49 protein-coding genes, 1 other RNA gene and 2 pseudogenes (1 of these 52 running past the window's edge) are annotated in these 57,671 nt (G+C 45.3%); 31 read left to right on the plus strand and 21 right to left on the minus strand.

Annotation, left to right across the window (positions count from 1 at the left end):
- The first annotated feature begins 245 nt into the window (after nt 1-245).
- The 6 genes and pseudogenes from NNC77_RS09485 to NNC77_RS09510 all read left to right on the plus strand — a co-directional run bounded on the left by NNC77_RS09485 (nt 246) and on the right by NNC77_RS09510 (nt 7,498).
- Nucleotides 246-1,049: a hypothetical protein gene (locus NNC77_RS09485; protein ID WP_254970307.1), complete on the plus strand. Its 804-nt coding sequence runs from the start codon at nt 246-248 to the stop codon at nt 1,047-1,049.
- Nucleotides 1,050-1,891: 842 nt separating this feature from the next.
- Nucleotides 1,892-3,253, plus strand: coding sequence for a transposase (locus NNC77_RS09490; protein ID WP_254970308.1), 1,362 nt, complete (start codon nt 1,892-1,894; stop codon nt 3,251-3,253).
- A gap of 7 nt (nt 3,254-3,260) precedes the next feature.
- Entirely contained in the window at nt 3,261-3,794 is a 534-nt protein-coding gene (locus NNC77_RS09495; RefSeq protein WP_153081190.1) for a hypothetical protein, read from the plus strand.
- A 4-nt stretch (nt 3,795-3,798) separates the two neighbouring features.
- Nucleotides 3,799-4,704 (plus strand): hypothetical protein, encoded by a 906-nt coding sequence (locus NNC77_RS09500; protein ID WP_153093095.1) that lies wholly within the window; start codon nt 3,799-3,801, stop codon nt 4,702-4,704.
- Nucleotides 4,704-6,464: pseudogene (locus tag NNC77_RS09505) on the plus strand (ATP-grasp domain-containing protein); the annotation flags it as partial. The gene NNC77_RS09500 and the pseudogene NNC77_RS09505, both read left to right, overlap by 1 nt.
- A 371-nt stretch (nt 6,465-6,835) precedes the next feature.
- A complete protein-coding gene (locus NNC77_RS09510; protein WP_254970309.1) occupies nt 6,836-7,498 on the plus strand; it encodes a hypothetical protein in 663 nt (220 codons plus the stop codon).
- A gap of 460 nt (nt 7,499-7,958) precedes the next feature.
- On the opposite strand, the gene NNC77_RS09515 is transcribed toward NNC77_RS09510, so the two are convergent.
- Nucleotides 7,959-8,711, minus strand: coding sequence for a YaaA family protein (locus NNC77_RS09515; RefSeq protein ID WP_119238473.1), 753 nt, complete (start codon nt 8,709-8,711; stop codon nt 7,959-7,961).
- 277 nt (nt 8,712-8,988) lie between these two features.
- On the opposite strand from NNC77_RS09515, the gene NNC77_RS09520 reads away from it, so the two are divergent.
- Together NNC77_RS09520 and NNC77_RS09525 are read left to right on the plus strand one after the other, a co-directional pair.
- The gene (locus tag NNC77_RS09520; RefSeq protein WP_200758233.1) at nt 8,989-9,492 is read left to right on the plus strand and encodes a methylated-DNA--[protein]-cysteine S-methyltransferase; all 504 of its coding nucleotides are present in this window, start codon (nt 8,989-8,991) and stop codon (nt 9,490-9,492) included.
- A gap of 112 nt (nt 9,493-9,604) precedes the next feature.
- On the plus strand, nt 9,605-10,327 hold the full coding sequence (locus tag NNC77_RS09525; protein ID WP_117727866.1) for a phosphatase: 723 nt from the start codon (nt 9,605-9,607) through the stop codon (nt 10,325-10,327).
- A 106-nt stretch (nt 10,328-10,433) separates the two neighbouring features.
- On the opposite strand, the gene NNC77_RS09530 is transcribed toward NNC77_RS09525, so the two are convergent.
- From NNC77_RS09530 to NNC77_RS09540, 3 genes are read right to left on the minus strand one after another with little or no spacing between them, the layout of a single operon-like run.
- Complete coding sequence (locus tag NNC77_RS09530; RefSeq protein ID WP_254970310.1) at nt 10,434-10,940, minus strand: HD domain-containing protein; 507 nt, start codon at nt 10,938-10,940, stop codon at nt 10,434-10,436.
- A gap of 45 nt (nt 10,941-10,985) precedes the next feature.
- Nucleotides 10,986-11,249, minus strand: coding sequence for a GlsB/YeaQ/YmgE family stress response membrane protein (locus NNC77_RS09535; protein WP_022120864.1), 264 nt, complete (start codon nt 11,247-11,249; stop codon nt 10,986-10,988).
- Between the two features lie 31 nt (nt 11,250-11,280).
- Complete coding sequence (locus tag NNC77_RS09540; protein ID WP_254970311.1) at nt 11,281-11,742, minus strand: peroxiredoxin; 462 nt, start codon at nt 11,740-11,742, stop codon at nt 11,281-11,283.
- Nucleotides 11,743-12,008: 266 nt separating this feature from the next.
- Here NNC77_RS09540 and NNC77_RS09545 point away from each other — a divergent pair, with 266 nt between their 5' ends.
- The 3 genes from NNC77_RS09545 to NNC77_RS09555 all read left to right on the plus strand — a co-directional run bounded on the left by NNC77_RS09545 (nt 12,009) and on the right by NNC77_RS09555 (nt 14,072).
- Nucleotides 12,009-12,848 carry a prolyl oligopeptidase family serine peptidase gene (locus tag NNC77_RS09545; protein WP_264904626.1) on the plus strand — a complete coding sequence of 280 codons (840 nt, stop codon included), beginning with the start codon at nt 12,009-12,011 and terminating at the stop codon, nt 12,846-12,848.
- Nucleotides 12,849-13,099: 251 nt separating this feature from the next.
- A complete protein-coding gene (locus tag NNC77_RS09550; RefSeq protein WP_153139582.1) occupies nt 13,100-13,648 on the plus strand; it encodes an NUDIX hydrolase in 549 nt (182 codons plus the stop codon).
- A gap of 91 nt (nt 13,649-13,739) precedes the next feature.
- Entirely contained in the window at nt 13,740-14,072 is a 333-nt protein-coding gene (locus NNC77_RS09555) for a cupin domain-containing protein (RefSeq protein ID WP_006847452.1), read from the plus strand.
- 181 nt (nt 14,073-14,253) lie between these two features.
- Here NNC77_RS09555 and NNC77_RS09560 read toward each other — a convergent pair whose 3' ends face one another.
- The 6 genes from NNC77_RS09560 to NNC77_RS09585 all read right to left on the minus strand — a co-directional run bounded on the left by NNC77_RS09560 (nt 14,254) and on the right by NNC77_RS09585 (nt 19,387).
- On the minus strand, nt 14,254-14,643 hold the full coding sequence (locus NNC77_RS09560) for a VOC family protein (protein WP_119227867.1): 390 nt from the start codon (nt 14,641-14,643) through the stop codon (nt 14,254-14,256).
- A 54-nt stretch (nt 14,644-14,697) separates the two neighbouring features.
- Nucleotides 14,698-15,432 carry a hypothetical protein gene (locus tag NNC77_RS09565; protein ID WP_119227866.1) on the minus strand — a complete coding sequence of 245 codons (735 nt, stop codon included), beginning with the start codon at nt 15,430-15,432 and terminating at the stop codon, nt 14,698-14,700.
- Between the two features lie 123 nt (nt 15,433-15,555).
- Nucleotides 15,556-16,440: a carbohydrate kinase family protein gene (locus NNC77_RS09570; RefSeq protein WP_254970312.1), complete on the minus strand. Its 885-nt coding sequence runs from the start codon at nt 16,438-16,440 to the stop codon at nt 15,556-15,558.
- A gap of 169 nt (nt 16,441-16,609) precedes the next feature.
- On the minus strand, nt 16,610-17,659 hold the full coding sequence (locus NNC77_RS09575; RefSeq protein ID WP_117692312.1) for a zinc-dependent alcohol dehydrogenase: 1,050 nt from the start codon (nt 17,657-17,659) through the stop codon (nt 16,610-16,612).
- Nucleotides 17,660-17,761: 102 nt separating this feature from the next.
- Nucleotides 17,762-19,156 carry an MFS transporter gene (locus NNC77_RS09580; RefSeq protein WP_254970313.1) on the minus strand — a complete coding sequence of 465 codons (1,395 nt, stop codon included), beginning with the start codon at nt 19,154-19,156 and terminating at the stop codon, nt 17,762-17,764.
- Nucleotides 19,157-19,195: 39 nt separating this feature from the next.
- Entirely contained in the window at nt 19,196-19,387 is a 192-nt protein-coding gene (locus NNC77_RS09585; RefSeq protein WP_151200762.1) for a hypothetical protein, read from the minus strand.
- A gap of 49 nt (nt 19,388-19,436) precedes the next feature.
- On the opposite strand from NNC77_RS09585, the gene NNC77_RS09590 reads away from it, so the two are divergent.
- The gene (locus tag NNC77_RS09590) at nt 19,437-20,444 is read left to right on the plus strand and encodes a LacI family DNA-binding transcriptional regulator (RefSeq protein ID WP_254970314.1); all 1,008 of its coding nucleotides are present in this window, start codon (nt 19,437-19,439) and stop codon (nt 20,442-20,444) included.
- Between the two features lie 148 nt (nt 20,445-20,592).
- On the opposite strand, the gene NNC77_RS09595 is transcribed toward NNC77_RS09590, so the two are convergent.
- Nucleotides 20,593-21,966 carry an NAD(P)/FAD-dependent oxidoreductase gene (locus NNC77_RS09595; protein ID WP_254970315.1) on the minus strand — a complete coding sequence of 458 codons (1,374 nt, stop codon included), beginning with the start codon at nt 21,964-21,966 and terminating at the stop codon, nt 20,593-20,595.
- A 326-nt stretch (nt 21,967-22,292) separates the two neighbouring features.
- Here NNC77_RS09595 and NNC77_RS09600 point away from each other — a divergent pair, with 326 nt between their 5' ends.
- From NNC77_RS09600 to NNC77_RS09610, 3 genes are all read left to right on the plus strand, one after another.
- The gene (locus tag NNC77_RS09600; protein WP_118139161.1) at nt 22,293-23,297 is read left to right on the plus strand and encodes a LacI family DNA-binding transcriptional regulator; all 1,005 of its coding nucleotides are present in this window, start codon (nt 22,293-22,295) and stop codon (nt 23,295-23,297) included.
- A gap of 260 nt (nt 23,298-23,557) precedes the next feature.
- Nucleotides 23,558-25,054 carry a mannitol dehydrogenase family protein gene (locus NNC77_RS09605; RefSeq protein ID WP_234564441.1) on the plus strand — a complete coding sequence of 499 codons (1,497 nt, stop codon included), beginning with the start codon at nt 23,558-23,560 and terminating at the stop codon, nt 25,052-25,054.
- A 108-nt stretch (nt 25,055-25,162) separates the two neighbouring features.
- The gene (locus tag NNC77_RS09610; protein ID WP_234564442.1) at nt 25,163-26,470 is read left to right on the plus strand and encodes an MFS transporter; all 1,308 of its coding nucleotides are present in this window, start codon (nt 25,163-25,165) and stop codon (nt 26,468-26,470) included.
- A gap of 109 nt (nt 26,471-26,579) precedes the next feature.
- Here the strand turns inward: NNC77_RS09610 and NNC77_RS09615 are convergent, their stop codons facing one another.
- On the minus strand, nt 26,580-27,038 hold the full coding sequence (locus tag NNC77_RS09615; protein WP_254970316.1) for a LexA family protein: 459 nt from the start codon (nt 27,036-27,038) through the stop codon (nt 26,580-26,582).
- A gap of 53 nt (nt 27,039-27,091) precedes the next feature.
- Entirely contained in the window at nt 27,092-28,477 is a 1,386-nt protein-coding gene (locus NNC77_RS09620; protein WP_254970317.1) for a Y-family DNA polymerase, read from the minus strand.
- 171 nt (nt 28,478-28,648) lie between these two features.
- Here NNC77_RS09620 and NNC77_RS09625 point away from each other — a divergent pair.
- Together NNC77_RS09625 and NNC77_RS09630 are read left to right on the plus strand one after the other, a co-directional pair.
- A pseudogene (locus NNC77_RS09625) lies at nt 28,649-29,168 on the plus strand (nitroreductase family protein).
- A gap of 58 nt (nt 29,169-29,226) precedes the next feature.
- Nucleotides 29,227-31,422, plus strand: a complete 2,196-nt coding sequence (locus NNC77_RS09630) for a helix-turn-helix domain-containing protein (RefSeq protein WP_254970318.1) — start codon at nt 29,227-29,229, stop codon at nt 31,420-31,422.
- Nucleotides 31,423-31,497: 75 nt separating this feature from the next.
- Here NNC77_RS09630 and NNC77_RS09635 read toward each other — a convergent pair whose 3' ends face one another.
- Nucleotides 31,498-32,670, minus strand: coding sequence for a MalY/PatB family protein (locus NNC77_RS09635; RefSeq protein WP_254970319.1), 1,173 nt, complete (start codon nt 32,668-32,670; stop codon nt 31,498-31,500).
- Nucleotides 32,671-32,703: 33 nt separating this feature from the next.
- Nucleotides 32,704-33,888, minus strand: a complete 1,185-nt coding sequence (locus NNC77_RS09640) for a trans-sulfuration enzyme family protein (protein WP_254970320.1) — start codon at nt 33,886-33,888, stop codon at nt 32,704-32,706.
- A 280-nt stretch (nt 33,889-34,168) separates the two neighbouring features.
- On the opposite strand from NNC77_RS09640, the gene NNC77_RS09645 reads away from it, so the two are divergent.
- Nucleotides 34,169-36,718 carry a S9 family peptidase gene (locus NNC77_RS09645; protein WP_254970321.1) on the plus strand — a complete coding sequence of 850 codons (2,550 nt, stop codon included), beginning with the start codon at nt 34,169-34,171 and terminating at the stop codon, nt 36,716-36,718.
- A gap of 99 nt (nt 36,719-36,817) precedes the next feature.
- On the opposite strand, the gene NNC77_RS09650 is transcribed toward NNC77_RS09645, so the two are convergent.
- Nucleotides 36,818-37,990, minus strand: coding sequence for an MFS transporter (locus tag NNC77_RS09650; RefSeq protein WP_254970322.1), 1,173 nt, complete (start codon nt 37,988-37,990; stop codon nt 36,818-36,820).
- 423 nt (nt 37,991-38,413) lie between these two features.
- Here NNC77_RS09650 and NNC77_RS09655 point away from each other — a divergent pair, with 423 nt between their 5' ends.
- The 7 genes from NNC77_RS09655 to NNC77_RS09685 all read left to right on the plus strand — a co-directional run bounded on the left by NNC77_RS09655 (nt 38,414) and on the right by NNC77_RS09685 (nt 46,696).
- The gene (locus tag NNC77_RS09655) at nt 38,414-38,584 is read left to right on the plus strand and encodes a PG1828 family lipoprotein (protein ID WP_022122035.1); all 171 of its coding nucleotides are present in this window, start codon (nt 38,414-38,416) and stop codon (nt 38,582-38,584) included.
- Between the two features lie 131 nt (nt 38,585-38,715).
- Nucleotides 38,716-40,146, plus strand: coding sequence for a tRNA (N(6)-L-threonylcarbamoyladenosine(37)-C(2))-methylthiotransferase MtaB (mtaB, locus tag NNC77_RS09660; protein ID WP_254970323.1), 1,431 nt, complete (start codon nt 38,716-38,718; stop codon nt 40,144-40,146).
- A 133-nt stretch (nt 40,147-40,279) separates the two neighbouring features.
- Complete coding sequence (locus NNC77_RS09665; protein ID WP_118191749.1) at nt 40,280-41,164, plus strand: TIGR01212 family radical SAM protein; 885 nt, start codon at nt 40,280-40,282, stop codon at nt 41,162-41,164.
- Between the two features lie 2 nt (nt 41,165-41,166).
- On the plus strand, nt 41,167-42,183 hold the full coding sequence (locus NNC77_RS09670; RefSeq protein WP_254970324.1) for a glycosyltransferase family 2 protein: 1,017 nt from the start codon (nt 41,167-41,169) through the stop codon (nt 42,181-42,183).
- A gap of 33 nt (nt 42,184-42,216) precedes the next feature.
- On the plus strand, nt 42,217-43,464 hold the full coding sequence (locus tag NNC77_RS09675) for a DUF4861 domain-containing protein (protein ID WP_254970325.1): 1,248 nt from the start codon (nt 42,217-42,219) through the stop codon (nt 43,462-43,464).
- 259 nt (nt 43,465-43,723) lie between these two features.
- Nucleotides 43,724-44,503 carry a gliding motility protein GldB gene (locus tag NNC77_RS09680; protein WP_254970326.1) on the plus strand — a complete coding sequence of 260 codons (780 nt, stop codon included), beginning with the start codon at nt 43,724-43,726 and terminating at the stop codon, nt 44,501-44,503.
- A 3-nt stretch (nt 44,504-44,506) separates the two neighbouring features.
- A complete protein-coding gene (locus NNC77_RS09685; RefSeq protein ID WP_254970327.1) occupies nt 44,507-46,696 on the plus strand; it encodes a S9 family peptidase in 2,190 nt (729 codons plus the stop codon).
- Nucleotides 46,697-46,806: 110 nt separating this feature from the next.
- Here the strand turns inward: NNC77_RS09685 and NNC77_RS09690 are convergent, their stop codons facing one another.
- The 3 genes from NNC77_RS09690 to NNC77_RS09700 form a co-directional block, all read right to left on the minus strand.
- On the minus strand, nt 46,807-47,340 hold the full coding sequence (locus NNC77_RS09690; protein WP_151201787.1) for a hypothetical protein: 534 nt from the start codon (nt 47,338-47,340) through the stop codon (nt 46,807-46,809).
- A gap of 61 nt (nt 47,341-47,401) precedes the next feature.
- Complete coding sequence (locus tag NNC77_RS09695; RefSeq protein WP_117692345.1) at nt 47,402-48,265, minus strand: sigma-70 family RNA polymerase sigma factor; 864 nt, start codon at nt 48,263-48,265, stop codon at nt 47,402-47,404.
- A 183-nt stretch (nt 48,266-48,448) separates the two neighbouring features.
- Nucleotides 48,449-49,918 (minus strand): Do family serine endopeptidase, encoded by a 1,470-nt coding sequence (locus NNC77_RS09700; RefSeq protein WP_118080851.1) that lies wholly within the window; start codon nt 49,916-49,918, stop codon nt 48,449-48,451.
- Between the two features lie 512 nt (nt 49,919-50,430).
- Here NNC77_RS09700 and rnpB point away from each other — a divergent pair.
- The 3 genes from rnpB (at nt 50,431) to NNC77_RS09715 (ending at nt 51,830) form a co-directional block, all read left to right on the plus strand.
- An RNA gene (rnpB, locus tag NNC77_RS09705) (RNase P RNA component class A) lies at nt 50,431-50,861 on the plus strand.
- 84 nt (nt 50,862-50,945) lie between these two features.
- Nucleotides 50,946-51,383 carry a hypothetical protein gene (locus NNC77_RS09710; protein ID WP_254970328.1) on the plus strand — a complete coding sequence of 146 codons (438 nt, stop codon included), beginning with the start codon at nt 50,946-50,948 and terminating at the stop codon, nt 51,381-51,383.
- A 39-nt stretch (nt 51,384-51,422) separates the two neighbouring features.
- Entirely contained in the window at nt 51,423-51,830 is a 408-nt protein-coding gene (locus NNC77_RS09715; RefSeq protein ID WP_117728888.1) for a YkvA family protein, read from the plus strand.
- Nucleotides 51,831-52,168: 338 nt separating this feature from the next.
- Here the strand turns inward: NNC77_RS09715 and NNC77_RS09720 are convergent, their stop codons facing one another.
- Nucleotides 52,169-52,264, minus strand: a complete 96-nt coding sequence (locus tag NNC77_RS09720; protein WP_153072405.1) for a smalltalk protein — start codon at nt 52,262-52,264, stop codon at nt 52,169-52,171.
- A 97-nt stretch (nt 52,265-52,361) separates the two neighbouring features.
- Nucleotides 52,362-53,036 carry an HU family DNA-binding protein gene (locus tag NNC77_RS09725; RefSeq protein WP_218459049.1) on the minus strand — a complete coding sequence of 225 codons (675 nt, stop codon included), beginning with the start codon at nt 53,034-53,036 and terminating at the stop codon, nt 52,362-52,364.
- Nucleotides 53,037-54,199: 1,163 nt separating this feature from the next.
- Between NNC77_RS09725 and NNC77_RS09730 the strand changes: the two genes are divergently transcribed.
- The 3 genes in view from NNC77_RS09730 to NNC77_RS09740 are tightly spaced (at most 20 nt apart) and all read left to right on the plus strand, a layout consistent with a single transcriptional unit that may run on beyond the window.
- Nucleotides 54,200-54,916 (plus strand): PmeII family type II restriction endonuclease, encoded by a 717-nt coding sequence (locus NNC77_RS09730; protein WP_117728677.1) that lies wholly within the window; start codon nt 54,200-54,202, stop codon nt 54,914-54,916.
- A 2-nt stretch (nt 54,917-54,918) separates the two neighbouring features.
- Nucleotides 54,919-56,739, plus strand: a complete 1,821-nt coding sequence (locus NNC77_RS09735; protein ID WP_254970329.1) for a DNA cytosine methyltransferase — start codon at nt 54,919-54,921, stop codon at nt 56,737-56,739.
- 20 nt (nt 56,740-56,759) lie between these two features.
- Nucleotides 56,760-57,671, plus strand: the 5' portion of a protein-coding gene (locus NNC77_RS09740) for a hypothetical protein (protein WP_153087604.1). 15 nt of this gene lie beyond the right edge of the window; 912 of the gene's 927 nt are visible here — the first part of the coding sequence; the start codon lies at nt 56,760-56,762; the stop codon falls past the right edge of the window.

Genomic DNA, 57,671 nt, shown 5'->3' on the forward strand with positions numbered 1-57,671 from the left:
ACACAAGTTTTGAAATCACGTTCTGGTATAAGTGACATAATCTGAGAGAATATAGTTTTGCCTTTGTTCATCGCACACGTATTTTAAATATGCGTGCAAAGATACAAAATCAAATCGAACACACTATAAAAAGTTCGTAAATTTTTGAGTATTAATAACTTATTTAATAATCGTCTCGTTTTAACGGGACACTAGTGTAATTTTTGAGCTTTATATTCAAATGTTAAGGGTGCATCAAAAAAGCTGTGAAAACTTTGGTTGTTTCAAAATTTAATCGTAAATTTGCAGCAAAAACTATAATAATGAGGAGTTATGGAAGAAAAATTATCAACTATATATTTAAGAGATGGGCGGAACGCCCTGCAATATGTTATGAGCCTGAGCGAAAAGTACAGGCAGATAGCGACCGAAGCGATATTCGAGTGTTTGAGACTGGGCTATCCACTCAACAATATGGAGATAACAGGCAAAGCACGAGAACTGCAGAGGAAAAGGAATGCCTACGTTTGATAAAAATCGCCAAAGAACAAGGCTTGTATATAGATAAGTCGGACTGGGGTAAATTTGGTGACAGACGAATGATTGCAACGGGAGAAAGCATTGTCTTTTTGAGTGAAGACGGAACAACTTTCACCAAAATGAAGTCTCCTTTTGCAAAGGCTCCGATGAAGCATATCTTGCCAGAGGATATCATCTATGAACATCTGATTCATAACATCTTATTCCCATCAACGAGGTATCGTTTTATTGGCTTTTCAGAGGATATAAAGGGAATCCGAATTGTTCTTCAGCAACGAAATATATCCGATATGTTTCAAGTACCATCGCAGAAAACGATTGACGATTATCTCATTAATCAATTGGGCTTGACAAAGGAGGATAGATATTTCTATGGAAATGAATATTTGGCAATAACTGATGTTTCTAATGTCAGTGATAATGTGCTGTGTGATGAAGATGGCAAACTGTATTTCATAGACCCGATTATCCGGTTGAAGAAGTCGGGAAGAGAGGTATGGGAGTATCTTTATAGAACAAGATGTGTATGATAGTTATAATTGTAAAAAGCAAAAGTCCCACCTGATTCGCTGTGCAAGTGGGAAGCGTGGTGGGAACTGTCGTCGCAAAGGTATGCATATTTTTTGAAATAACAAAACTTTTGCGAATAAACTTTTGTAAAGTCCCCTGTTTTTGAACGAAGATTACACATTGTTAGTGAAAATTTGGCTCGTTTAACCATCAACTTCTTCAGAAGGTTTAGTGTTACTACCAGTTGATTTACTGTTGATTCTCCTGTAGAGCCTTCAGACTGTTACACTTCCAAAGACACTGATGCTTGCGCCAAGCGGAGTGTAATAGACCATTTGTCGGTTGTATTCAGTTGCAGTTTGGGCAGTTTTGCTGCAAAAATACTTTTTTACCTTAAAATCTGTTCATAAATAGCTTATTCTCATTTATTTTTTGTATTTTTGCAGAGCATTCGCAATAAATGCGTTTGCGAATAATAATTTCGATATGAATGAAAATAGTTGAATAAAAATATTCAAATGGGGTTGTTGGAAACCCTTATGCTGAGGGCTTATGCCACTCGGTAAGTACCTTAAATTGTTATATAACAGATAATTGTAACAAATAGGGTGGATATCATCTTAAAAAGTGAGGTACATCCAACGCAGATAGACCGAGAGGTATTGACTACCCGGTGGATATCATTTTTAAAAATGAGGTACATCCAACGTACCGAGAACTATACCCTTTGGTACCGAGGTAGATATCATCTTAAAAAGTGAGGAACATCCAATAACCAAAACATATAGGGAACATAAAATGTGTGTGAAGTCTTCATAAGGCTAAGGTGTTATACGTAAATCCATTTAAAAAGTAATAGATTATGTCAAAAATAACAAGAAAAATTGAAATAATCCCAGATATAGATGGGATAACTCATGAAGAGTCAAATAAGAAATGTTATAATACATTTTATAAATTTGACCGAAAACTATACAAGGTGGCAAATCTCCTTGTAAGTCAATTGTATGGATTAGACAATCTATTATCTTTAATGAGATTACAGAATGATGAATATGTAAAATGCCAGTCCAAGTTGTCTTTCAAGTCCATAACAGACGCAACGAAGGAAGAAATTAAAAAACGTATGCAGGAAATTGATGCAGAACTTGTCTCTATGAAGAATGATATTGCTCCAAAGCATCCACAAACATATTCATATCGTGCAGTAACAAGTAGCGAATATGCAAAAGATATTCCTTCGGATATTTTGAATAATCTCAAACAGGATGTTTATCAGCACTTTAATGAGAATAAGAAAGAACAAATACGAGGAGAAAGAAGTTTGGCTACTTATAAAAAAGGTATGCCAATTCCCTTTAGTTTCGAAAAAAGACATGTTATTATATGTGATGGTGACAATTACTATTTGCCTTGGTTTGAGGATACTCGCTTCAGGCTAAACTTTGGACGCGATCGTAGTAACAATCGTGCTATCATAGATAATTGTATAAAGACAAAGAAGTACAAGCTATGTGCAGCTGCAAAAATTCAGCTCAAAGAAAGAAAACTGTTTTTACTTATAACGGTTGATATTCCTAAAGCGGAAAGCGTACCTGTGAAAGGTAAAGTTATGGGCGTAGATCTTGGTGTTATAAATCCTGCTTATGTGGCAGTTAATGATGGACCAGAGAGAAGTCGCATAGGTAATGGTGAGGCCTTTCAGAAGCAACGTGATGTTTTTCGTAGAAGATTTCGAGAATTACAACGTTCCCAACTTACGCAAGGTGGGCATGGGAGAAAGCACAAGACCAAAGCGACTGAAATTCTTAGAGGAAAAGAAAGAAACTGGGTACAGACTGAGAATCACCGTATAAGCCGAGAAATAGTTAATTTGGCATCTCGTTGGAAGGTTGAGACCATCCAAATGGAAAGTCTGAAAGGATTTGGGAAAAATCAAGAGGGAGAAGTCGAGTATAATCATAAACGCCTTCTCGGTCGTTGGTCTTATTTCGAACTTCAGAAAGACATAGAGTACAAGGCTGCAATGGCAGGTATTGCGGTACAATATGTAAATCCAGCATATACCAGCCAGACTTGTCATGTCTGTGGTCAACGAGGAAATAGAATAGAACGTGATACTTTTATTTGCACTAATCCTGAATGTACTTGTTACAACCAAGCACAGGATGCGGATATGAATGCTGCAATAAATATCGCAAAGTCGAAAGATGTGATAAAGTGATAAATGTATGAAAAAAGCCATTCTGTTAATGACAATGTTAATGTTGCTTTGTTGCAACATATCAGCCCAAACGCATCTAACTTTTATGGGTATTCCTATTACAGGAACAAGACAAGCTATGGTGACAAAGCTAAAGGCTAAAGGATTTTCGGAGAAAACTCAGGAAAATGAAGTTGGGGTTGAGTTAAAAGGGAAATATCTTGGCAAGGATGTATGGTTGCGTATATATAATAGCAATATATCTAAGACCGTATATCTTATTGATATATTTTTCAAAAAAGGTCATTTTATGGACTTGTACGAGCAATATCTCAGTTTGCGAGAAAAGTTCAATGGCATATATGGTACCCCCACAGAAATTCTTGATGAATCTTTTGAAGAAACATTAGAATTTGGGCAACTTCCTATGTGTGCTACATATTACAAAAGTTCCAAAGGCTTGATTTCTTTAGAAATTTCAGAAGATAAGCATTGTGTAGAAATATCTTTCCAAGACAAACACAATGCAGAAATTATGAGAAAAGAAAAAACTCAAAAATAAAAGTATGGAAACAAGAGATTATATTCAAGATTTAGAAGAGCGATACAAACAATATTGTAATAAGAAATCAGGCGTGTCGTTTAATAGAAATACGGACATTTTTATGGAAGAATTGTATTCCATGCCTATTGCTAAGATAACAATAGAAGAGTTGTTGAGAGAATACCCTGTTAAAGATGAAAAATTTACATTTGATCAAGAACAAGATGTAAATTATTTGACAGATATTTTTTTAGAGATGAATCAAGACAAATATATTGCATATTGTATCCAATATTTACGTTACCTTCGTAATTCTGGTACCAAAGATTTTTACTATGATAAAACCGTTTGGATTGATAAGGATTATGAGGCAACAGGAGATAGGCTAGAACTTTTTAAGTCTGATTATATTGGTTCTATTGTTGACTATATCTTTAATGCTTATAAGGCAAATAAATATATAGTAGGCAAGATATTAAAATATAAAGAATGGGTTGAAAGATTTAAAGTCATAGAAACAAAAGATAATTGGAAAGAGAAAGCCCTACAGAAGCATCTTGCTGAATTTCTCTTCTTGCATGATGTGGATTTCTATAAAGAAGTTGATACTTCAAATGGTTCAGTTGATTTTTTATTGCCTCACTATGCCAAGGAAAAAGAAAACGAATATAGGAGTGGCTGGAAAGCTGGTGAGAAACTGTATATAATAGAGGTGAAGAAATTTAGAAATGAGAAGCAGATTCAAGATTCTTGCATACAGCTTAATGCTTACTTGGAACAGATGGATGGAGAAGGTTGTTTGTTGATTTATGCTGATACAGACTTAAAAATCATAAACGAGAAGTGGAATTTTGATGTCCTAACTATTTATATCGGGGATGAAAGCCCCTCTCTTCGTTCCGGCAAAACAACAATAAGGTTGGCATAAAGATTATATTGTCCGTTGGCTTGGAGCAGGAGTTGGGCAACATGCACAAGGCAGCCCTCCTGGTTCGCAACAAGCGCAAGAGCTATGGCATCCTGCCTGTAGTGAAGCAGATTGATACCCTGGCAGCAGAGTATCCTGCTCAGACCAACTACCTCTATGTAACTTACGCTGGCGTGAAGAGCGACATCACCTTCGAGAACGACCACCGTTCTATCATCGTACTCGGTTCAGGTGCTTACCGCATCGGTTCTTCAGTAGAGTTCGACTGGTGTGGCGTTCAGGCATTGAACACCATCCGCAAGGAAGGTTGGCGCTCAGTGATGATCAACTACAACCCAGAGACCGTATCTACCGACTACGATATGTGCGACCGTCTCTACTTCGACGAGTTGACCTTCGAGCGTGTGATGGATATCATCGAGATGGAGCAGCCTCATGGCGTCATCGTATCTACCGGTGGTCAGATTCCAAACAACCTGGCTATGCATCTGGATGCACAGAACGTGCCAATCCTGGGTACTGCTGCCAAGGACATCGATAACGCTGAGGACCGTGCCAAGTTCTCTCAGATGTTGACCAACAACGGCATCAACCAGCCAGAGTGGAGCGCCCTGACCTCTATGGAGGACATCGACAACTTCATCGAGCGTGTAGGTTTCCCTGTATTGGTTCGTCCTAGCTACGTGCTTTCGGGCGCTGCGATGAACGTATGTTCTAACGAGGATGAGCTGAAGCGATTCCTGCAGTTGGCTGCCAATGTAAGTGAGGATCACCCAGTGGTAGTTAGTAAGTTTATCGAACATGCCAAGGAGATTGAGATGGATGCAGTGGCAAAGAATGGCGAGGTGATTGCCTATGCGATTTCCGAGCACATCGAGTTTGCCGGTGTTCACTCAGGTGATGCTACCATCCAGTTCCCTCCTCAGAAGTTGTATGTTGAGACAGTTCGTCGTGTAAAGCGAGTTGGTCGTCAGATTGCCAAGGAGTTGCACATCAACGGTCCGTTCAACATCCAGTTCATGGCTCGTGACAATGATATTCTCGTTATCGAGTGTAACCTTCGTGCCAGCCGTTCGTTCCCATTCGTAAGCAAGGTATTGGAGATCAACCTCATCGAGTTGGCTACCCGCGTGATGCTCGGTTTGCCAGTAGAGAAGCCACACAAGAACCTCTTCGATCTCGACTATGTAGGTATCAAGGCATCTCAGTTCAGCTTCAACCGTCTGCAGAAGGCGGATCCTGTATTGGGTGTGGACATGAGCAGTACGGGTGAGGTAGGTTGCTTGGGCGACGATACATCTACCGCACTTCTGAAGAGTATGCTTTCTGTGGGTCATCGCATTCCAGCCAAGAACATCCTGCTTTCTACAGGTTCTGCCAAGCAGAAGGTAGATTTGCTCGATGCTGCCCAGATGCTGGTTAAGCATGGCTACAAGCTGTATGCAACTGGTGGTAGTAGCAAGTTCCTCACCGAGAATGGCATTGAGAACACCCGTGTGCTCTGGCCATCAGAGGAGGCAGAAGGCGGTGCGCCTAAGGCTTTGGAGATGCTCCACAACCATGAGATTGATATGGTAGTGAATATTCCAAAGAACTTGACCAGCAGCGAGTTGAGCAATGGTTACAAGATTCGTCGTGCAGCCATCGACCTGAACGTGCCATTGATTACCAACAGCCGTTTGGCGAGTGCATTCATCTATGCATTCTGCACCACCAAGCTGGAGGATATCGACATCAAGGCTTGGGGAGAGTATAAATAGTTGATAGTTAATAGTTAAGAATTGATAGTTAGTAGTTAAGAATTGACAGTTAAGTCATTCTTGACGATTCCCAATAGAAAAATCCCTGCTGTAGGAAAGGCTTCCTATGGCAGGGATTTTTTATTTGAACAAAAAAGCCGTGAAAACTTTGGTTGTTTCAAAAATAAAGCCGTAACTTTGCACATGTAAACTGGTTAAATTTCATTGCATGATGAAAATGTGGTGTTCTTGTGAATTTTAACACAGATAATCTTGATTATAATGGCTCGTATGAGTCAGATTTAGCAAAGTTAACACAAAATAATTGCTTATCTCGCTAATAATCAGTATTTTTGCGCATAATCTTTTAAAGAATCAAAACAACTAAGAATATGGCTAGAGCAACAGGTTCAATCAATTATTTGGAGCATCGCACGCCCTTGAAGGACGAAAGCGGTAAGTATCAGATACATCCGATGTTCGTGAAACAGGATGTCGTTGACAGGGAGAAGATGGAAAAGCGTGTTCGCGATCATTGTGCGATGAACGTTTCGTCCTTTATCTCCGCATTGGAAACGCTGGAGGATGAAACGCTTTACGCCTTGGCTGAGGGCAACGAGGTGAGGGTAGGCGATATGTTTATTGTCAAGCCAAAGCTGGGGATGGTGAAGCATAAGGACAAGAATGGAATCGAATGGAAAAGGACTTATCATGAGGGGGATCTGATTCCAGCCAATGAGGTGGATATCTGCGGCTTGGAAATTCAGCCCACGAAGGAGTTTCTGGAAAGACTGAAGCGCCACTCTAATGGTTGCAGCCGACAGTATTGGAGTGTGAAATCTACTCCAAAAGAGGCGGATAAGGAGTTTGCTGATATTGTAGAGATTTGTCAGCAGCAGGGTTATATCACGGTGAAGGATATGATTCGTGAATTCGGTGTTACCCGCTATCATGCCAATAAGGTGTTGAATGATTTCTGTGAGGAACCGGCAGCCAGAATGTATGCTACCAAGGAAGGTCCTGTTACGCTCTATCGTTTGTGGAAGAAGGAGTAACTAAGACGTAGTTGTTGAAACGGCTCTTTAGGTTGACGGAATCGGTTCCTTAACTTGAATGAAGCGTCTCTTCTCGTTGAAGGATGCGTATCCGAGAGTTAAAAGAAGCGTTTCCAGAAGTCAGAACAAGCGTCTTTTAGAGTACAAGCATATACCTTCTCAGACATTGCCACTAGGCTCAGCAGCTCTGCCGAGCCTAGTCAGCAGGTCTGCTGACTGCAGTCAGCACCTCTGCTGAGCCTAGTGACAACACCTTTTAGTCGTACAGCTATAACCTCTTTAGTTGTACAACTGTATACCCTTTAGTCGTACAACTATAACCTCTTTAGTTGTACAACTATACACTTTTTAGTTGTACAATCGTAAAATGATGATACTTCTATGAGATATATTGGGTGCTCTCATTCAATCCAAACATACAGCATCTTCCTTTTATAACGTTCGTTTGCTTTTGTTCTATTCAACGAACGAAATGAGGAAAAGCTGCTTCTCCTAATTCTGGCTCATATTCGAAACCTTCGTAACTGAAGCCTGCCAGTTCCTCTGGAGTAAGAAGCTGATTATTCAAGATATATCTCACCATGGCTCCACGGCAAGATTTAGCCCATACAGCCTGCATCTTCAATCTGCCGTCTTTCTGGCGGACATAAAAGAGTGGCTGAATGACCTTTATCTCTTTACATACTCTCTTCCAATCAAACAGATGTTCATATTCCTCTGTAGAAAGATGGATGAGTATACCATCGTCAGCTTTCACACTATCGATGAGAACATCTGTCAGTTTGTCTTTCCAGAACTGATTGATAGGCTTGTCGTTTGTAGCTTCGAGCGATACGCAATGCTCCATACGATAAGGTACAATGCCATCCAACGGTCGAAGCAATCCATAAAGGAAGCAGGTAATCCAGAGATGTTTCTGGGCATACTCTAACGACTCCTCGCTCAAAGAACTGGCACGCAAATGTTTGTATGCCTGACCATTGTAAGCCAGGATAGCAGGCATCTTCTCTGCAGCCATAAAATCATGATATCGCTTCCAGTTCGTCATTGCAATCTTGCTGCTGCAATCAAGTTGCTTAGCCAATTCCTCTACATTCATCATTGCCATTTCTTTGGCCAAGTCATTGGCAACTGATTGGAATAGTGGCACGGAGATAGGCTTCCTGTCTGCCTTCTCAAACATGATTTTGGCATTTGCCAATAATATCTGCATAATAATCAATCTTTTGAATTGTACTTGCAAAGATAAGAAAAAATCAATATAGAATGCTAAATAGCCAAGAAAAATCCTATAAAATTAAAATTTTTTATAAAACGAGCATTATATAGTACTTTTTCTTGTGTAATCTATAAATATTTGTTACCTTTGCGTGAAAAGAACAATATAATACACTACTTAGTATGGCGGTTAAATATGAGATTCGTCAAACAGTTTTCTCATACCTCTTTTACCTATATGATTTATGAACAAAAAATATCAGTTTAAGACAATGAAGCAAGTAAACATTCAATATTACAATTCGCCTTGCGGAGAAATCATCTTGGCATCGATGGGTGACGAACTGTGCCTTTGTGATTGGAATGAAATGCCATGTGCAGAGCGCAATAAGCATCGGCTTTTACGGTATATGAAGGCTGATTTCAAGATAGAAACATCCCCAATCCTGGATCAGACCAAAAAGCAATTGGATGAATATTTTGCCGGTAACCGCAAGATATTTGATATTCCGTTGCATCCTGTAGGAACTGATTTCCAGAAAAAAGTATGGCATGCATTGCTCGAAATACCCTATGGAGAGACAAGAAGCTATAAGGAAATAGCTATAAGTATAGGCAAACCTAACGGCATCAGAGCCGTGGCAAGTGCCATCGGAGCTAATGGCATCAGCATTTTCGTTCCCTGCCATCGAGTTATCGGAAGCAATCATTCCCTTACAGGTTTTGCCGGAGGATTGGACGCAAAGAGAAAGTTATTGGAGCTTGAAGCTGAATAAAACCAACATAAAATGGTGATTTATTATTAATTTAAATATCCGTAAAAACAAATTTTGATTAATTAATAGTTGTTTCTCTTACATTCTTAGTAAATATCATTACCTTTGCACCATGAAAACATTATTAGACGTTCATACACATACAATAGCATCAGGTCATGCCTTCAGCAGTTTGCAGGAAATGACCTTGACAGCAAAGGAGAAAGGGTTGGATATCTTGGGAATCACAGAGCACGGTCCCAATATCCCGGGTACCTGTGATCCTATCTATTTCAGAAACCTTCATTGTGTTCCACGCCAGCTCTATGGAATCAAACTGATGCTTGGAGCAGAACTCAACATCCTCAATACGAAGGGAGATATCGATCTCGACGAGGATTACTGGCGTATGCTGGATATCCGAATAGCAGGCATCCATAGCCTTTGCTGGCAGGGAGGAAGTAAGGAGGAGAATACGCAGGGTGTCATCAATGCCATGCGCAATCCCTTCGTGCAGATTATCTCTCATCCCGGCGATGGTACGGCAGAACTGGATTTCGAGGAACTCATGAAAGTTTCCAGGGAGACGCATACCTTGCTTGAAATCAACAACCATTCTATGGCTCCTATTCGCCACAAGACTGTGGCTGCTCCCAATAATCTGGAACTGCTGGAACTTGCCAAGAAGTATGAAACTCCAGTCATCTTCGGAAGTGATGCCCACTTCTCTGCGATGATTGCCGACTACAGCAACATTATGCCACTGGTAGAAAAAGCAGAGTTCCCGGATGAGCTGGTTCTCAACTATCAGCCAGAGAAATTCATGGCTTACCTCAAGCCAACCCCTGAAAAATAGGAAAATTTAGTTTCACATTTCAATTTACACGACTATGATTATAGAAGAAATCATCAAGTATAATGAAAACTTCGTAGCCAGTAAGGCTTACGAAAAGTAACTTTCGTTACAGCCCCCACATATCATTCAGCATACTGATAGCTGATTCCGAGCGGAAGACATGATTGCGGAAGGTGATGATGCCTTCGGGAGCAAGGTGGGCTTCGAAGGAATTCACCAGGAAATCTGCTTCGAGCAGAATGCGGTGGTCGAGGCTGGGAACATCTTGATAAGTATGATGATGGGCAATGAGCCAGCAGATTCTTTCTATCTGTGCGGCTGTGAATCCATCTACTTCTGATAGTACTTTTCTTGCCTCGTCAGGACCCAGTTCTTCCTGGTGCTTGCCATCGCAGTTGCCGTATCTGGCTTCTGAAACGTGAATGCCTACATCGTGAAGAATGGCTGCTGCTTCGAGCACGAAGAGGTCTTCTCCGGTCATTCCCTCTGCTATCGCAATCATACGGGCAAAGTCGTGTACCTTTACGAAATGCTGGATGCGAGGCGCATCGCCACCATCATATTTTATCATCGCCCTCATCAGTTGGGCGAGTATCAATTCCTTGTTTGTCATAATCTTATGTTTTTTTAAAATCAATATTTATATCTACTTAAGATGTTAATCGAAGAGTTTCTTCCAAATCCACAATACCGCTATGGCGCCAATGACGCAGAAGACGAAGTTGGTAAGATAACCCTTGCCAAACAGTTCTATGTTCAGCAGATTGCTGATGATGGCGCCGGCATAACTGCCCACAATACCTATGAATAGGTTCATACAACATCCTTTGCCTTCGCCGCTCATGATGCGGTTGGCAATATAGCCAATGAAAATTCCCGTAAGGATTGGCCACGCTGTGAAATCTGCAATGTGTTCTAACATACTCTTTTTCCCACTTCGTTCGTTTTGTTCTTTATTGATGGATGTAATCCAGAATCTGCTCAGCATGAATCTTGGTCTTGATCTCCTTTGGAGTGAAGATCTTCTCAATGACGCCTTCTTCGTTGACGAGATAGGTGGTGCGGAGGATGCCGATGGTCTTTCTGCCGCAGGTTACCTTCTCGCCCCAGCAGCCGAGTTTCTGCAGTAGGGTGGTTTCGGTATCTGCGATAAGAGGGAACTGCAAACCCTTGGCTTCGGCAAACTTCTTCTGCAAAGCCTGTTTGTCCTTGCTCACGCCGATAATCTCGTAACCGGCTGCAGCCAGTTCCTCCTTATGTGCTTGCAGGGAGCAAGCCTCGGCAGTGCATCCGCTGGTGTTAGCCTTCGGATAACTGTAGAGCACAATCTTGCGACCACGGTAGTCGCTTGCCTTTATCTCACGTCCGTCCTGGTCAATGCCAAGAATCTCTGGTATTTTATCTCCTACATTCATAATTCTATATTTATTTATTATATGTCTTGTTATGATGCAAAGATAATAAAAATAATGCGAACCGATGTGATTCTTATGATTTTTAACACAAATAATCGTTGTTTATCTTTCTACCTGGAAGTTTAAACGAATCTTTCTTTTGGATAAAAAAAGAAAAATATAGGGAGGATATTTGGTAATATGCTGATATTTACTTACTTTTGTGTGATGAACGTTCATGGTATGAAACAGGGAGCGTGATACTAAACAGGTAAAAAAGGAAGAAAATGAAGAAGATATTTTTGTTTATATTATTCTGTCTTTCCGTATGCAGCATGTCGGCTTACGACTTTCTGCGAGCTGTGAAAGATGAGATTCCGGGAGGTTACAACTTCTGGGTTTATACGCCGGTAGATTATTTCTATTCGCAAGAGCAGACACCGGTCATCATCTTTCTGCATGGAGCCAGTCTTTGTGGAAGAAATCTGAATAAGGTGAGAAGATACGGACCGCTTGATGCCATCGTCAAGGGGCGCGATATCGATGCGCTGACCATCGTTCCGCAGAATCCGGGAGGAGCCTGGAATCCGAAGAAAATCATGGATATGCTAGACTGGGTGAAGAAGAATTACCCATGCGATTCTAATAGGGTTTATGTCTTGGGTATGAGTTTGGGCGGTTATGGCACCATGGATGTCTGTGCTACTTATCCCGACAGGATAGCTGCCGGCATGGCGCTGTGTGGCGGATGTTCGTATAAGGATGTGAGTGGATTGGGCGATTTGCCTTTCTGGATTATCCATGGCACAGCAGATAGGGCAGTACCGGTCAAGCAATCGAAGGTGGTGGTAGATAAACTTGAAAAGGATGGCAAGGATACCCGATTGATATACGACTGGTGGAAGGGTGCCAATCACGGTACCCCTGCCCGCGTGTTTTATCTGAAGAAAACCTATCAGTGGCTCTTCTCTCACAGCCTTTCAGATAAGGACAGACCCGTGAACCGCAACATCAGTATTACGATGAGCGATCTGGGCAGAGCATATGGTGATGTGAACAGAAATGCCCCTCAGCCTGAACTCATCGATGGTCCGAGTGTGATCAAGCAAGAGGGAAATGAATATTAAAGAATCTTTTATAATAAGATGTTCTGCCATGATGTCTTTTTATTTGATTAAATCCCTTTATGCGAATGAATTTTATGCCTTGCAAAGATACTGTTTTTTCTAAAATTAGAGGCTAAGAATGGCATAAAGGTTTTAGAGTCTGTTTTTTTGAAAGAAATAACAAGTAAACTTTTCTCTATTCAATCTTTTTTCGTACTTTTGCACCATCAATTAAAATAAAGAAAATCCAGTTTTTTAAATGAAGTAAGAAAATGGCTGATAAAGATATGAAATGGAAGACGCTCTCGCAGAAGTATCTGATAGAGAAGCCTTGGCTCACGGCACGAGTGGATAAGGTGGAATTGCCTACGGGGGCCATTATCGATGAATATTACGTGCTGGAATATCCTGATTGGGTGAACACCATCGCCATTACGAAGGACGGAATGTTCGTCTTCGTTCGCCAGTATCGCTATGCGATAGGTAAGACGGTGAATGAACTCTGCGCAGGAGTGATAGAGAAGGGCGAGGACCCGATGGTGGCTGCCAAGCGAGAACTGATGGAAGAGACTGGATTCGGTGGCGGAAACTGGCAGAAGTGGATGACGATTTCGGCTAATCCGAGCACTCATACCAATCTTACCCATTGCTATCTGGCTACGGATGTGGAGCGCATGGATGTTCAGCATCTTGACCAGGCTGAGGATATCGAGATTCGCCTCTTCTCCAGGGATGAAGTAATGGAAATGCTGGAGAAGGGAGAAATCTGGCAAAGCCTGATGGCGGCTCCGCTATGGAAGTATTTTGCGAAAGCAAAGTAAGCTGCAGGGCTTCATCTGCGAAAGCAAACAGCAGAACTTCGTTTGCTCGAGCAAAGTAAATATTAGACATTAAACAATAAACATTATAAAGATGGTAATAGATTTCGAAAAAATTGCTGAGGCTCACTTGGAGGGCTTCAAGGGTGGACAGGGTAAACTCGATACTCGTAACTATGTGGATGACAAGGTGAAGATTATGTATTCTACCTTGCGTCCGGGTGCATCAACTGGTCTTCATACTCACGAGGGCAACTGCGAGATTATCTATGTGGTAAGCGGCACTGCTACTTTCCATTATGATGATGCCGTAGAAGAGGTTCGACAGGGACAGGTGCATTATTGTCCTATGAACCACGCTCATTATATGGAGAATCTCACAGATCATGATCTGGTGTATCTCGCCATTGTGCCTGAGCATCATTAATATCCCTGGAGTATCAAGGAAAACCATATTATATTCCTCCTGAGGAAAATGAAAAAAGAAAGTCCAACTCGGATGCCTCTCTTATAAAAAGTATAAAAAGGCTCCAAGCTGGACTTTCGTCATTCTTCTCTCTTATATAGCTATAGTCATCTGTTTTTTATCTAAAAGAATATGCTGCTGATTATAGTTTCTCGCAGAACTCGATTTTCTCCTTGTTTGGACCCTCGATGGTGAAGAACTTTACGCCGTTTTCCCAGAAAGGAAGACCATTTACCTGCTGATCCAGCATCTTGAAGGTTCCTGCTTCCTTCACTACCAGGAAGAGATCCTCTATGTTCTTTACATCGATGGCAATGTGGTCGATGGCTCCATATTCCATCTTTGCCTGATGGTTCTGATAGGTCTCGATGATGAGATTGTGGAGCTGGAGAAAGGCTACTTCCTCGGTGCCGTTTACTGTGCGGAGGGCTGTCTCGAAGCCCAAGGCATGATAAAATTCAATGGTCTTGTTGATGTCGTTGGTAGGAATGCCGATGTGCTGCACGCCTGTTGTAAAATCTTTAATCTTCATAATGAATCTGTGTTTAGATGATTGTTATGATAAAACTTTTTGTGTATTGAAGATTTAGAAGCGGATGATTTCTGCTCCAATCTGGAAATAGCTCTCGTTGCTCTGAGGATTCCACATGCCCTTGGCATAAACCGGAATGGTGTAGTTGCCGAGCTTGAGGTCGTGGGAGGCTTGCAGCGATACGTGAACGATGCCTGCCGTGGTTCCAAAGAAGTGGGCATCCTCGCCAGCTCTGTTCAGGGCGAAGGCTCCACCAACTCCTGCATCTACCTTCCATCCATCCTTCTGATAGATAGGATATTCCGCATAGGCGAAGGTGGAATATTTCTGCTTCGTGTTGTTGCTGTTGCGGTCGCGTCCGAAGACTACCGTTGACCAGCTCAGGAGCAGTGGAAACTTCTCGTCCTGAAACCGGTAGCTTAATGTGGCATCGAGGAATCGGCCGGTGGTATGAGCAGAGTAGTTCCAGTATTCCTTATTATTATAGCTGGCGCCAGGGGAGAAGTTGTAGGTGTCCCACAGGGCGAATCCCCAACCGCCAGCCTTCAGAGTCAGATAATGATTAAACTCCTTGTAGGAGCCTTCCGAGTTGCAGCCACCCCAAAGTCCCACGGTAACGTGGTCATTGGCCATCGTATAGCTCAGGTCGGTGAGGAGGACGATGCCGTCGGAAACTTCCATGCCACGCCACAGATGATTGTTCTGCACGTTGGCTTTCAGATGGAGCTGTGCCTGGGCATTTCCCAGGCAAGCAGCCATCATCAAAACAATAACTACAATTCTTTTCATGGTTTTACTACAAAATAAACTTTTTGAACCTAACTAACTATGAACCTTATAAACGTTAACTAATTACTTAAACCATATATTACTGATAATTATAATTTGCATATAATTTGGGCAAATAAGGGCTTATCTTGTAAATTCCTTTGGCAAGATCGGCATGGCTCCGTTCTGTGTACAGACGAATGCCGAAACCTTTACTGCCAATTCATGAGCTTCCTTTACGCTCTTACCCTTCAAGATGCTTGCCACGAATGCGCCTGTGAATGAATCACCGGCACCCACTGTGTCTGCCACTTCTACCTTCGGTGTCTCTATAAACGAAACTTCGCCAGGGGTGAATACGTAGCTGCCGTTTACACCGCAGGTAAGGATGAGCATCTTCAGATTGTACTTGCCCAAGAGGAGCCAGCATTTGTTCTCCAGGTCGATGCCCGGATAGCCGAAGATGCGGCTTACGGTAATCAATTCCTCATCATTGATCTTGAGGATGTTGCATCGCTTGATGCTCTCGGTGATAATTTCCTTATTATAGAATCCCTGACGGAGATTGATGTCGAAGATTTTGAGGATTCCTTCTTCCTTTGGCATGTTATCAAGGAAGCGGTAGATGGTGTTGCGGGAAACCTCGTTGCGCTGGGCCAGCGAGCCGAAGCAGGCTGCGGTGCAATTCTTTGCCAACTTCTCCAGGGCTGACGTGTAGGGGATGTTGTCCCAGGCTGCTCCCTCTTTGATGTCGTAACAAGGAATGCCGTTGGCATCGAGCGAAACCTGAACGGTGCCTGTAGGGTAGGCTAACTTGTCTATCTGATAGTTGAGATGGTGATCGTTGAGTTCCTTCTCCAGCTCCTTGCCTAGCTCATCATCGCCCATTGCACTAACTGCACAGCTCTCGAGTCCGAACTGTGAAACGTGGTAAGCAAAGTTGGCTGGAGCGCCACCTAGCTTTTTTCCTTCTGGAAGCACATCGAAGAGAGCCTCGCCGATACCTATCACTGATTGTTTCTTTTCCATTGTCATTTTTACTTTAAGAATGTTAGAGATGTTACTTGATTTCTGTTGCAAAGGTAGCATTTTTCAGCTACCTTCACAAAGAAAAATCATCTAAACTTTCTGCAAACGTTCCCGCAATCGTTTCCAATTTCTGCAATCGTTTGCAGTATATTTCTTCTCTTCTATCTCTTTACTTCTTCTCTCCAGGTTTCTGTTCGAAATCGATGAGAACCTTCATGCTGGTTTCGCGATGAGTGTCGATAAACTTGTAGGCATCATCGTATTCTTCGAAGGCAAAACGGTTGCTTACGAGTGGCTTGAGGTTGACGATGCCCTTGCTTACGTAATCGATGGCTGTGAGATAATCTTCGTGGCGATACATCATTGAACCGATGAGTCTCAACTCATGTTCGCCCAGATAGAACATGCTGAGGGCTGGGTCCTTGGCAAAGACAGCCACAACCACGATGTCGCTACCTTTCTCGATGGTCTCCATCAGCGAACGGATGGAAACTTCTACACCTGCTACCTCGAAACCTACCTGATAGCCTTCCTCACCGAAAAGTTCCTGGGCAGCTTCCTTCAAGGTCTTCTTGGTGATGTTGAGGGTGTGCTTGATGCCGCATTCGCGAGCCTTAGCCAGGCGAAGGTCGCTTACATCGGTAATGAGTACATTCTTGGCGCCACGGGCAATGCAGAACTGGGCTATGAGATTGCCGATGGTTCCTGCACCGCTCACTACTACATTCTTACCCTTTACGTCGGTGCGGTTGCTGGCATGGGCACCAACGGCTGAAGGCTCAATCATGGCACCATAGTCAAGGCTCATGCCTTCTGGCAACTTAGCCACGCGGTCGTCATCTACTACAAAGAAATCCTGTGCTGCACCATCTGCCTGGAAAGCCTGAACACGCAGGTGCTCACAAACGTTATACTGTCCGCGCTTGCAAGGGTTGCACTTGCCGCAAACCAACTGTGGGCGAGCGGTGATGTGGTCGCCAGGCTTGCAGACGGTAACTTCGCTGCCTACAGCCATAACCACTCCAGAGTACTCATGTCCCTGAACCACTGGATAGAAGGTGGCTGGGTGAAGACCGTGGTAAGAGTGAATCTCGCTACCGCAGATGCCGATGCGCTTGATGTTGACGAGAACCTGATGAGCAGTTAAGTCTGCTGCCTTTGGTTCTGCTACTTCCTTGAATTCGATATGCTTTGGTTCTACCAATATTGCCTGTCTCATAATTATAATGTTTTGAAATTGTTATTGTTATGTTGGTGGGATGAAAGATCCCGTTTTATCTTTGTATTCTTTGCTGAGCCCACTTTTTAAGTGGGCTCTTTTTTATTTCTTCTTATTCTCCAGATCGGTCATGATCTGCTTGTATTGCTTCTTGTTGAGCTTGTAGAAGCAGAGGCATCCTGCGGTGACGATCCACAAGATTCCCGGAATGGTGCTGAAGGCATGGTGCATAATGTTCAATACTTCTGGATTCTGCACAGCGTTGCTTACATATCCTGCACTGCCCAGGGCAATGGCGAGAAGCGATGTGCCGAGTGCCATTCCTATCTTGTTGCCCAGCGAGATGAAGGCGTATTGGAATCCGTCGTTTCTGATGCCCGTCTTCCACTCGCCATACTCCACACAGTCGGGGATGATGGCATAGATGGCTGTATTGAAGCCTGAGAAGAAGAACCACGACAAAGCTGAGAACAGATAGAACATGATGGCGCTGCCGTTAGGGCTGAAGAAGTACAGACCTATCATCGTAATACCGGTGAGGAAAGCGAAGATGGCTGCCGTGAAACCCTTGTTGCCCGTTTTTCTGAATACCAGAGGGAAGCAGGCTGCACCTATGATGCTTGGCACGATGATGGCCATGGAATAGTAGGAGAAGAGCGTTGCCGAACCTTCTACATAAGTGAAATAGTAGAGCATGTCGGCGTTGCGTCCGTAGTGGATGAAACCGAAGAGCAACTGTCCTAAGAGGGCGAGCAGATAGGGCTTGTTCTTCATCACGGAACGAAGCTGCACCTTTAATGGGAGCTTCTGTCCCACAGGAACTTCTACCACTTCCTTGGTCTTATGGAAGCAGAACAGATGGCAGGCAGCGAAGATGATGCCGTAGAGTACTGCCACAGCCAGATAACCATATTTGGTATCGCCTGCGCCAAACCAGCTGATGAGCGGAACGGTTATGATGTTGATTACTCCGATGGCCATCATGGCGCTCACCGAACGGCTGGTGTTGAGCTTGGCTCTCTCATCGATGTCTTGTGTCATGGCTCCGCAGAGTGTGCCGTAAGGCAGGTTCACGCAGGTATATCCCAGCACCAGGATGCAGTAGGTTACTGCCATATAGATAATCTTGGCGGTCTGGCTCCATTCCGGATGAGCCCAGAAGGTGAGTATCAGTACCAGTGCCGTGATAGGAGCTCCGAAGAGCAGCCATGGGCGGAATCGTCCCCATCGGGTGTGGGTCTTGTCGGTAAGTGTGCCGATGATGGGGTCGTTGATGGCGTCCCAGAATCGGGACACAAGCATCAGGGTTGCTACGGCACTCATGCTGATTCCAAACACATCGGTGTAGAAAATCATGAGGAAGTTGCCCACGAACATCCAACTGAAGTTGCAGCCCACATCGCCCATGCCATAGGCGAGTTTACTGATGAAGGGAACCTTTCCCTGCGAATTGTTCTCTAGCGAAGTGTTCGCTTGAAATTTAGAATCTTGTTCCATATCCTTTTTCTTAGGTTTGATTGTGATACTTAATGTTGTTTATTCTTTGTTTTGTGTAGGAATAGAGCGATTTGAGAAATCGTTTTTCCTTTTCACGCTGCAAAGATAGAACGATTTTGCTGGAAAAACAAGAAAAAAAACGGCTGTTTTTCCGCAACCGTTCCCGCAACCGTTCCCATTTTCCGCAACCGTTCCCAAAAAGATTTCTCTGTTTTTTGTTGTAGCTTTCATAGAAAATAAGTATCTTTGCAAGCACATATAACAAGAAAGAAAAAGAGATATGGCAAAATATGTAACTATCATGGATATTGCAAGGGAACTGGGGATTTCCAAGTCCACCGTTTCGCGTGCTCTTTCGGGAGATACGGGTAATGTGAAGGCGGAAACCTTGCAGAAGATATTGGCAACTGCCGAGCGGATGGGCTATCATCGCAACGAACTGGCTGTGAATTTTCGCCAGCAGAGTACTCATAACATCGGCATCATCATTCCCGAAATCGTCACCACTTTCTATATGACCTTTATCAATGAAGCTCAAGCCATCTTGCGCAAGCAGGGGTATAAGGTAATGATTGCCATTTCTAACGAGAATCCTGAGCAGGAGAGAGAGAACATTCTGATGATGGAGCAGCTGCGTGTGGATGGCATCCTGATGAGTGCATGCGATAAGGAGCATAATGTGGACCTATATAATAAGGTGATAGAAAGGGGCATTCCCATCGTGTTTTTCGATAGAACGGTGGAGAAGGTAAAGGCTTCACAGGTGCACATGGACGATTACATCATGTCGTTTTTCATGGTGGAGGCTTTGTTGCGCAAGGGGTATAAGCATATTATTCATATTCCGGGACCTGCTTATATCCGAAACAGCTATGAACGATTGAGGGGCTATCGGGATGCGCTGGAAAAGTTTCATATAGAGTATCAGGCGCAAGATGTCTTGTCGCCAGCCTTGTCGGCTGAAGAGGGTAGTTGGGTGATGGAGCGTTTCCTGGAGAAGGATGTTCCTTTTGATGCGGTCTTTGGCTTTACGGAGACTGCTGTGTTGGGAGCCAAGAGTGCTATCCAGAAGCGTGGCTTGAGCATTCCGGAGGATGTGGCACTTTGCTGCATGTCGGGCACAGCCTTGGCTACCTTGGTTCATCCTCAGTTGACGGTAGTGGAGCAGCCTATTGAGAAAATGGCGCAGGAAAGTTGCCGACTGCTGCTGGAGCATATTGCCGATGGTTATAGAAGGATAGAGGAAATAGCATTGAGAGGTGAAACTGTGATAAGGGAATCTACTTAATAAAGGTATCGGCTTCTGGAACCTGCATAAAAGAAACTGTTTTGGAAGACAGTATAAAAGAAACGGGTGTATCATCTATATTATTGAATGATACACCCGTTTTCTATTTCTTTATCTTAAGCATTTAAACTTAATCTATCTCCTTATCTTAAGCTTCCTCTTCCTCTTCTTCATTCTCCAGCAAATCGGTGCCGAGATGAGTGGTCTGTTCACGCTTCAATCGATCGCGCACCTCCTTAGGCTTGGTGGCGTAGGTAATCATTCGGATGGAATCGTTGTAGCTCACGTACTTCCAGAGCCAGTTGAGCAATACCATTACCTTGTTCTTTACGCCGAGGATGGAGCGGAGGTGAACTACCAGCCACAATACCCAGGCAAAGAAGCCCTGGCTGTGGAACTTGCCTAGTTCTACTACAGCCTTGTGTCTTCCGATGGTAGCCATAGAACCCAGGTTCTTGTAGCGGAAAGGCTTGAGTTGGGAATCAGTGGCTCCCTCGGCAATCTTCTGGATATTCTTAGCCAGGAGTGCTGCCTGCTGAATGGCTACCTGAGCCAACTGTGGATGACCGCCAGGATAAGCTGGGTCTGTGGTCTGGATACACTGGTCGCCGATGGCGAAGAGACCGTCCATGCCAGGGATGCGGTTGAACTCATCTACCACGATTCGGAAACCACGGCCCAGATGGTCGCCATCAATACCCGTGATAGGCTGTGCCTTTACACCGGATACCCAGAGGAAGGTGCGGGTAGGAATCTCCTGACCATCCTTCATCAGAACCTTATGGTCCTTGTAGTCGGTTACCATTTTGCCAAACTGCACATCCACACCCATGCTTGTGAGGAAATCGTATGCTTTCTTGGAAGAGTCCTGTGACATTCCGGCGAGCAGTCTGTCGCCCGCTTCCAGGAGATAGATGTGCATCAGAGAGGAGTCCATATCCGGATAATCGTAAGGAATCACGTAGCGCTTCATTTCAGAGAGGGCTCCGGCTATCTCCACACCTGTGGCACCACCGCCCACAATGACCACGTTCAGGAGTTCCTGTCGCTCCTCTTCTGTGGCACAGGTCAATGCACGCTCCAGGTTACTCAGCACGGCGTTGCGCAATCCCATTGCCTCTGAAACGGTCTTCATCGGAATAGCCCACTTCTCGATGTTGGCATTGCCATAGAAATTGGTAGTGGTTCCTGCTGCGAACACCAGGTAATCGTACTCAATCTTACCGATGGAAGTCTGCAGAATCTTCTTGTCTGGGAATACGGCTCTCGCCTCTGCCATGCGGAAGTAGAAGTTCTTGCGCTTGCGGAAAATCTGGCGGAAAGGGAAGGAGATGGAGCTTGGGTCGATACCTGCTGAGGCTATCTGATAGATAAGTGGAGGGAACTGATGGAAGTTATTCTTATCAATCAACACCACCTGCAGGTTTGAATTGCAGAGGTCTTCTGCCAAACGAAGACCACCGAGTCCGCCACCTACGATAACTACTCTCTTCAACTGATTTCTCTTGATATTAATGCTCATAACTACTGCTGTTTTTACATATTAATTACATATATTTGCTGAAAATTCTGTTCTCTATAAGGCGTAATGCCTGGTTCTTGCTGAAAATTCGATTGCAAAGGTACAACATTTTGATGAGGTGGCAAAGGAAGATGGGTAGAAATATGGGATTGAAGATTGTTGCAATCGTTCTCTTTTTAGATTCAGGAAAATGAAGTTGTAAAATGTAATATTCAGATAGCATTTTATGAGCACTTTTTTTGAGAAATGTTGTCGGTTTAAAGGAAAAGTTGTATATTTGCATCGACAATTTTAAAAGACGAACGAATTTTTATAAAAACATCATGATGAAACATGTAACAATTAAGGATATAGCCCGTTCGCTCTGCATCTCGGTTTCTACCGTTTCCAGGGCGTTGACGGATGACAAGAACATTCGCAAGGAGACGCGCGAGATGGTGATTGAGGAGGCAAAACGACTCGGCTACAAGCGTAATCCGGTGGCGATGAACCTGAAGATGGGGCGTACGAACACCATTGGTGTCATCGTGCCGGAGATGCATACTCCTTATGCTTCGCAGGTGATTAATGGTATTCAGGACGTGCTCTACAAAAAGAACCAGAAGGTGATGATTGCCGAGAGCGATGAGAAACCGGAGCGGGAGTTGGAGAACCTGAAGATGATGGAGCAGTTTATGGTAGATGGTCTGATTGTGAGCCTCTGCAGCTACCGCAAGAACATAGAAATGTATCAGCAGTTGGCAGCAGATGGTATGGCGATAGTCTTCTACGACCGCATTCCATACGGATTGAAAATGCCGCAGGTGATGGTGGATGATAATGTTGATTCTTATTTCATGGTAGAGCATCTTATCCGCCTGGGCAGGAAGCGCATCGTCTATCTGCAGGGACCCGACGACATTTATAATGCCTATCAGCGAGGCTTGGGTTATCGTGAGGCGATGGAGAAATTCCATCTCTTCGACCCGGAGCTGATTGTGAAGACGGGAATGACCTTCAAGGATGGAGCTGATGCCATCGACCGTCTTATATATAATAAGGTGGAATTTGATGCCGTCTTCGCCTTTACTGATACTTTGGCGATAGGTGCGCAGAATCGACTCCGTGCCTTGGGTAGACGGGTGCCGGAAGAGATTTTCGTGGCTGGTTTTTCGGGTACCGAACTATCAACCATCGTATCTCCTCAGATTACTACTATGGAGCCTCCGTTGGAGGAGATGGGCAGAAAGGCGGCAGAACTGGTGATGGAGAAAATCAATAATCCAGAGATGGAAGATAGACAGGTGGTGCTGAAGACCACGATGAAATGTAGGGAATCTACGGGAGAATAATCAAACTTCGTGTTTTCCGGTAATCACTAGAAAGTGGTTTTCGGTAATCGCCTGAAAGTATTTAAAACGTTTGCAGAAATTGGGAACGTTTGCGGGAACGTTTGCAAGTTTTTTTCGAAAAAAACATCTTTTTATCTCGAAAAAACGCAATATCTTTGCCATCGGAAACGGGAGATAAGATAGCTGAGGAAACTCCTCGGCTACTTGCTTCCCCAAAAATGAATAAACAATTAATATTTACAGCTAACAATAAAAGAATTATGGCAAATTTAGTGAATGCAAACGCAGCAAATGCAGCTCAGGTAGTAAAAGGTTATGCTTATAACCGCAGTTTGGTAAAGGCAGGTATCCTGCACTTCGGAGTAGGTAACTTCCATCGTGCTCACCTGGAGTTTATGACCAATATGCTCCTCGAGAACAATACCCAGCAGAACTGGGGTATCTGTGGAGCAATGATTCTCCCAGGCGATGAGCGTCTCTACCATGCCCTGAAGAAGCAGGACGGTGAATACACCCTTACCGTATGTGGACGTGATGACAGCATCCAGGTTTATCAGTTGGGTGCGCTCGTTGAACTCTATTGGGGCATTGAGGAGCAGGAACAGATTCTGAACAAGATTGCGTCTAAGGATATCAAGATCATCACCCTCACTATCACCGAGGGCGGATACAACATTTCACGTCAGAGTGGCGAATTCATGCTCGACAATGCGCAGGTGGCTCACGATATCGAGAATCCAACCAAGCCGGTTACAGCCTTCGGATATGTAGCCGAGGGATTGCGCCGCCGCAAGGCAGCAGGCAATGGTCCTATCACTATCCTTTCCTGCGATAATCTGCAGCACAATGGCAATACTGCCCGCAAGGCTTTCATGACTTTCGTGGGAGCTCAGGACAAGGAACTCGCTGCCTGGATGGAGGAGAACGTTACCTTCCCTAACTCAATGGTTGACCGCATTACTCCAGCTACCCGTCCTGCCGACATCGAGCGACTGAATGCTCAGAACGGCACTTGCGATGAGGCTCCTGTATATTGCGAGGACTTCATCCAGTGGGTAGTAGAGGATAATTTTGCAGCCGGTCGCCCAGCATGGGAAACCGTGGGCGCTCAGATGACCGACGATGTGACTGCCTTCGAGAATATGAAGCTTTCTCTCTTGAATGCTTCACATACATTGCTCTCTTATCCATCTTTTCTCGGCGGTTACCGCAAGGTAGATGCAGCCATGCACGATGAGAGAATCCGCAAGTTTGTACGTGCCTTCATGGACGATGACATTACTCCTTACGTGCCAGCTCCAAAGGATACTGATCTCGAGGCATACAAGCAGTGCCTGGTTGAGCGCTTCGGCAACCGCATGGTCAGCGACCAGGTGGCTCGTCTCTGCTTCGATGGTGCCAGCAAGTTCCCGGTTTACGTAATGCCGAACCTGGAGAAGATGATTGCTGATGATGCTTCTGGCAAGCGCCAGAATGTGGAGTTCAAGCGTGTGGCTTACCTCTTTGCTGCTTACCGTCATTATCTGAAGTATCAGGTAGATGACAATGGTGATGCATTCGAAGTGGCAGATCCATGGCTTACCGTTGATGACCATAAGGCCATCGATAGCGATGATGCGCTCGATTTTCTCGGCATTTCAGCCTTTACAAGTACCGATCTCAAGGCAGCTCCTCATTTCGTAGAGCTTTACTTGAAGATGGTAGAAGACATCAAGACAAAGGGTGCCATGAAGGTTTTGGAAGATGAAATCTTGTAATATAGAGAGAAACTCTTGAAAATAAGAGTCAGGTGTTTTTATGGATTGTTTAATTCGTCGAAACACCTGACGATAGCGTAACTTTCTCTAATTTAAACCTAGATAAACATGAAACAATCGATAACGCTTAGGAGTGCTGGACCATTTCTACTCCTGACATTCATCTATTTTATAGTGGGCTTCCTTACTACCGTCAATGGTCAGTGTCAGGGTCCCTTGAAGATAGCCTTCCTCTCGGAGGTTACCACTACCAAGAACTCCCTGGCAACGCTCATCTCCTTCGCTTTCTTCCTGGGCTATCTGCTCAATAGTGCTAAGACGGGACGCTTGCTCAACAAAGTGGGCTATAAGAAGACGCTCATCCGTTCGATGCTGGTAATGGTGCTGGGTCTCGCTTTCTATCTTGCTTCGGCGCTGATTGCTGAATATTGGGGTGGGGCAGGCGTGCATCTCTCGCAGGATTTCGTACCATTCGGATATTTCGTTTTCCTTTTCGGATCTTATCTGATGGGTACGTCAGCGGCAATGCTTCAGGTGGTGATCAATCCATACATAGCTGCCTATCCTTTGCCGGGCACTCAACCTGTGCAGCGCATGAACTTCACCTGTGCGGTGAATTCTTTCGGTACTACCATCGCTCCTTTCTTCGTAACGGGCGTGATGTTTGCAGGTGTGTCCCTGGATTGTGTTTCTGCCGACCAGCTCACCATTCCATTCCTGGTAATGATGCTCATCATTGCCTTTACAACATGGAGCACTTCCAAGGCGAATCTTCCAGACATTGAGGGTACGAGAGAGGAGACTCAAAATGTGGAATCTGAAGGAAAGACAACTCCTTCTGATGATTCCAGAAATGCGAAGAAACGCAGCATCTGGTCGTTTCGTCATCTGAAATATGGCGTGATAACCATCTTCTTCTATGTGGGAACCGAGGTGGGAATCGGCAACAATATGAATCTCCATGCTATGGATCTGATGGGGCATGGTTATAATCTTTCGCCAGCTCTTCTTGCCACGCTCTATTGGGGTGGATTCATGATTGGCAGAATGGTTTCTGCCGGTTTGAAGAACGTGGCACCTCGCCCTATGCTCATTACCGTTACGGTGGCGGCAATCGTATTGATGTCTGTTTCCATGTTTACCGAGAATCTCTGGCTGATGGCTGCTGTGGGATTATTTCATAGTGTGATGTGGAGTTGCATCTTTACACTGGCAGTTGATGGCTTGAAGGAATATACTTCCAAGGCTTCGGGTGTGTTCATGATGGGAGTTTTCGGTGGTGCAGTATTCCCTGTGCTTCAGGGTTTGCTTGCCGATTATATCGGTTCGTGGCAGTTCACCTGGTTCGTTCCTCTCTTCTGCGAGTTCGTTATCCTCTGGTACGGACTTGTGGGGTATAGGAAGCAGGAGGCATAAAAGGCAATAGTAAGACATAAATTAAGAAGGATATCAAAAACTCGGGATGTTTCAGGTTAGAAGCATCCCGAGTTTTTTATTTTTAAGAGTTATTTCGCAATCAGATGAATCATTCCGCAATCTGATGAATCACATAGGTAACCACGCCCCAAATCATGAATCGGTTGGTTTCATCTACCCTGATAGGGGAGAAGTTCTTGTTCCATGGGATGAGCCGGCCGAAGGTGCCGCTCTCATCCATCTTGAATTGCTTGATGGTGAATTCGCCATCTACGAAGGCGATGACGAAATTGCCGTTTGAGGGTTCTATCTGCCGGTCAACTACAGCGAGATCACCGTCCAGAATGCCTGCATCCTGCATGCTGTCGCCAGATATGCGCACGTAGAAGGTGGCCTCACGATGGCGAACCAGAATATCGTTGAGGTCTATCTCTCCCTCCATATAGTCTTGTGCCGGCGAAGGGAAGCCTGCTTTTACGCTTTGCTCTGCCAGCGGAATAGGCGTCTTGGCTCCGAATTCCGCAGGGTGAAATGTCAGTTTTATCTTGTTATCGTTATTCTTATTCATCTTGTATTTCTTAATTTATGGAGCTCATTTTTAGAATGGGCTTATTCTGCCTCTCATTGAGTTTTTACTTTCAGAATATCATGGATGTTCGTGGTAAACTGCTTCGACATGTACTCGCGTTTCAGGTCGAATCGGCAGTCTGTGCCTTGTATGGCCTGGCGTATGGTGCCATAACCATTCTTCCGGTTGATGGCGTCGATAGCCTCCATCAGCTTTTTTTGCTTGCTTCTGTCGATGGGGTCGAAGAGGTCTTGCTGGCGAGGATGGTCGGGTGAGATTTGCCACAGGATAACGCCAGCTTTCTTGAAGTGAAACGACATGTCGGAGCGATCGGGCCTGCTGTCTGCCATCGGTTTCGGGTATTTAGCCCGGAGAATGCTGAGGGCAGCACCTACTATTTCTTCCTGTGCATTGGTGGCGATGGGCAGGGTGAGGGAATCGTGGATGGTGTATTCAGGCACATGCTCGTTAAAACGGGAAGTCCATGCGAACACCGTGATGCCCTGACATACGCTACCTTGTCTCCTTAATTTTTCTGTACAACGTACAGCGAAATTAGCCACGGCTTCTTCTATCACATTTTTGTCGGTAATGCCCTCGTCGGCAAAACTCCTGCTGGTGCAGATGCTCTTCTTCTGCGGCAATTCCTCGATGCTGATGCAGCTTTCGCCATTCAGTTCTTTCCATGTTCTTAGGGTGGTGATATTGAAATGGCTGCGGACCCAACTTTCTTTCTTGTCGGCAAACTGAGCGGCGGTCCTAATGCCCATATAATCGAGCTTTCGGGCTATCTGTCTGCCTATTCCCCATACATCTTCTACGGGGAAGAGAGACAGCGCCTTGTGTCTCCGTTCATCCGTGTCGATGAGGCAGCAGCCTTGGAAGCCCTTGTATTTCTTGGCGAATTTAGAGCCGATTTTCGCCAATGTCTTCGTTTCTGCAATGCCTACGGATATCGGGATTCCAACAGCCCGAAGTACATCTGCCGATATTTTGGAGCCATAGCGATGGAGCAGGCTATCGGGCTTTTCTGATAGCTCGTCTATTGTTGTTTTATTGAACAAAGTAGGATGGTCTTCCGCATGCTCCCGAAAGAAAACTTTCGCCATTGATTCGTCTGCCTCGAAGAAACTCTCATCGATAGAGTATTGGTCAATGCGTGGGGAATAATGGGATAGCATCGACATCACGCGGTTGGAGAGCGAACCGTAGAGCGTATAGTTGCTCGAGAAGATAGCCACTCCCTCAGCCTCCAGTTTTTCCTTAACCTGATAGAAGGGGTCGCCCATCTTATAGCCCAATGCCTTGGCTTCTTCAGAGCGTGCGATGACGCACCCGTCGTTGTTGCTCAATACAACCACGGGCTTTCCTGTCAGGTCGGGGCGAAACACTCGCTCGCACGAACAGTAGAAGTTGTTGCAGTCTGCCAGTCCTATCATATCTTATCATTAACACCTCTTGTTATCACCAGAAATCCTGGTATGATGTGCAAAAATACAAAAAATAATCCGAAAACGATAGTTTTTCATTCAAGTTTTTTTGTCGTTTCGTGATTTATTCTTACCTTTGTGGTCATAAGCTAGTATTGAAACATCATAAAACTGAACGATATGAATGATAAGAATAACATGTTGGCATTGAGCCAGGAGCGTTTTTCGGCTCGCAAGTTTACTCCGGAGGCGGTGAGCCAGGAGGATCTGGACTATATCATGGAGTGTGTGCGCCTGGCACCATCGGCAGTGAACAGGCAGCCTTGGCGCTGGCTCATTGTGCGCTCAGAAGAGGCGAAGAAGAAACTGCAGGATTGCTGACCGCGAATGGTTCAAGACGGCTCCTATATATATTATAGGTATGAAAAACGTGAATGAGAACTGGGTGCGCAGATATGATGAGAAACCGCATGGAGATATTGATGTGGCGATAGCGGCAGAGCATCTCTGTCTGGCTGCCACCGAAAAGGGACTGGGCACCTGCTGGGTCTGCAATTATGATACGGCGAAGATGCAGCAGTTCTTTCCGCGTGAGGGCTATGAGGCGGTGGTCGTCATCCCTGTAGGTCATATTGCCGAAGACTGTCCACGCGCTGAGAAGAAGCGTAAGGAGATGAGCGAAATCACGGAAGAAATCTAGATCTAAATATAAGAAGAAATCTAGTTCTGGTATAAAAACTGGTATAAAACGAAGCTGTATGGAAATGAACGAAGAATCCATCCTGGCATGGAATATCATAGAAAAGACAAATGCCAACCTCTTCCTTACCGGAAAGGCGGGCACAGGTAAGACAACCTTCCTCAAGCGATTGAAAGAACTGTCGCCAAAACGAATGATTGTGCTTGCTCCTACGGGCATTGCAGCCATCAACGCCGGAGGAATGACCATCCATTCGTTCTTCCAGCTTCCCTTCTCGCCATACGTGCCGGGCACGACCTTTGGCAGCGGCGAACAGAAACGCTATCAGTTCAGCAAGCTCAAGCGCAATATCATCCGCAGTATCGACCTGCTCGTTATCGACGAAATCAGTATGGTGCGCAGCGATCTGCTCGATGCTGTAGATTCTGTGCTTCGCCAGTATCGCAAGCGCCACGATTTGCCTTTCGGTGGTGTGCAGCTCCTGATGATAGGCGATTTGCAGCAGCTGGCACCCGTGGTTACGCCACAGGAAGAGCATCTGCTGGGGCAGCATTATGATACTCCTTTCTTCTTCAGCAGCAACGCTCTGAAGCAGGTGGGTTATCTCACCATCGAACTTAAAAAAGTGTACAGGCAGCAGGATGAACAGTTTATCTCGCTGCTCAACCAGATTAGGGAGAACAAGGCTTCTGAAGCTACGCTGCAGGCTCTGAACCAGCGCTATATTCCAAATTTTGTACCACCTAAGGAGGGCAATTATATCAGGCTTACCACCCATAATGCACCTGCCCAGTATATCAACGAACAGCAGCTTGCTGCCTTGCCTGCGCAGTCATTTTCTTTTACAGCAGATATAGAGGGCGATTTCCCTGAAACATCTTATCCGGCCGATTTCAAGCTCACATTGAAGCCGGGAGCCCAGGTGATGTTCATCAAGAACGACCCGCAGCACCGTTTTTATAATGGTATGATAGGCGAGGTGATAGGGGTTAGGACCGATGAAGACGGCAGCAAGATTACCGTTCGCAGTAAGGATTCGGGCGAGGAGTTTGACCTGGAGAAAATGGAGTGGACCAATGCGAAATATACGCTGAACGAGAAAACCAAGGAGATAGAGGAGACGGTGGAAGGAAAATTCATGCAGTATCCTCTGCGTCTGGCGTGGGCGATAACTATCCACAAGAGTCAGGGACTTACTTTCGAACATGCCATCATCGATGCTTCTCATTCTTTTACCCATGGTCAGACCTATGTGGCGCTGAGCCGCTGCAAGACTTTGGAGGGCATGGTGCTCAGTCAACCGCTTTCTCGCGGAGCCATTATCAGCAGCCAGACGGTGGATGCATTCACCAGCCAGCTTGCTGCGCCTAGTCAGGAGCAAATCAGCAGTCTGGAGCTGCAATACATCATTTATTGCATCAGCGAACTCTTCGATTTCTATTCTATCAGAGCCAGTTATGAGCATCTGATGCGCTGCCTGGTAGAGTTTTTTAATGGTAAATATCCGCGCGTGGTAAGCGAGTATCAGAAGCTGCAGGTGGTGTTGAAGAGTCTGATAGCCGTGTCGGATAAATTCCGTGTGCAGTATACGGGTATGCTTGCCCGAAATCCTGATGTAAGACAGGCTGAGCTGCAAGACCGTATTCATAAGGGAGCTATGTATTTTCTTGACAAAATCGGCATTCTGAGTGATTTAATCAGAAAGTCGAATCTTGATACAGACAACAAGGTGGCTAGGAAACAGTTTGAAGATCGCTTCTCTGTTTTCTCAGAGGATGTAAAATTAAAAGAACGGCTTTTGAAGTATGAATGTAGTGCCGAATTCACGGTAACAGATTATCTGAAAAAGAAGGCGCAGTTCTTGCTGTTGGATGCAGATGCCTCATCAGATAGCGGTTCGGGCAGAAAGTCAAGGAGACAGAAGAAACCGAATGAACCGAAGGTGCCGAAGGTGCCGAAAGTCGCTTCGAAGGAGGTAAGTTATGATTTCTATATGCAGGGAATGACGGTAGATCAGATTGCTGCTAAGCGGGGTTATACCAAAGGTACCATTATTGGTCATCTTACTCCTTATGTGAAAGAAGGAAAGATTGGACTGCGGGCGCTGATTTCAAGTGCCCATGAAAAGAAAATCCGTGATTTCATGAAGGCTCATCCTGGATTGGAGCATTTTAGCGAAATAAAGGAAGCTTTGGGAGCTGGTATTGATTATTACGAAATCAAACTGGTTCATGATTTGATGGAGGGGGAATAAAGCATTCTTCCACCATATTATAATAATAGCCGTAACTATATTTGCAGTAGTTACGGCTATTTTTTTTAAAAATATCTAGAGTTGGCTCACAGCCTCTTCCAGCTGCTGCAAAGCCTGTTTGATAACACTTCTTGGTGCAGCTACATTCAATCGCATGAATCCTTCTCCGCCAGGACCGAACATCTCTCCATCATTCAATGCCAGATGCGCCTTGTCGATGAATAGGTCGAGAAGTGCATCGTGAGAAAGATGCAGATCACGGCAGTTGAGCCATACGAGGAAGGAAGCCTGTGGACGCAACGGACGAATGCCCGGAATATGCTCGCGGCAGTAATCCTCTACGAATCGGATGTTTTCCTCTATATAGGCAAGCATCTTCTTTCTCCATTCCTCACCCTTGCGGAAAGCGGCGATGGTGGCGATTGGAGCGAAGAGGGTTGGCTCATCCAGTTCGTTGGCACTCAGCCAAGGATAGAATTTCCTGCGAATTTCTTCGTTTGGAATAATGGCGTAGCTGCTCACAATTCCAGCTATATTGAAGGTCTTGGAAGGAGCCTGGAAGGTGATGCTGATGTTGCGTGCCTTGTCTGAAACCGAAGCAAACGGGATGTGCTTGTGGCCGAAGAGCGCCATATCTGCGTGAATCTCATCGCTGATAACGAGCAGATGGTGCTCATAGCAGAAGTCGGCAAGCTGCTGCAGGATTTCCTTGCTCCAGGTAATACCGCCCGGATTATGGGGATTGCAGAGAATGAGAATCTTGCATTTCTCATCGCAAACCTTCTCGAGGTTTTCGAAATCCATCTCGTAATATCCGTCTTCCCTCATCTTCAGCGGATTGAAGACCACCTCTCTGCCATTACCCTCTGGGGTGAGGCGGAATGGGTGATAAACGGGAGGCTGGATGATGACTTTTTCGTCAGGCTGGGTGAAGACATTCACCACGAGTCCGATGCCTTTAACAATACCAGGAATGAATCTTATCCACTCTCGCTTCACATCCCACTGGTGGTGGTCGCGAACCCAGTCGATGATGCTAGGCAGGTAATCTTCCGGCTCCATCGTGTAGCCGAAAAGAGAGTGTTCCAGACGTGCCTTGAGGGCATCTGTAATGAAAGATGGGGTCTCGAAATCCATATCAGCTACCCAGAGTGGCAGCAAGTCATCTCGTCCCCAACGAGGCAACAGGGCGCCATGCTTCAGGTCGTCGCTGCCCGAACGGTCTATGACTTTATCGAAATTGTACATTTTACTTTGAGTCTATTAACTATAAACTATCAATTATAAACTATCAACGGCCTGCTTGATGTCTTCGAAGAGATCATCCACATCTTCCAAGCCGATGCTCAATCGGATAGTGGTGTCTTTCACGTCCATCGATTTGCGCATGTTCTCAGAGAATGCTCCGAAGATGGTGCTTGCCGGATGAATGGCGAGCGAACGGTTGTCGAAGAGGTTGGTGGCGCGATGGATGAGCTTCAGATTGTTCAGAAAACTGAAGCAGGCTTCCTTGCTCTCTAGGTCGATGCAGATCATGGCTCCCGCAGTTTTTCCAAACTGGCGCTGCGCCAACTCGTGATAAGGATTATCCTCCAGACCAACATAGTTTACTAATTTTATCTGAGGCAGAGAGCGCAGCTTCTTGGCAAGCTCCAAGGCATTGCTGCTCTGCACACGATAGCGAGCATCGAGCGTTTCAAGTCCGATGGTTTGCATATAAGCTACCTGTGGGGTCATATAGGCTCCGAAATTGAAGAGCATTTCTCCATAAAGACGCTTGGCGAAGTCGCCGTTGTAAGGAGTTCCGTAGTCGATAACCAGACCGCCGAGCGAAGTAGCACCGCCGCTTACATATTTAGAGCTGGAAACCACCTCAATATCTACTCCCAGACTCTTAGCCGAGAACTGTGTGAAAGGAATCACGGTAGAATCCACCACCAAAGGTACATTTTTTTCATGTGCCACTTCCGAGATGGCTTTCAGGTCAGCAACCTCCAGCTGTGGGTTGGTCAGGATTTCGAGGAAGACGCAGCAGGTGTCATCATCAATGGCTTCGCGCACGGCTTCGATATTGGTCAAATCGCGCAAACGCACCTTTACGCCAAAACGGCGCAGAGTGGCTACGAGCAGGGCATAAGTATTGCCGAAGAGATGCTTGGATGTAACAATATTTTTGCCTTGTGCTGCCAGCGCCATGAGGGTGTTGCTGATGGCCGCCATTCCTGAGTTGAAGGCGGTGGCATGAGCAGCATCGGTAAGGGCTGCCACACGGCGCTCCAGGTTGGTCACCGTAGGGTTCTCTACGCGCGAATAATCTGGAGCCTTAATCTTGTCGGTGAATGCTTCAGCCATGACGGCAGCATTGTCGAATTCGTAGGCAAGGGTGTTATATACTGGCACGCTCAGCGAGTCGTATGCATCGCGGCGCTCATATTCCAAATGAATAGCTTGAGTCTGTTTCTTCATTATTCTGTTATTTTATGTGATATTTTGCGTGCAAAAGTACAAAAAAGAAATCAAATAGACAATAAATCGCATAAAAAAAAACGAGTTGCGAATGCTTTTTATGCATTGCAACTCGTTGGAGAGGGGTTTAACCCAACAATAACCTACAGGCTCATCCGATTAACTTAAAGATAACATTTGTATGGTAAAAATTCAGTAGAAAGAGCAATTTGTAACACAAACATTCGTTTATCTCGAATTTTATTTGTAATTTCGCACCAAAATCAAAATAAGGATATTTATGAATAAACTGGTTCTGAAAACAACAAAAAGCGGACTGCTGGCAGCTGCCCTGATGGCTTCAATCTCTGCCAGTGCCGAAACCATAGAGGTGAAAACGCTGAAATATGCAGGCCCCTATGCCGTAGCACAGCCTTGGATGGCTGACAGTGTGAACATCAAGGGCGAAGCGTTCGACCTTAAGCAGCTGCTCGATTCGCCGCTGTCTTTCACCTTATTAAACAAGGGTAAGGAGGTGAGTGCAGCCCAACTCCTTGCCGACAAGCAGGATGCGCTCCATCTGGCTTCTTTCTGCGTATCTAACACCCAGCGCACCAAAGCAACCATTGCGGTAGAAGGATTGGAGCAATACCGCCTGTTTGTAGACGGTGAACAGGTAGAGGTGAACGGCGATAAGGCTGAAACCATCCTGACTCCTTCGCAGCATACGGTTGTCATCAAATATCTTACCCGCAAGAATGCATCTTCTGATAAGAAATCTCTTAAGTTGACCGTAACCGCAGCCAACGGTGCTCCGCTTTCTGTAGGCGATGCGACAGCCAAGCGCGCCTATAATATCTATGATGTGATTTGTGCGCCCAACTATCCGAGTGTTTCTATCTCGCCAAACGGAAAGTTTATCGTAGTTCGGAAAACCTGGGTAGATAGAAAAGGTAATAACCATAGCATTAGTGAATTGCGCAACGCTCAGACTAACAGAGTGATGGCTACATTTGAGGAGAGTGTAAAATGGATGCCTGCAAGCAATAAACTGTATTTCACCCAGAAGGCGAGCGACAGCAGTATTGCCGGAGAAGAAAAGCAGGATGGCACATTGCAGCTTATTACCGTCAATCCGCTGACGATGGAGCGCGAAGTGCTGGCAAGCAATCTTCCTGAAGGCTGGTTCCTGTTTACACCCGATGAAAAAACGCTCATCTATACGCTCACTACTGAAGGCAGAAAAAAGGATCCGCAAGTTTATGATGTAAAAGAACCGGAAGACAGACAGCCTGGTTGGCGCGAGCGCAGCAATCTCGCCAAATATGATCTTGCATCGGGCATTCTCCAGCCGCTCACCTTCGGTTACCACAACATCTACCTGATGGATATTTCTGCCGATTCGCGTTATCTGCTGATAGGCAAGGGAGAGGAGCGACTCACCAAGCGTCCTACAACCCTGACATCATTCTACCGCCTGGATTTGGGCAGTATGAATGCTTCTTCAGCCACAACGCCAAAGGTAGAAACCCTGATAGAAAAGGGCGAATTTCTGAACAGCGCCCAGTTCTCACCTGATGGCAAGAGCATTCTCGTGAGCGCTTCGCCGGAAGCTTTCAACGGCATTGGAAAGAATGTGGAAGAAGGACAGACGCCTAGCATGATCGACACCCAGCTCTATCTGATGACCTTGGCAGACAAGAAGGTTCGTCCGCTGACCAGAGATTTCAATCCGAATGTGCTGAGCACGGAATGGAGCAAGGTCGATGGAAACATCTATTTTACAGCCGAAGATAAAGACTGCGTGCACCTCTTCCAGCTCAATCCGAAATCGGGCAAGTTTACGCTTCTCAAGACTCCTGAAGAGTACATCAAGAGTTTCTCGCTTGCATCTTCTGCAGCAGAAATGGCTTTCTCCGGTCAGAGTGCATCCAATGCCGACCGACTCTATAAGATGAATACGAAGGCGCTGAAATCGCAATTGGTTGACGATTTGAGTGCGCGCGAACTGAAGGATGTTGAACTGGGCGAATGCAAGGCTTGGAATTTTGTAAATTCAAGAGGCGACACCCTTTGCTGCCGTTACTATCTGCCACCTCATTTTGATGCTGCCAAGAAGTATCCGATGATAGTGAATTATTATGGCGGATGCAGTCCTACGAGCCGCATGTTCCAGAGCCGTTATCCTCATCATGTTTATGCGGCGATGGGCTATGTAGTGCTGGTTGTGAATCCTAGTGGAGCCACCGGATTCGGTCAGAAATTCTCTGCCCGCCATGTAGATACGGCAGGCGAGGGAGTGGCTGAAGACATCATCTCCAGCACTCAGGCTTTCTGCGATGAGCATGCTTTCGTAAACCGCAAGAAGATAGGCTGCATTGGCGCCAGCTACGGCGGATTCATGACTCAGTATCTTCAGACCAAGACCGACCTCTTTGCTGCTGCCATCTCGCATGCAGGCATCAGCGACCACACCAGCTATTGGGGTGAGGGCTATTGGGGCTACAGCTACAGCGAAGTTTCTATGGCGAACGAATATCCTTGGACCAACAAGCATCTCTTTGTAGATCAGAGTCCGCTCTATAATGCCGACAAGATTCATACTCCGCTGCTGTTTGTTCACGGCACGGCAGATAATAATGTGCCTGTAGGCGAGAGTATCCAGCTCTATACTGCGCTGAAACTCCTTGGCCGTCCTACGGCGATGGTATTGGTAGATGGTCAGGATCATCACATCATCGACTACGAGAAGCGACTGAAATGGCAGAACACCATCTTTGCCTGGTTTGCCAAGTGGTTGCAGGATGATGCTTCCTGGTGGACGGAAATGTACGGAGATGAAAAGATGTAGTTGAAGCTTCGGCAGAAATGCCAGCTTCAGTCTCTATCAAATAAGAAAAGAGATTATGTTCCTGTAAGTCGGGAATATAATCTCTTTTCTTTTATATGTTTATTTCTTGCAGTTTAGCGTGATAAGCAGGGAAATCATGGCGAAGGCGATTCCTACGATGCAGACACCGAGCCAGTCGGCTTGCGTCCAGACGTAACCGGCACAGAAAGTGCCTAGCGAACCACCGATGAAATAGCTGGTCATGAAGATGGTGTTGGCGCGGTTGGAAGCCTGCGGAACCTCCTGCAGGCAACCACTCTGATTGCTGAGCTGCTGACATTGCAGACCGATGTCAACCAGGATGATGGCTGCGATGAGTCCGGCGTAAGTATCGCCGAAAACCAAGGCTATTGCCCATGCGATGATCTGCATTCCTGCTCCGAACAGATTGAATTTTCGAATGCCAAACCTCGGAATCAGTTTTCCCACACCACTGGCAGCAACGGCTCCCATGATTCCGCAAAGTCCGAGCATTCCTACCATATCACTTCCTGCGCTGAAAGGTGGCTGCGCCAGATGGAACGCCAGACAAGACCATATTGCCATCATACTGCCGAACCCGAAGGCTGCACGGATGGAATAGATGCGGATAGAAGGATGGAAAACGAAAATTTCTGCTATCGTGGTCATCAGCCCTCTGTAGGTTCCTACATAGTTGCGCTTCATTTCAGGCATCATCAGCAGCATGATTCCCATGCAAAACACCATCACGAAAGCAGCTATGATAAACATCTCCCGCCATCCCAGCCATTCGCCGATGTAACCGCTGATTACTCGTGAGGCAAGAATGCCCGTCAGCAGTCCGGAGAGTACAATGCCCATATTCCTGCTCTTGTTCTTGGGTTCCGAAAACTGTCCAGCTATCGGAATGAAGAACTGCGGAATCACCGAACAGGCGCCAATCAGCAGGGAAGCTCCCCAGAGCATCCAAACGTTTTGCGCTGCAGCCATCACGATAGCCATCAATGCAGCAATGGTCATATTGACAAGGATGAGTTTCTTGCGCGAAAGCATGTCGCCCAAGGGAATGAGGAAGAATAAGCCCAGCGCATAACCTATCTGGGTAATGACGGTGATGAGGTTAGCCTTCTGCTCGGTAATATCCAGGTCGTGGCGGATGAGTTCGAGAAGCGGCTGATTGTAGTAGCAGTTGGCTACGGTGAGTCCTGCGACGATAGCCATCATCAGGAGAATGCTGCGGGGAATGCCCTGATTTTCTTTTAGCTGTATCATTTTCTGTCTGTTTGTTTCTTTGTTTTGAGTGCAAAGTTACGAAAAAATTCTCGGCAATCAAAGTTTTTGGGGACGATTTCTTGGGAAAATCTTCTCTCTCAGGCAGAAAAAGTTTCTGTTCTTTCCCTCGCGCGCGTACCTTATTATATGATATAGTGCTGTTCTGAAGAGGTGTTGGCGCGCACCCTTGTTACGCTAAAAAACACCGAAAAGTGTTAAAATTAGGCTGTTTCCGAGCACACCAAAAACTTTAACCTTTGTTAGCACTTTATAAGTAGCTGATTTATAGCGATTTGTAATTTTGTTACAAAATCACCTAAAAAAAAATCGCAAAAAAAAGAACAACGTATCAAAAAAATGCTTACCTTTGCATCGTTCAAAAGAACAAATGATTGTTTTACAGATTTTAAAAAAGCAAAGAAAATGAAGAAATTAGTTTTTATGTTCGTAGCTATCGCAGCTATCTCTTTCGCATCATGTGGTAACAAAACAGCTCAGAACACAGCTTCTGCTGATTCTGACACAGCTCAGGTAGATACAACTGCTGCTGACACTGCTGCTGCTGATACAGCTGCTGCTGATTCTGCTAAGTAATTTGAAATTACTTGCGAACGAAAAAATGAGAGAAACAACCGCTGGACTTCGGTCTAGCGGCTTTTTCGTTTTATAGAGACTATGTTTTATTTTTTTTAGGTTACCTTTTAGAATTTTAGAAAAGATAATTTATGATAGATTCAAGTGCCTTCCAAGGTAAAAAGGCAGCTTACTATACGTTAGGCTGCAAACTCAACTTCTCTGAAACTTCCACTTTTGGCAAAATGCTCGAAGATATGGGCGTCATTACTGCTAAAAAGGGGGAGAAAGCTGATATTTGTCTGATTAACACCTGCTCGGTAACAGAAGTTGCCGATCATAAATGCCGTCAGGCTATCCACCGGATGGTGAGAAACAATCCGGGCGCATTTGTTATCGTGACGGGCTGTTATGCGCAGCTCGAATCTGAGAATGTCAGCAAGATAGAGGGTGTAGACCTCGTGTTGGGTGCTAACGAGAAGGCGAACTTGATTCAATATCTCAGCGATGCATGGGCGCAGAAGTTTGCCCAGGAAAACGGATTGGCTGCTCAGACTCCTCAGAACGGCGATGCTGAAACTCCTCAGAACGGCGATGCTGAAACCTCTCAGAACGGCGATGCTGCGGCTCTTCATCAGCATTATAGCGTGAAGACAAAGGAAATCAAGACCTTCCAGCCTTCTTGCTCGCGTGGCAACCGTACCCGTTATTTCCTGAAGGTGCAGGACGGCTGCAATTATTATTGCACCTATTGCACCATACCATTTGCCCGAGGCAATTCGCGCAACCCGAGCATCCAGTCGCTTGTGGCTCAATGTGAGCAGGCGGCTGCTGAAGGCGGTAAGGAAATCGTCATTACCGGTGTGAATATCGGCGATTTCGGTCAGACTACCCACGAGCGATTCATCGACCTTGTCAAGGCGATGGATCAGGTAGAAGGAATCAAGCGTTACCGCATCTCGAGTCTGGAGCCTGATCTCTGTGATGATGATCTCATAGAGTATTGTGCCCAGAGCCGTGCCTTTATGCCTCATTTCCACATTCCTCTGCAGAGCGGAAGCGATGAGGTGCTCAAGCTGATGCACCGTCGTTACGACAAGGCGCTCTTCGCTCACAAGGTGAATCTTATCAAGGAGAAGATGCCTGATGCGTTTATCGGTGTTGATGTGATGGTGGGCTGTCGCGGTGAAACTCCGGAGTGTTTTGAAGAATGCTATGAGTTCCTGAAGAGTCTGCCTGTTACCCAGCTTCACGTCTTCCCTTATTCTGAGCGTCCGGGTACGGCTGCCTTGAAGATTCCGTATGTGGTTGACGAGAAGGAGAAGAAGAAGCGCTCCAAGCGACTGTTGGAGTTGAGTGATCAGAAGACGCAGGAATTCTATGCTCAATACATCGGTACTGAGGCTGAGGTTCTCTTCGAAAAGGCGCCAAGAGGCAAGGCAATGCATGGCTTCACCAAGAACTATATCCGCGTAGAACTTTCACCGGCTCTCGCCAAGGAAGAATACGACAACCAGCTTATCAAGGTTCGCCTGGGTGATTTCAATCACGATAAGACGGCGCTGAAGGCAGAGCTTCTTTAGTTGATAGTTTATAGTTGATAGTTTATAGTTGATAGTTTATAGCTCAAAGGCTGATTATCAAGTTAAAAGCTAATATTCAAGGCTAATCATAAAGTTCAAAGCTCAAAGTTCAAAGTTTAAAGTTCAAAGTCCAATGTATTACAACGATTTTGGAACATGGATCCGGAAGCAGTTTCCTGATTTCCGTGTTCAGAAGATTTCGATAGACGCGGGATTCTCCTGTCCTAACAGGGATGGGAGGATTTCGAGTGGCGGATGTACGTATTGCGACAACCGTACCTTCAATCCGAGCTATTGCGACCGGAAAAAGTCGATTACTGAACAGCTGGAGGAGGGAAAGGCTTTCTTCAGCAGGAAGTATCCTGATATGAAATATCTGGCTTATTTCCAGGCTTATACCAATACATACGCCAGGGTGGAGCAACTGAGGCAGATGTATGAAGAGGCTCTTGAGGTGGAAGATGTGGTGGGAATCGTTATCGGAACCCGTCCGGATTGTGTGAGCGATGAATTGCTCGATTATCTGGAAGAACTGAACCGCCGAACCTTCGTGCTGGTGGAATATGGCATTGAGAGTGCCAATGATGAAACCTTGAAACGCATCAACCGCGGACATGATTTTGCCTGTTGCCGAAGTGCCGTAGAGCGTACTCATGCCAGGGGAATCCTTACGGGCGGCCACATCATTATCGGTTTGCCGGGAGAAGATGCGGAAGAAAGTCTGCGCCAGGCTCCTCTCATCTCTTCCTTGCCGCTTGATATTCTCAAGATTCATCAGATGCAGATTATCAGGGGCACCCGGCTGGCACAGGAATATGCTGAGCACCCCTTCCATGTTTACACGGTAGAGGAATATATTGATGTCATCGTGAAATACATCCGTCTGCTCAGAAAGGATTTGGTGCTGGAGCGCTTCGTCAGTCAGTCGCCCAAAGAACTGCTGGTTGCTCCCAAATGGGGACTCAAGAACTATGAGTTTACCAATCTCCTGAATAACAGATTAAAGAGTTTACAATAAATATGGCAAAAGTAGCAATCGTTATATTAAACTGGAATGGTCAGAAGATGCTGGCAAAGTATCTTCCGAATGTCATCGAATATTCCCGTCAGGATGCTGAAATCTGGGTGGCAGACAATTCTTCTTCTGATGGTTCGATGCACCTTCTGGAGACTCAGTTTCCTCAGGTGAAGACCATCGTGCTGGAGCAGAATTTCGGCTTTGCTGAAGGCTATAACCGTGCCTTGAAGCAGATTGATGCAGAATATTACGTGCTCCTGAATAGCGATGTGGAGGTTTCGCATCATTGGCTTACACCGCTCATCGAGTTTATGGATTCGCATCAGCAGGTGGCTGCCTGTCAGCCTAAGCTGCTTGCGGAATACGATAAGGACAGCTTTGAGTATGCTGGTGCTTGCGGCGGATTCCTCGACAAATGTGGCTATCCGTTCTGTCGCGGCCGCATCTTCGATACGGTAGAGCGCGATAACGGGCAGTATGATTACCAGCAGGAAATCTTGTGGGCTACGGGTGCCTGTATGATGATTCGCTCAAAGGATTATTGGACTGCCGGCGGTTTAGACGGCCGTTTCTTTGCCCATAATGAAGAGATAGATCTTTGCTGGCGCTTGCGTCTGATGGGCAGAAAAATCTACTGCATTCCTGAGAGTGAGGTTTATCATGTGGGGGGTGGAACCCTGCCGAAAAGCAATCCGATGAAGACTTATCTGAATTTCAGAAATAATTTAACCATGCTTTATAAGAATCTGAGTGATACGGAGTTGATTCATGTGATGCGTATGCGCAGATTCCTGGATTATCTTGCTGCTTTCGAGACATTGGTTCTGAAACGCAACTGGGGCGACTTCAAGGCCATCTTCAAGGCGCGCAGGGCTTTCTATGCATGGAAACATGAGTTTGACGAAGATCGCAGAAAGATACAGGCGGGTAGGGTGAAGGAGGAGATTCCGCAGGTTTACAATCTCTCTATCATCTGGCAATATTACGCCAAGGGCAAGAAACTCTTCTCGCAGTTGTAGACAATAATAAAACAAACTTAAAAATAAAAATCTATGAAGAAAAGACAAATGATGATGGCGCTGGTTTCGCTGATGGTTCTGTCAGCCCAGGCGCAGGCTAATTTCCAGGTGTCGGTTTCCAATCCTTCCAAGGTGGCAAGAACCGATGCTCCGGTGGTTGTAGATCTCAGCAAGTTGGGCGCTATCGGCGACATTCAGCGCGCTGTAGTAACCGTTGACGGCAAGGAGATTCCTTCCCAGCTCGACGACACCAACCGCGATTGTACCAACGATGAACTCTGTTTCCTTGCTGATTTGGGCAAGAAAGAAACTAAGACCTATCAGGTGCATCTCTATCGTGAGGGTGAGCAGGCACAGTATCCGGCTCGTACCTTTGCAGAACTCTGCTTGCCAAGCAGGAACAGGAAACTGGCTAAGAACAGGCAGGATATTTATCTGCGCAGCATCTCGTTTGATAAGAAGACCAAGGATCCTTATCACTACGTTCATTCTCATGGCACCTGCTTCGAAAGCGAACTGATTGCCATGCGTGTTTATTTCGACCATCGTCAGACCATCGATCTTTATGGCAAAATCAACAAGGGACTGGTGGTTCAGGATACGCAGTTCTATCCTTCAGAAGAGCAGATTCAGGCTGGTTCGGGCGATGATTGCCTCTGGGTAGGCAATACCTACGGACTGGGTGCGCTCCGTGGCTGGGACGGTAAAGACCAGGTGCTGTTCAACAACGTGAAATACCAGGAGCAGCGCGTCATTTCAGAAGGTCCGCTCCGTGCCATCGTCGAAGTCGTGGATAAGGGTTGGGTTCCGGCTCCGGGCTTGCAGCCTGTCAATGCCACCATCCGTTACACCATCTATGCCGGTCATCGCGATTTCGACGTAGATGTATTCTTCAACAAGGATGTTTCTGATTATCAGTTTGCTACAGGACTCATCAACGTAAAGGGTTCCAGCGAATTTGCTGATGGCAAGGGATTGCGAGGCTGTTACGGCAGCGACTGGCCAACAGGCAAGGACGATGGAAAGCACAAGCTGGAGACCGTAGGCTTGGGCATTTATGTGCCACAGTCAGCCCTGGTAAGTCAGCAGCCAGCCAATAAGGATTGCTATACTCAGGTAGTGAAACCTGCAGGCAGCCAGCTCAGTTATAAGCTTGCTTATACCAGTGCCAACGAAACCTATGGTTTCAAGGGCGAGAAGGAGTGGTATGAGTGGTTGAAAGCCTGGAAGAAGCAGATTGAAGAGCCGGTTCAGGTTTCTGTTTCTGTCATGATCCGATAAGCAGTTTCTTTTATCATTCGATAAGCAGAAAAACTGCGCAAATAGCCAGTAATGAGCAAAAATGCCTTACGTTTTGCTCATTGCTGGCTATTTTGCAAACAAATTTAAGAGAAAAACCCATTTTTTTTGCGAATACGTATGATTTTTTAGCAAAAAAGCTTGGTAATTTAAATAATTTTTAGTATTTTTGCAGTCGTAACTCGAAGATTTGTAAATTATCGTGAAAAGGTTTTTTAATTATATAGTCATATTAGCAATTGTGCTTCTCAGTTCGGCCTGCGAGTTTAAGTTCAAGCCGAACGAGGAAGGAGAGGCTGTGCCCCTGTCAGTACAGCGTTACGACCGATTGGAAAGCAGATATCTTACTACCGGTGATTTCTCAGCCCTGCAGCAGATGAACACCGATTACCCGATAGAAACCCGTACGCTGATAGAGAAAATGCTCCAGCTTGGCACCATTACCGACGCCAATATCAGCAACCGTTTCCTCATGTTCTATCAGGATTCTACCCTGCAGTCACTTATTGCCGATGCTGAGGCAGAATTTGCCAATATGGAAGACATCAACGAGCAGCTGAAATCTGCCTTCTCGCGTCTGAACAGTTGGATTCCGGAGCTCCAGCAGCCTTGTTTCTATGCCCAGATTGGCGCTCTCGACCAGAGCATCGTAGTAGGACAGCACTCAGTAGGAATTTCGCTCGATAAATACATGGGCGAAAACTATCCGCTCTACAAGAAATTCTATACGCCGCAGCAGCGCAGCACCATGTCGCGCCAGTATATTGTGCCGGATTGCCTTACCTTCTATCTGCTGAGCATCTATCCGATGGATCAGTTCGACACCCGTCCGCAGCTCGACCGCGATCTGCACATGGGCAAAATTATGTGGGCTGTAAACAAGGCGATGGGCAAGGAGATTTTCAAGACCAAGTATGTAAATACAATCAACGCTTATGTAAAGCGCAACCCTAAAGTAACAGTAAAGGAACTGCTCAAGGACGAAGATTATTCGCCTATTGAGGCATTACATAAAGATTAACACATGAAAAGATTTCCAGTTTTTATTGCAACTGTCATGATGGTTTCAGCAATGCAAGCTGCAGATAAACTCGACCTGAAGGCCATTACCTCCGGCGAGTTTGCTGCCTCTTATGTTACCGGTATTAACCCTATTGATGGCACCGATTTGTACGCTTCTATCAGCAATGATGGCAAGCAGGTTATCAGTTATTCGTTCAAGACGGGCAAGCAGATGAGCATCCTCTTCGATGTGAACGCAGTCAAGGCTCCCTTCGAACAGATTGAGGGTTATGTAATCAGTCCTGATGGCAAGAAATTGCTTATCATGACCCATCGCGAGGCTATTTACCGCCGCTCGTTCAAGGCTGAGTATTTCGTATACGATATTGCCAAGAAGAGTTTGAAGAAACTCTCTCAGGGCGTTAACCAGCAGGTGGCTACCTGGTCGCCTGATTCACGCCACATCGCCTTTGTAAAGGATAACAATCTCTTTGTTACCGATGGAGACAAGGAAACCCAGATTACCCGCGACGGTAAGTTCAATGAGGTAATCAATGGTATTCCTGATTGGGTTTACGAAGAGGAATTCAGCTTCAACCGCGCCTTTGCATGGAATGCGGATGGAACTGCCATCGGATGGATCCGCTTCGACGAATCGCACGTAAAGACTTATTCTCTGCAGATGTTCGAAGGTTCTCATCCTACCCGTAGCGAGTATCACGACTATCCGGGAGAGTATTCCTATAAATATCCTAAGGCAGGACAGGACAACTCTAAGGTGAGCCTCTGGAGCTATGATATGAAGAACGGCAAGACCGTGGCGCTCGATGTGCCTGTAGATTCCGACGGCTATTATCCACGCATCAAGACATCGCCAGACGCCAACAGTCTGATTGTCTATACGATGAACCGCCATCAGGACGACATGCGCCTCTATGCAGTCAATCCTTTCACCGGCAAGAGCAGGATGCTCATCAAGGAGAGTGTGCCTAAGTTTATAAAGGAAGAGGTGATTGAAAACAGCATCGTGGGCAAGAAGAACATCCTGCTGCCTAGCGACCGCGACGGCTTCATGCATCTCTATCTCTATGATATGAACGGCAAGCTCCTGCGCCAGGTAGAGAAGGGCAACTATGATGTTACCTCTATCTACGGAATGGATGAGAAGACGGGCGATGTTTATTTCCAGGCTGCCAAGCTCAATGCGCACGACCGCCAGGTTTACGTGGCTCATAAGAACGGAAAGGTGGAGCGCCTTACCGATGCGGCTGGTTCCAACTCGGCTTACTTCTCGGGCGATTACCGCTATTTCGTCAATACCTGGAGCAGCTACAGCCATCCTTATGTCTTCACCGTACGCAGCAACAAGGGCAAGCTCATCAAGACATTGGAAGACAACAAGCAGCTGCTCGAAAAGACCCGGAAGTATAATTGGGGCAAGCGCGAGACTTTCTCTTTCACCACTTCCGAAGGTGTGAAACTGGACGGCTGGATGGTGAAGCCTGTAGATTTTGACGCCAGCAAGAAGTATCCTGTCATCCTCTTCCAGTATTCCGGTCCGGGCAACCAGCAGGTGCTCGATTCATGGAGCACGGGCAGTATGGGCAATGGCGGTGCTTTCGATTATTATCTTGCACAGGAAGGATTCATCATTGCCTGCGTAGATGGTCGTGGAACAGGCGGTAGAGGAGCTGAGTTTGAGAAGTCTACTTATCTCCGTCTGGGCGATTTAGAGTCGAAAGATCAGGTTGAGACCGCTCTCTACATGGGTTCTCTGCCTTATGTAGACAAGGATAATATCGGCATTTGGGGCTGGAGCTATGGTGGTTTCAATACGCTGATGAGTATGAGCGAGGGCCGTCCTGTGTTCAAGGCAGGTGTGGCTGTGGCTCCTCCTACCTGCTACCGCTTCTATGATTCGGTTTATACTGAGCGCTACATGCGCACTCCTAAGGAGAACGAAGAGGGTTATAAGGTGAACCCTATCGAGCGTGTAAAGCAGCAGCATGGTGCGTTGCTTATCTGTCACGGATTGGCAGATGACAATGTGCATCCGCAGAATACCTTCGAATATGCTGAGGCGTTGGTTCAGGCAGACAAGGACTTCAAGACCCTGTGGTACACGAACCGCAATCATGGCATTTCGGGCGGCAATACCCGCAACCATCTGCTTCGCCAGATAGCTAACTGGTTCAAGCAGAACCTGAAGTAGAAAATGATATGATATAAAAAAGTGAAGCCATTCCCGGCAGAAACGGGAATGGCTTCTTAATTTAATGTTTACCCTTGTTTACTTTGCGAAGTAAGGATCTTTTGGAATTCTTATTCAGTTTTAGCGCCTTTTCTGCGCTTTTCTTTCTTGGCTTTTTTAGCCTTCTTCACTTTTACCTCTTCAACCTCTTCATCGTTTGGCTGAACAGATGAAAAATGAAAATCTGTAGAGTTGATGGTCTTTACCTGATAAGGGCTAGGCGCATCGTTCATCTGCTGTCCGTTCTTTGCCTTCTTAGCCTTTGGCTTCTGAATGTATCTTGCATAGAGCTTGTTCCATTTCTTTTCAGCCTTCTTCTGGTTGAAGTCAAACATCACGATACACGTGCGGTTGCCGGCACCTTTCTGCTCCAGATAGTCGCGCAACTGGTATGAATAGTTCTCGCGGCTTATCAGAAACTTGCTCTTGCGGGTGAAATAGGCAGAATCAACCTTCTGAACGTCTGTGAAATAGACTGTAGAGTCATTAAACGACGAGGCAAATCCAAAGATGTATGCAGTCTTAACTTCGTTCTTGGCTGATGCAGAGAGCGAGCTGAAACATGCTAATGCAATAGATGCTAATGCAATTTTTGTAATTTTCATTTCTTTTTCTGTCTTATTTTGTTTTGTGCTGTCTGCCCCATCAGTCATGCAGGATCTTTCCTTATCCCAGATAGGACTTCAGCAGTTTATCTGTCGTTTTGTTCCGGAGTCGCCTTATCGTTTTTTCCTTGATCTGGCGTACTCTTTCCCTGGTGAGATGATACTTGGTTCCGATTTCTTCGAGCGTCAGTTCAGGTGTTCCTATGCCATAGAAGGCAGCAATGATTTTCTGGTCTTTGTCCGGCAGCGTGCCGAGCAGTCTTTCTATTTCAACTCTCAGCGACTCTGTCAGCAGTTCATTGTCGGTCGGATCATCTGAATTGGCCAGCAGGTCGAGCATGCTGCCTTCTTCATCATCAGAAAAAGGAGCATCCACGCTCAGGTGGCGGCTTGTTGACGTAGCCTTCATGGCGTCCTGAATCTTGTCTTCCGGCAAGTCTACGCGGTCAACCATTTCGTCTACACTCGGTTTGCGTTCAAATTCCTGTTCGAACTTACTCATCTCTCTGTTAAGCTTGTTAACGCTTCCCACCTGGTTGAGCGGAAGGCGCACAATTCTGCTCTGCTCGGCTATGGCCTGCAGAATGCTCTGGCGAATCCACCATACGGCGTAAGAGATAAACTTAAAGCCTCGGGTTTCGTCAAACTTCTGTGCGGCTTTGATAAGCCCCACATTTCCTTCGTTGATAAGATCAGGCAAGCTGAGCCCCTGGTTCTGGTACTGTTTGGCAACAGACACCACGAAACGGAGATTGGCTTTTGTTAATCTCTCCAATGCCCTACGGTCACCTTTTCTTATACGCTGAGCGAGCTCCACCTCTTCATCTGTAGAGAGCAGCTCCTCATGAGCAATATCTTGAAGATATTTTTCCAACGATGCGCTTGCGCGATTCGTAATTGACTGAGTAATTTTTAATTGTCTCATGCTGGCATCAAATTTTAAGTAGTTGCAAAAATACACTTTTTTGTTTAAATACCAAAAAAAATAGTAGATATTTTTCAGAAATACCTACTATTTTATTGTTTTTTGTCTGTTTCTTGAGTTTTTTGGCAGCAAAAATGCCTTTTCACTACTCAATCATGAGACGTTTCTCTTAAACTCTTACCCTTAGTCTTTCTGCAGCGGAACAGCGAAGTAAGCCTTCTTGCCTGTTGGCCATATACCCTGGATGTAGAGCACTGGGTCCTTGCTGGTAGAAGCACTCTTTACAGCCTTCTGCAGGTCATCAATCGTATTGATGTTGTTGTCGTTGATGCGCTGGATGATGAAACCGCGTGAAATGCCACCATCTTTCAGGGCGCCGTTGTTCACCTTCATTACCTCTACACCATACTTGATGTTGAGCTGGTTCTTCTGGCTCTCAGTAATAGGGCGGAAGCTGCCACCGAGCACGTCGAGGTCGGCACTCTTGATAACCGAAGTATTACCCTGGGCATTCTTCAGCGTGATGGTTTTGGTGCTTGCCTTCTTGTTGCGCAGATAGGTGATGCTCATCTTGTCGCCAGGGCGCTTGCCGTTCAGGATTTCCTGCAGCTCAGCCATCTTGGTCACCTTCTTGCCGTCAACCTTGGTAATCACGTCACCTTCCTTCAGTCCTGCCTCAGCACCGTTGCCGTCTTCATCTACCTTGGCAATGTAAACACCCTCATTGGTTCCCAGGTTCACTTCCTTGCCGTTCTCCTTCTGGGCGTTGATATAGTTCAGCACATCGCTTCCCTGTATGCTCAGCATCACACGCTGTACGCTGCCGTATTTCTTCAGGTCGTCTACCACCTTGTTCATGATAGAGGTAGGGATGGCGAAACCATAGCCGGAGTAAGAACCGGTCTGAGAATAGAGCATGGCGTTGATGCCTACCAGTTCGCCCTGGGTGTTGACGAGTGCACCGCCCGAGTTACCTGCGTTGATGGCAGCATCGGTCTGGATGAAGCTCTCTACACCGTTGGCACCGAGTGAACGTGCCTTGGCAGAGATAATGCCGGCTGTAACCGTATTGTTCAGTCCGAATGGGTTGCCCACGGCGATGACCCATTCACCCACCTTCACCTTGTCGCTGTCGGCGATAGGCAGGGTAGGCAGGTTCTTGCCGTCTACCTTGATGAGGGCGAGGTCGGTAGTCTTGTCGGTTCCGATGATGCGAGCCGAGAATTCACGGTTGTCGTTCAGTGTTACGGTCAGCTCGTCAGCACCTTCTACCACGTGGTTGTTGGTAACGATGTAACCGTCCTGACTGATGATGACACCCGAACCGGTAGCCTCTCTCTTCGGAGTCTGCACTTTCTGCTTGCGTGTGCCTCCGTTGCCCTGTCCCGGGTTGCCGAAGAAGCCGAACGGGTCGAAGAATCCTCCGAATGGGTCGTCCTGCACATCTACTGTCTTCACCTTCGAGTTCTGTACGTATTTAATATGTACTACTGCAGGCAGCGCCTTCTCGGCAGCATAGGTTAAGTCTACAGGCTGACCTGCTGGCGCAGCGGTAACTGCAGGTGTAGCATTTACTTTCATGAAAGCACCGGCTGAAAATGCGAGCGAACCAACGCAGAGCACAGCCACAACATAATTACTTAATTTTTTCATGTCTCTTATTTTTTTATTGTTTACTTTTCTTTTCCTTGGAACTGCAGCAGCTAATATCATGCCAAAAGTCAGCTTGTCATGCACCGCTCTGTTTCCGGTTGCAAATATAGGGTCATTTTTTGAGATACGCTTCATTCTCTGCATAAATTTATTCCGTTTTAACATTTCAAATTAACACTTTAACGGCTATTAAACAAGAAATGCCCTAAATTCACAAATATTTGAATGTAAGCACGAAAATCTTAGTTTTGTATACGTAACTATCTTCTGCTGATTGATAAATATCTGTTAAAACAATAAGAAGTTAAGGAGTTATCGCTCCCTACGGTCGCTGAGGAGTTAAGACAATAGTCTTTTGGCGTAGTTTTTAAGCAGCAAGACATACGTCTTAACTCCTTTAACTCCTTAACTCCTTTAACTTCCCGATATGCGAAAGCTCAGTTAATGATGTATAAAAAAGAGAGGAATCGTGCGATAGTATCAAAAGTTTTTTGTACTTTTGCATGTCGAAAGCAGTGCTCCGGTCTGTCGCTGGCATCTTTCAGGTGCGAGAGGAAAGTCCGGGCAGCATAGAGCATCCCACTTCCGAAACTAGAAGCTATTGGTGACAGTAGGTGTCGGTAGAAGAAAATAACCGCTTTCACTTATCCCGTTTGTCCAGTCTGGGGTGGTGAGAGTAAGGGTGAGAAGGTGGTGTAAGAGACCACCAGCTGGCGGGTGATCGTCAGGCTGTGCCATCTGGGAGCTGTAAGCTCATGTATACCGCAGATTGAGGGCGGCTCGTCCGATTGCCTTAGGGCTGCTGTGGAGGGTAGAGTGCTTGAGCCCAAGGGTGACTTTGGGACTAGATAAATGACAGACGTTCTTATATCTGGTATGAACACAGCATAACAGCATATCTGATATAGAAACACAGAACTCGGCTTATAGGGGCACTGCTTTTCTTTTTTTTCAGCATCGCAGCCGCTGTATATAATAAGGTATAAGATGCATTCATTTTTAAACGATTTTAAAAACTAGCAAGATTATGAAACTCAGAGAACCGGAAAAGCAGATATTAGATGATTTCGAACATAAGGTAACGGGCAAGATAGCGAAATATGGCAATGAACCCGATTTCCCGAAGTTTGAGAACTACGGCATTACCCGCATGGAGCTGGATGATTATCTTTTCGATAAGCAGTCGATACTCGACATGGGCGGTTCCAAGCGCAGCCAGCTCACCATCGGCGGTTTCATCACCGTCCTCCCCGTATTGGTACTGTCCTGTTTCCCGGATAAGTCACCCATCTACGACAACGGCAAGATGCTCGCCACGGTCATAGCCGTCATCATCGGCCTGCTGCTGGCGTGTTTTGTCAAGGCACTTCTCCAGATGATCATCGCCTATCGCGTGAACCATCATAAGGAGCCTAAGATGGAGACCTTCATCAAGGCAGTCCTCTTCTACGAGAAGCGGTCGTAACTGTAAACTATAAATTATAAACTATAAACTATAAGTAGTATGACATTACCAGACTTTATGGACTATAAGGACAAGTTCACCCAGCGTGCATTTGTCGAGAAGATTTCGCATGTTGCCAAACGTGCCGGTGCCAAGATGGTTTATACAGCGCTCATTCTCTATTATACATTAGAGAGTGACAAGGTTTCGCTGAAGGACAAGGCTCTGATCGTAGGAGCCTTGGGTTATCTCATCAGTCCGCTCGATGTGATTCCAGACGCCATACCTATTGCCGGTTTGGGCGATGACCTGGCCGTATTGCTGTTTGTGCTCAAGAAAGTTTGGGGTGAGGTTTCAGATGATGTAAAGTCAAAGGCTCAGGACAAGTTGAAGAAGTGGTTTGATGAAGATGAGATTCCATCAGCCGATGACCTCTTCAAGGATTCAGCCACCGATACACCGGTTTGATTTTTCTCTAGGGGCAAGGCATAAGAAAATGAAAATGACCCTTAATGACTTTGACCCTTCATGACCGGCTACAGTAGTAGCTAAACTTTAACATGTTTTGCCCCACACGCCCTGAAGGGGCAGAAGCTCCTAGCCCAGGGTAGCACCCTGGGTAAATACGGACGCAAACAAGTCGCCCTGTAAGGGCAAAAGCTTTGAAATTGAAGGCTTTTGCCCTTACAGGGCGACTTTGTTGTATCTATTTAAAAACCCAGGGCGCTGCCCTGGGCTAGGAGCTTTTGGGCTTTCAGCCCGTCTTCGGCTACCATTATTTAGACTTATGACACATTCTTTTGTTTTTATCCCATGCAGCTCGTTACTCCGAGCGTCGTAGCGATAGCGGTCAGTATGCTGATGGCTATCTGCAGAATTGTTTTCCAAGTGTTCGCTTTCATTTTTTTGAATGTTGAATGTTGAGTGTTGAATGTTGAATTTTTTGTGGGGCGGATAGGCTGGGCTAGGGGCTAGCACCCTAGCCAGTCTATCCTTGGGCTATTCAAGGCCGTCGCCAGTATCGTCCTTGCCGGTAGTACCGCCGGTTGATTCAGAGCCTTGGCCTTCGCTGCCGGTCTGACCGGTGTTTGAACCACCTGGGGTAGAACCGCCTGGCGTATTATCCGGAGTAGTTGGGGCGTTGAGGTCAACGTTGGTCTTACCCTCCTTAATCGCCTTGATAACGGCTGCCTGAGCACTGCGGCTGGCTACAAGGTTGAACTCGGCGTCATCGCGAAGGTTCTTGAACTCCTGACCTGGCTCCCACTGAACCTTCACACCGGTGATGTTCTGAGCGGTGAACTTGTCGGCATCCTCGGCACCCTTCGAGGTGAGAAGGAGAGAGAAATCACCGAGGTCGCCCAGACGGATTTTCTTGCCCTCAAGCAACATCTCACGCATGCAGTCTACGGCGATGTAGAGGATGGCGCTGATGTCGGCTCTCGAATAAACACTGCCATGTGAAGTGATGTGCTTGGCAAACTTCTCGATGGTCATGATGTCGGTGTACTGTGAGATGGCGAAAGCATTCTGCTTCTCAGTCTTCACGAGTTCCAGGTCCTTCTGGTCAGGATTCTTACCCTCCTTCTTTGCCTGGTTGATGCGTGACTTAGCCTGGTTGATTTCCAGAAGATTTGCGTTCACGCTACGCATTACGATGCTGTAATTAATCATAGTTGTTTGTAGTATGTTTAGAGTCCTTTGTTTTGCAACTCCCCAGAACGCCCCGTTCCTGCTGTTTTCGGGGTCTTCATTGATGACCGGCGCCTGCCATCATTTATGACCCGTGTTGGTCTTAAGAGAAGACCCGAGCAAGGCACAAAAGGCTGTTCTTTCGATTGCCGGTGCAAAGATACAACATTTTCGGGCAGAATGCAAGCTTTCCCCCTGATTTTCTATGTAAGAAAAGCTATAAGTAGCTGCAATACAATAAGTTCTGTTGATTTTCTTTCTGAACTTTATTGCAGAAACAATCAGCAATGGGAAAGTAAGGATGAAAAACAAGCGTGTCATTAAGGGTCAGTGTCATTAAGGGTCATTTAGAAAAATGAAAGTGTCATTTTGAGCTATAGTATATATAAATATTTATTTATATATACTATAGGGGTTTTTTCTCCCCCGAAAATGAAAATGACCCTTAATGACCTTGACCCTTAATGACACTCTTGATGATTTCATATTTATAAAAATGATAGGGGCGTAAGTGTTATTTAATATATTGGTTATAAGGTAGTTATGTCTATGTTGTTGTATGTGTACTCTAACTTTTGTGTATAACAAAAATCAACATATTAAGTCTAAGTTATAAGCTGTTGTACTGCTTAATTCTACTACTTTATCTTTCCTTTATTGTCGATTTTTGTCAAAAATACCTACCTTCTGAGCGCATTTTAGGATCTGAGGAGGGGCATTTTTCACTCCTAGAAGAGGGCTAAACATCTTCCAAAACCTCTTATTTTGCATTTTATCTTCTGAAAATGCAAAAAACTGCTGATTTTCGCATCATTTCATTTCCTGCTCATAAGAGTAAGGAATATTTACATCTTTCTGAAGTTTTATATGTAGTTCAGATATTAACTAGCGACTTCAAAACTCCTTGTTTAGTGCAGAATCCTAGTATAATGACATTATCCTATTGTATGGTAACCATTATTTACATAATCTGCTTTTTCCCATTTCGCAGTCTAAGGGGTTAAAATCCCTTTAGAAAGTCTTTTTCTACATTTTTGTGTTAATATTTATAATAAAATGTAGATGTTTCGCAATTATTTTGTACCTTTGAAGGCAATTCTGCTATAAAAAGCAGGCTATAAATATAAAATTTAATATATAAGGAAATGACAGAACAGCAAAAACAAGCAATTATAGAAAGTGGAAAGCAATATTTCCGTTCTATTATCATTCCTAATCATTTGAAGAATCTGAATAAGCTTCATCTGAGTAGCTTTGATATAAATCCGTTTCTAATCAACTATCTTGCAGCATTCTTATGTGGCAATACTCAACCAACTAGTTTGGCAAAAGCTCTAGTTTATCCACGTATTCTTGGAACAAGCCTCAATACTAGTTTCGGACAAAATGTCCAGGTGTTTATTTCCCAGCTTCAGGAAGTTGTTGGTGGTGCTTCTGGTATTGATGGTATAGATATTGAATTTATTGATGCAATCGATGGACGTCGCAAATACTGTCAGTGTAAGGCGGGTCCAAAAACAATAAACAAGGATGATATTACTACCATTCTAAGTCACTTCAAATACCTCATGAACAAGTCTAGACTAGATAGAATGGGATTGCAGTTTGATGATCTTGTTGTAGGCGTTTTATATGGTGCAAAAGAAAACTTATCAGCTTTTTACAAGGCAATAGATACACATTATCCTGTTTTGTGTGGTTCTGAATTTTGGATGCATCTTACTGGTGATAAAGACTTTTATCATCGATTAGCAAAGGCTTTTGGTGAGGTTGTGGACGAAGATGGAATTGATGGAAGTGCTCTTATCCTTGCCAAAGTAGAAGAAATTGCAGAAGAAATTAGACAGAAAGGTAGTTTATAATAATGGCATTTATATCAGAGAATAATTTAGCAGCCCTTATTGGAACCTCCAATCGTACGGTTCAAACATGGGGTAAAAATGGACTTTATCCGCTTCATCAACAAAATGGTGCTTGGGGATTTGACATGGAAGAACTCAAGTCAATTCCTGAAGTGGAAGCCATGCTCCAAAGTAATTGGGAGGCAGAATCTGCTGTGACACCAGTACGCCAATTCAATTCTATTGAACTTTTTGCTGGTGGAGGCGGACTGGCTTTGGGAATGTCGTTGGCTGGTTTCCACCACGTATTGCTGAATGAGTTTGAAACTGCAGCCTGCAAAACTCTAAAAACAAATAAACCCGAATGGAATGTGATTGAGGGTGATGTTCGCCATATTGACTTTACTCCTTTAAGGGGTAAAATTGATTTTCTTTCAGGTGGTTTCCCATGTCAGGCATTTTCGTATGCAGGAAAAGGGGCAGGATTCAACGATACTAGAGGTACTTTATTCTTTGAACTAGCCCGAGCCGTAAAAGAAATTCAGCCGAAAGTCTTTATGGGAGAAAATGTTAAAGGTTTAATCTCTCATGAAAATGGGCGAACATTTGAAACAATAAAAAATACAATTGCAGAATTAGGTTACACACTTGTTGAGCCTCGTGTCTTGCGTGCTATTATGTATCAAGTACCCCAGAAACGTGAGAGATTGATTCTTATAGCTATTCGTAATGATATTGCACAAAATGTAGAGTTTCATTGGCCTACTCCTTATCATGAAGTGTTAACTCTTCGTGATGCTCTCTATAAAAGTGTGATTTATGAGAATGATGTTCCTGTTTCTGAGGGTGCCCAATATCCTGAGAAGAAAAAGCGTGTTTTGGCAATGGTTCCCCAAGGTGGTGATTGGCGAAATCTGCCAGAAGAAGTTGCCAAAGATTATATGGGTGGAAGTTGGTTGCTTGGTGGCGGAAAAACGGGTATGGCTAGAAGACTGTCACTTGATGAGCCTTCTTTAACACTAACATGCTCTCCATGCCAAAAACAAACAGAGCGTTGCCATCCTTTAGAAACACGCCCATTAAGCGTTCGTGAATATGCACGTATTCAAACATTCCCTGATAATTGGGCTTTCCAGGGGAGTATGAGTGATAAATACAAGCAGATAGGCAATGCTGTTCCTGTAAATTTGGCGTGGGCAGTAGGTCGTTCTCTAATCCGACTCTTCAATGATATTCAAAGAATCATGCCTGAGAATACACAGAATTGTACTGAAGCTGTTAGGGAGATTATGCACAAACAGTCACTATTAGAAGTTGTGAAAGATCGCAACACGCAGACTTCTACAGTTACTAATAAGTATCACGAGCTCAACTTCCTCGACCTTTTCGACCAGTATGCACTCAATAGCATTACTGACAACAGTATGTTGCATGATGACATTAATTGGGAGAAATATGGGGGAAAGCCGCAGCAGGCGGCTATGGTGGATGAAACCAAGAATGTACTTATCTCGCTGGTAAAGAAAGACAACGAGAAGATGTTTCTTGACGGCTCTGCCACCATCTACTATACAGGCAAGAAGTTCCCAACATCGGTGGCTCTCAACAAGCTTTTCTACTTCATGCCTTATATAAAGGGTAAGGGTGTACGTGATTTATTCTTCATCAAAATAGCCCGTCTGGGTTATCGTAAGGAAGGAACAGCAGAAGAAGACAGAAATGATCTACGACTGGTGTTTGAAGTGGAGTTTGTAAAGCAGCTCTTCGAGGACTATAAGCCTGTAGAATTGAAAATTTGGCAAACTTTTACTGATACAACCGTTGATAAACTTATAAACAAATAAACATATATACATTTAAGACGATGTCTAAATTTGCAATTTACAACTACAATTTCTTGCGTATCATTGAACCTAACCCTGAATATCAGATTGAGTTTCCCGGCTGGGTAAATGTGAATGTGAAAGAATCGTTTGATAATCGCCAGCAATTGCTTGAAGAGGTTTTGCTGGCTGATTTCGGGAAACCATTTCAGTTTGAGAATGCCAGAAAGAAACTTTTCTGGCACAAGCAGATAGTGAAGCCGCAAGATAACGTTTATGTGATGCGTGTGGCAAATGTTACGGATGTAACCATCACAGACGAACACCTCATGTCGAAAAAGTATGCTGATTATAGAAACTGTCTGGTCATCATCGACAATCGACCGGGAATCCAGCGTATCGCCATAGAGCGCAAGTCAAAGGCCTTCAGCCATACAAAGACGGTGGCTAACATCCTTGAAGCTTCCATCTGCAAGTGCTTGAAAGATAAACTGCTTAAGGTTAAGCTTTCTGCGGTTTATTCTACCAATGCTTTCTGGACTACGGTGCATGATCATCCTGAGGGATTCTGTAAGGTGAGATTTCATTTTCCTCATCTCAACCTCGACCGACTTACCAAGGCTATGGATAAATACCTTACAACGGCTCGCGAGGATTGGGATAGTGATCTTGATTTTTCGTTCGGTGCAAACGAGGGTGGAACAGTGTCGATTGATCCCGATAATAAACGTCAGACGGCGCTTATAGAGGGGGCATCCGGGGCTGGCATTTTTATTGAAATGTTTCCTAAAGGCAATAAACGCAAAGCTTTGCTCTGTGGCAAAGACCAATTCGTGGTGCAGGAGATTGATTCTGAGGTGTTCAATCAATTGGTAGATGGTACTCAGACGCTTCCCGGTATGGATAAATCTGCCATGGATCAGGTGAAGTTGTTCATGAAGAATATTCCAAAT

Origin of the sequence: Segatella copri, assembly GCF_024330485.1 — a bacterium.
GTDB lineage: Bacteria > Bacteroidota > Bacteroidia > Bacteroidales > Bacteroidaceae > Prevotella > Prevotella copri_L.

Excerpts from the sequence above, each read along its gene's own strand:
- NNC77_RS09585 (WP_151200762.1), bottom strand. The coding sequence starts at position 19,387 with ATGAAAGCTACAACAAAAAACAGAGAAATCTTTTTGGGAACGGTTGCG.
- NNC77_RS09690 (WP_151201787.1), bottom strand. The coding sequence starts at position 47,340 with ATGAAAATTACAAAAATTGCATTAGCATCTATTGCATTAGCATGTTTC.
- NNC77_RS09665 (WP_118191749.1), top strand. The coding sequence starts at position 40,280 with ATGTATTACAACGATTTTGGAACATGGATCCGGAAGCAGTTTCCTGAT.
- NNC77_RS09695 (WP_117692345.1), bottom strand. The coding sequence starts at position 48,265 with ATGAGACAATTAAAAATTACTCAGTCAATTACGAATCGCGCAAGCGCA.
- NNC77_RS09710 (WP_254970328.1), top strand. The coding sequence starts at position 50,946 with ATGAAACTCAGAGAACCGGAAAAGCAGATATTAGATGATTTCGAACAT.
- NNC77_RS09635 (WP_254970319.1), bottom strand. The coding sequence starts at position 32,670 with ATGTACAATTTCGATAAAGTCATAGACCGTTCGGGCAGCGACGACCTG.
- NNC77_RS09560 (WP_119227867.1), bottom strand. The coding sequence starts at position 14,643 with ATGAAGATTAAAGATTTTACAACAGGCGTGCAGCACATCGGCATTCCT.
- mtaB (WP_254970323.1), top strand. The coding sequence starts at position 38,716 with ATGATAGATTCAAGTGCCTTCCAAGGTAAAAAGGCAGCTTACTATACG.
- NNC77_RS09640 (WP_254970320.1), bottom strand. The coding sequence starts at position 33,888 with ATGAAGAAACAGACTCAAGCTATTCATTTGGAATATGAGCGCCGCGAT.
- NNC77_RS09685 (WP_254970327.1), top strand. The coding sequence starts at position 44,507 with ATGAAAAGATTTCCAGTTTTTATTGCAACTGTCATGATGGTTTCAGCA.
- NNC77_RS09540 (WP_254970311.1), bottom strand. The coding sequence starts at position 11,742 with ATGAATGTAGGAGATAAAATACCAGAGATTCTTGGCATTGACCAGGAC.
- NNC77_RS09535 (WP_022120864.1), bottom strand. The coding sequence starts at position 11,249 with ATGTTAGAACACATTGCAGATTTCACAGCGTGGCCAATCCTTACGGGA.
- NNC77_RS09500 (WP_153093095.1), top strand. The coding sequence starts at position 3,799 with ATGGAAACAAGAGATTATATTCAAGATTTAGAAGAGCGATACAAACAA.
- NNC77_RS09555 (WP_006847452.1), top strand. The coding sequence starts at position 13,740 with ATGGTAATAGATTTCGAAAAAATTGCTGAGGCTCACTTGGAGGGCTTC.
- NNC77_RS09590 (WP_254970314.1), top strand. The coding sequence starts at position 19,437 with ATGGCAAAATATGTAACTATCATGGATATTGCAAGGGAACTGGGGATT.
- NNC77_RS09600 (WP_118139161.1), top strand. The coding sequence starts at position 22,293 with ATGAAACATGTAACAATTAAGGATATAGCCCGTTCGCTCTGCATCTCG.
- NNC77_RS09645 (WP_254970321.1), top strand. The coding sequence starts at position 34,169 with ATGAATAAACTGGTTCTGAAAACAACAAAAAGCGGACTGCTGGCAGCT.
- NNC77_RS09550 (WP_153139582.1), top strand. The coding sequence starts at position 13,100 with ATGGCTGATAAAGATATGAAATGGAAGACGCTCTCGCAGAAGTATCTG.
- NNC77_RS09670 (WP_254970324.1), top strand. The coding sequence starts at position 41,167 with ATGGCAAAAGTAGCAATCGTTATATTAAACTGGAATGGTCAGAAGATG.
- NNC77_RS09675 (WP_254970325.1), top strand. The coding sequence starts at position 42,217 with ATGAAGAAAAGACAAATGATGATGGCGCTGGTTTCGCTGATGGTTCTG.
- NNC77_RS09580 (WP_254970313.1), bottom strand. The coding sequence starts at position 19,156 with ATGGAACAAGATTCTAAATTTCAAGCGAACACTTCGCTAGAGAACAAT.
- NNC77_RS09715 (WP_117728888.1), top strand. The coding sequence starts at position 51,423 with ATGACATTACCAGACTTTATGGACTATAAGGACAAGTTCACCCAGCGT.
- NNC77_RS09730 (WP_117728677.1), top strand. The coding sequence starts at position 54,200 with ATGACAGAACAGCAAAAACAAGCAATTATAGAAAGTGGAAAGCAATAT.
- NNC77_RS09650 (WP_254970322.1), bottom strand. The coding sequence starts at position 37,990 with ATGATACAGCTAAAAGAAAATCAGGGCATTCCCCGCAGCATTCTCCTG.
- NNC77_RS09605 (WP_234564441.1), top strand. The coding sequence starts at position 23,558 with ATGGCAAATTTAGTGAATGCAAACGCAGCAAATGCAGCTCAGGTAGTA.
- NNC77_RS09615 (WP_254970316.1), bottom strand. The coding sequence starts at position 27,038 with ATGAATAAGAATAACGATAACAAGATAAAACTGACATTTCACCCTGCG.
- NNC77_RS09565 (WP_119227866.1), bottom strand. The coding sequence starts at position 15,432 with ATGAAAAGAATTGTAGTTATTGTTTTGATGATGGCTGCTTGCCTGGGA.
- NNC77_RS09570 (WP_254970312.1), bottom strand. The coding sequence starts at position 16,440 with ATGGAAAAGAAACAATCAGTGATAGGTATCGGCGAGGCTCTCTTCGAT.
- NNC77_RS09700 (WP_118080851.1), bottom strand. The coding sequence starts at position 49,918 with ATGAAAAAATTAAGTAATTATGTTGTGGCTGTGCTCTGCGTTGGTTCG.
- NNC77_RS09515 (WP_119238473.1), bottom strand. The coding sequence starts at position 8,711 with ATGCAGATATTATTGGCAAATGCCAAAATCATGTTTGAGAAGGCAGAC.
- NNC77_RS09525 (WP_117727866.1), top strand. The coding sequence starts at position 9,605 with ATGAAAACATTATTAGACGTTCATACACATACAATAGCATCAGGTCAT.
- NNC77_RS09575 (WP_117692312.1), bottom strand. The coding sequence starts at position 17,659 with ATGAGACAGGCAATATTGGTAGAACCAAAGCATATCGAATTCAAGGAA.
- NNC77_RS09545 (WP_264904626.1), top strand. The coding sequence starts at position 12,009 with ATGAAGAAGATATTTTTGTTTATATTATTCTGTCTTTCCGTATGCAGC.
- NNC77_RS09595 (WP_254970315.1), bottom strand. The coding sequence starts at position 21,966 with ATGAGCATTAATATCAAGAGAAATCAGTTGAAGAGAGTAGTTATCGTA.
- NNC77_RS09630 (WP_254970318.1), top strand. The coding sequence starts at position 29,227 with ATGGAAATGAACGAAGAATCCATCCTGGCATGGAATATCATAGAAAAG.
- NNC77_RS09490 (WP_254970308.1), top strand. The coding sequence starts at position 1,892 with ATGTCAAAAATAACAAGAAAAATTGAAATAATCCCAGATATAGATGGG.
- NNC77_RS09620 (WP_254970317.1), bottom strand. The coding sequence starts at position 28,477 with ATGATAGGACTGGCAGACTGCAACAACTTCTACTGTTCGTGCGAGCGA.
- NNC77_RS09520 (WP_200758233.1), top strand. The coding sequence starts at position 8,989 with ATGAAGCAAGTAAACATTCAATATTACAATTCGCCTTGCGGAGAAATC.
- NNC77_RS09530 (WP_254970310.1), bottom strand. The coding sequence starts at position 10,940 with ATGACAAACAAGGAATTGATACTCGCCCAACTGATGAGGGCGATGATA.
- NNC77_RS09510 (WP_254970309.1), top strand. The coding sequence starts at position 6,836 with ATGGCTAGAGCAACAGGTTCAATCAATTATTTGGAGCATCGCACGCCC.
- NNC77_RS09725 (WP_218459049.1), bottom strand. The coding sequence starts at position 53,036 with ATGATTAATTACAGCATCGTAATGCGTAGCGTGAACGCAAATCTTCTG.
- NNC77_RS09495 (WP_153081190.1), top strand. The coding sequence starts at position 3,261 with ATGAAAAAAGCCATTCTGTTAATGACAATGTTAATGTTGCTTTGTTGC.
- NNC77_RS09720 (WP_153072405.1), bottom strand. The coding sequence starts at position 52,264 with ATGAAAGCGAACACTTGGAAAACAATTCTGCAGATAGCCATCAGCATA.
- NNC77_RS09610 (WP_234564442.1), top strand. The coding sequence starts at position 25,163 with ATGAAACAATCGATAACGCTTAGGAGTGCTGGACCATTTCTACTCCTG.
- NNC77_RS09655 (WP_022122035.1), top strand. The coding sequence starts at position 38,414 with ATGAAGAAATTAGTTTTTATGTTCGTAGCTATCGCAGCTATCTCTTTC.
- NNC77_RS09735 (WP_254970329.1), top strand. The coding sequence starts at position 54,919 with ATGGCATTTATATCAGAGAATAATTTAGCAGCCCTTATTGGAACCTCC.